This window comes from Bradyrhizobium sp. SZCCHNR2028 (assembly GCF_032380995.1).
Lineage (GTDB): Bacteria > Pseudomonadota > Alphaproteobacteria > Rhizobiales > Xanthobacteraceae > Bradyrhizobium.
In genome coordinates this window covers 1-56,642 of record NZ_JAUHJF010000021.1, presented here as the reverse complement: position 1 = coordinate 56,642, position 56,642 = coordinate 1, and the positions used below count along the sequence as shown (strand labels likewise).

The following is a 56,642-nucleotide window of genomic DNA, read 5'->3' as shown; positions in this document are numbered from 1 at the left end:
AATCAGCGCCGCTGGCAGAACTTCAAGGCCAACGGCCGCGGCTACTGGTCGCTGTGGCTGTTCCTGTTTCTGTTCATCGTCTCGATGTTCGCCGAGCTGATCGCCAACGACCGGCCGTTCCTGATCAAGTTCGACGGCCACCTTTATTTCCCGGCGTTCGTCACCTATCCGGAAACGGCATTCGGCGGCGACTTCGAGACCGCCGCGGACTATCGTGATCCGTATTTGCAGAAGCTGATTGCGGACAAGGGCGGCACGGTGGTCTGGCCGCTGGTCCGCTACTCCTACGCCACGCACAATCTCGATCTGCCGACGCCGGCGCCATCGCCGCCGACCTGGATGCTGACGGAGGCACAGTGCAAACCCGTGGTCGAGAAGAAGGGGCTGAAGAGCTGCCGGGATCTCGAATACAACTGGCTCGGCACCGACGACCAGGGCCGCGACGTCGTCGCACGGCTGATCTACGGCTTCCGCATCTCGGTGTTGTTCGGCCTGTCGCTGACGTTCTTCTCCTCGATCATCGGCATCGCCGCCGGCGGCGTGCAGGGCTATTTCGGCGGCTGGGTCGATCTTCTGTTCCAGCGCTTCATCGAGATCTGGAACGCCATTCCCTATCTCTATCTGCTCCTGATCCTGTCCGCGGTGCTGGTGCCCGGCTTCTTCACTCTGCTCGGGATCATGCTGCTGTTCTCATGGGTCTCGCTGGTCGGCCTGGTGCGGGCTGAATTCCTGCGCGGCCGCAATTTCGAGTACATCCAGGCGGCGCGCGCGCTCGGCGTCTCCAATGCCGTCATCATGGTCCGCCATCTCCTGCCGAACGCGATGGTCGCGACCATGACGTTCCTGCCCTTCATCGTGTCGAGCTCGGTGATGACCTTGACCGCGCTCGACTTCCTCGGCTTCGGCCTGCCGCCGGGATCGCCGTCGCTGGGCGAGATGCTGTCGCAGGCCAAGTCCAACGTGCAGGCGCCGTGGCTCGGTCTCACCGGCTTCTTCTCCGTCGCGATCATGCTGTCGCTGCTGATCTTCATCGGCGAGGCCGTGCGCGACGCGTTCGACCCGCGCAAGACGTTCAGGTGACCGACATGGATGCGATCAGCCAGCCGCTGCTCTCGGTCAGCGATCTCTCGGTGGCCTTTCATCAGCAGGGCCGCCTGTCGACCGCCGTCGACCATGTCTCGTTCGAGATCAAGCGCGGCGAGTGCGTCGCCCTGGTCGGCGAGTCCGGCTCGGGCAAGTCGGTCAGCGCGCTGTCGGTGCTGAAGCTGCTGCCCTATCCCGTCGCCTCGCATCCGTCGGGCAGCATCCACTTCAAGGGCCGCGATCTCCTGCCGTTGTCCGAACGCGAGATGCGCGAGATCCGCGGCAGCGACATCTCCATCATCTTCCAGGAGCCGATGACCTCGCTCAATCCGCTGCACACGATCGAGCGGCAGATCGGCGAGATCCTGCAACTGCATCGGCCGATCTCGAACAGTGCGGCGCGGACGCGCACGCTCGAGCTCTTGACCCAGGTCGGCATTCCCGAGCCGGAGACGCGGCTCGGCAGCTATCCGCATCAGCTCTCCGGCGGCCAGCGCCAGCGCGTGATGATCGCGATGGCGCTCGCCAACGAGCCGGCTCTGCTGATCGCCGACGAGCCGACCACCGCGCTCGACGTCACCGTGCAGGCGCAGATCCTGGCGCTGCTCGCCGATATCCGGGCACGCCTCGGCATGAGCCTTCTGTTCATCACCCACGATCTCGGCATCGTCCGCCGCATCGCCGATCGGGTCTGCGTCATGAACGGCGGCAAGATCGTCGAGCAGGGCCCGGTCGAGCAGGTGTTCACCGCGCCGGCTCATCCCTACACCAAGGCGCTGCTCGCCGCCGAGCCGAAGCCGGACCCGGCGCCGCCGCGACCCGATTCGCCGGTGGTCATGCAGGCCAAGGATCTCAAGGTCTGGTTTCCGATCAAGCGCGGCTTTTTTCGCTCGACCGTCGGTCACATCAAGGCCGTGGACGGCGTCAGCCTTGCCGTGCGCAAGGGCGAGACGCTCGGCGTCGTCGGGGAATCCGGCTCGGGCAAGACCACGCTCGGGCTGGCGCTGCTGCGGCTGATTTCCTCTGACGGCCTCATCGTCTTCCTCGGCAAGGAGCTGCAGGGGCTGTCCTTCAAGGAGGTCCGCCCGTTCCGCCGCGACATGCAGATCGTGTTTCAGGATCCGTTCGGCGCCTTGAGCCCGCGCATGTCGGTCGGCGACATCATCGCCGAGGGACTGAGCGTGCATCAGCCGAAACTGACGGATGAGGAGCGCGAGGCCAAGGTCGTCAAGGCGCTCAAGGAGGTCGGGCTCGATCCGGAGACGCGCTTCCGCTATCCGCACGAATTCTCCGGCGGCCAGCGCCAGCGCATCTCGGTGGCCCGCGCGGTCGTGCTCGAGCCGAGCTTCGTCGTGCTGGACGAGCCGACCTCGGCGCTCGACATGCTGTTCCAGTCGCAGATGGTCGATCTCCTGCGCGATCTGCAGCGCAAGCGCGAGCTGACCTACATGTTCATCTCGCACGATCTGCGCGTGGTCGCCGCCCTCGCCTCCCATCTGATCGTGATGCGCAACGGCAAGGTCGTGGAGGAGGGGCCGGCGGTCGAGCTGTTCAAGGCGCCGAAGACCGACTACACCCTCGCGCTGTTCGCAGCGGCGTTCAGGAACGAGACGGCGGGGAATGGGACGGCGACGAGCTAGATGTCGCTTGTCGGCAGCCACTCTGTTGCAACTGATGGCGCGAATCCGGAGAGCGTGCCGTGACTGATGCTCCAGGACGTCCAGAATGGATTTCTGGAACCACGCATAAGGATTGGCTGCGTGACGGCTATCGCGTCACCGAAGAACAATGGGCTGATCTCGATTGGAATCGCGCCTGGGTCGATATGGGTCCGTCGCCGGCAGGCAACCTTGGCCCCTACTGGCACGTCCCGCTCAAGAGCGGAGAGACCGTGCACCGGCTCTATCCGAGGCTGCCCTCGAAATGGCGTCGTTTGGTGAAGCAGGCCATCGTCGAGTTGAGCGCATCGGGAAAGAGCGAGCGGCCTTAGGAAACGCACTTGCGAACGTCGACAAAGCTGCTGGGGGATCACCTCTGGTCAGTTCAGGTCATCGGTCGTACCGTGGAGCCGATCAATGTGTCCGGAATGGGCCAAGACGAATTTGATACATTCGCGCGTCTCCAACCTGCATCGGCGCGATCCTGCGATCGAGAGAGGCCGAAGCAAACGGAAGCAATAGGAATGTCCGGCAGGGACACGGTTCGTTGGACCAAGGGATATACGCAATCCGAGCTCGACAGGGCGCAACGTCGATTTGGGTTGGTCTTTCCTCCCGATTTGATGGCGCTTCTGAGACGAAGGCGGCCGACGAATGGACACGACTGGACGGACGATCGTGCGATAAGACGAGCGCTTGAATGGCCGTTTGAAAGTCTTCGTCACTCTGTCGAGAACGGACAATTGTGGTGGTCGGAATGGGGAAGGCTACCTTTGACCGCACGCGCCCGGGAAGAGGCGCTTCGGGAAATCGTGTCCCGGGCGCCAAAACTAATTCCGTTGATTGCTCACCGATATTTGCCTGAGCAGCCGCATGAGTCAGGTAACCCGGTCTTTTCGATCTACGGCGTCGACGCCATCTACTATGGTGCCAATCTGAACGACTATTTCGAACGAGAGTTCACGGGCTGGAGCAGCAAACCCTGGCCTCCGCAAGTCAAGCACATTCCGTTTTGGTCCGACCTCGTCGAGCGATTTGCGCAGGACACAAACACATCGTGATTCCGTCAGTGTAGCTCAGCGCGTTTGCGGGCCACGAGGACCCTATCGTTCGCCCCCGTGGCATGGAAAATGATTTCCCGACGGGCCGTGTCTGCGAAAGCCCGTCCAGCCCCTCCTGAAAAAATATTTCTGTTTCTTATTTTCGGAAATCGTGCATGCTCCGCCCCGTCCTGCCCCACGAGAGGGACGTACGCGTCGTCAGCGATTGCCCGAGCGGGGTGCCGTAGCGCTCCGATTGCTGGAGCGCGAGGCAGACCGACTTCACGCGAGGCGCAACGCCGCGCCATCAACCGACTGCGCCAATCAGCGCCATCAGGATCGACACCTCATGACCGCACAACCGCCATTCTGCAAAGCTGCTCGTCGTGCCCGCCGCTCATCGACCGGCCCGGTGGAATGCGCCCAAACGTCCATCTGTCGTCGTCAATCCGCCGACAATTGATCGCTTGCCATGCCATCCACCGCTCATTCACCCGCCTCGCCATCGTCGCGAAGCTCGCTGCACCATTTCGAGCTCAATCAGCCAGCTCGCCTGCAGCGCTCAAGTCCCCATAGAGCCTGTCGCACCAGTCCTGCCCACCATGCGCGGTTTCCTCCCTTGGAGGTTTTCGGACGCCGGCCGCCCGAATGTGCCGCGCCGTCAATCATGCGGCCGGCATCCGAAGCCCTTCACAGCAGCAGACTCGCGCGCTGCACAAATCGAGACCTCGGGCGTCGATGCATATCTTCGCTATCGGAGCGTACTACTGGCGAGCCTGCTGAATTTTGGCCTTCAGCGTGGCAAGTCCGACCGCGCCGACGATGACATTGCCGCCGATGACATAGCTCGGCGTCCCGTTCAATCCCAACTTCTGCGCAAGATTGCCGCTCTCATCGAGGCTTTGGCGCACCTCCACGCTGTCCATGTCCTTTTCAAGCTGAGCAACGTCGAGACCGATCGTCTGCGCGATGGCCAACGCGCGCGCCTTGTCGGCGGGTCCGCTGCTTTGGAGAAGCCGCTGATGAAAGTCGAGGTATTTCGCGCCCGTCGGGTCTTGCATGCGTACCGCTACCGCGACGCGCGCCGCCTCCAGCGAACCGGGGCCGAGGATCGGAAATTCCTTGAGCACGATCTTGAGCTTGGGGTCGCTCTTCAACAATTCGAGTATATCGCCGAGCGCACGCTTGCAGTAGCCGCAGCTGTAATCGAAGAACTCGACCAGGGTGACATCACCCAGCGGGTTGCCGAGCGTGACCTGGTGCGCTGACGCGAACAAGGCCGGCGCATTTTGCTTGACCAGTGCAGTCTTGTCGGAACCGGGCGCTGCCGCCGGCGTCGCGGCTTGCCGCTTCTTGATCAGGTCGGAGATGGCCTGTTGCACGGCCTCGGGGTGCTTGGCGAGGTAGTCCTTCACGACCTGCTCGATTTCTTCGGGATGGGTCGCTATATAGTCCTTGACGATCGCCTCGATGTCGCTGCGCGAACTCTCCGCTCGGCCGGGCTGCACGCAAAGCAAAGACAGCGTGAAGACGGCAGCCGCCGTGGCAACGCTACGGATCAAATTGGTCATCGGTCATCCTCCATATGGCTGCCGACTTCCGCAGTTGGCGTGCAGTAATGATTTGCGAATTCGTGTCCTCGTGCATCGCTGCTTCCTTCATCGTCGCGGCATCATCATGCCGGGCGGGGGGACCGGTCTGAACCCCGGCATGCGCGGCGCAAATCGGCCGGCCGGCCGGCAGCGCGCGCCAAGCGGCCCTGGAACCCAACCGGGGGGGCAGACGATCGGGCGACCGACATCCGGCGCCCGCCGGTCCCGCGTCACCCCCGGTTTGCGTGCCACGCACACGCCGTTGGCATTGCGCCGCTCACCAGGTTGGCACGTCGTCGGCAGCTTCGGAATCACGGGGACGACCGTGGTGGACTTCTTCTCGATCTTCTTGGAGCACTGGCTTCGATCCTTTGGGTCGACCGGGGCCGCGCAGCACTCGCCGCTCGTCGTCAGATTCGCGGGCGCGCAGCATTTGCTATTCGCAGTCGGCAAGAAGCCCGAGGCGCAACACTGTGAAAGTCTCGGCAGCCAGTGCAGCGGTATGCATAGCGTGCCGTCGGGGCTCGCAATCTGGCCGGCCGGGCAGCACTGTCCCTTCGACGTCGCCTGGCTCTTGAGACAGCACTTGCCGGCGATCTTCACATAGCCGGGCGCACAGCAGCTGGGGCATTTCCAGTCCGGAATTTTCGGCTTCAACGGATCGCACACGCCGTTCACCACGGTCGTCCCGCAGCAAAGTTGTTGGCCAATCGGGCCGGAATAGATCTGGCTGTTCTCGCAGCATTCATTGTTCGGGCCGATCGCCGTCTGGTTGACGCCGCACATCGGCTTGGCGATATCAGTCGACGGATTGTTGTTCGAACAGATGCCCCGCGGCTGCAGGTCTTTGGGCGAGCAGCATTGGCCATTGACCAGAACATTGGGCGGGGCGCAGCTCGACGCACAGCTCTTGGTCTTGATGATCCAGATCTGATTGGGCGGACAAACCGATCCGTCCGAACCGCAGACATGGGTCTTGCAGGTCTGCAGACCCGGCGGCTTCGGCATGCCGGCGGGAGGCGGCGCGCCGGCAGGACGCGGCGCAAGCCGTATCTGTGCGGCTTCCCTTGTACACGCGCGCAAGATGGCGATATCTCCCATGTGCCCGCGAGCTGATAGATCGGGCGGCGCGTCGGCATAGTCGATGAAGTAACTGAGCAGCGGTGGCTCATCGCCGCGGCGGATGCGCCAGATCGGATTCCCCTGCAGTCCGTCGATCGCAAGCGCGTCGTTCTGGCCGAGTTGAGCCACGAGCTTGGGATCGGTGGCGTGGCGCAATTGTTCGCCGGTGGTCCAGACGAAGCCGCCGCAGGAGGCCGGATTCATGGTACCGCCCATGTCGTAGCTGTAGCCGATCGCGACGCCGCCATTGCCATTGCGGAAACGTTCGGGGAATCCCACCGCATATTCGTCCGGCAAGGGCTGCCAGATCGGCTGCTTGATCTCAGTGACACCGATCAGCGTATAGCGCAGCACGCGGCCGATCGACGGCGCGGACAAGGCCTCGAAATCCTGCGCCCCGGTCGGCGCCGGCCGCTCGGCCAAAAACATCCGTCCCTCATCGTCGAAAGTAATCCTGGAGATCTCGGTGGGGCCGGCGGCGGACGGCGCGACGACTTCGATTCTGGCGTCCGCACCGAACGAACCGTTCGCGTTGAGCCCGACCGACCACACCCGCAAGCCCTCGGCGACCGCGTAGTAGAGCCGGCGGTCGCGAATGGCGAGGCCGAACACTCGCCGATCCGGTGCCGCGTAGCCCCAGGTCTCGGGCTGCGCGCTGTCGAATTGAGGATTCGTAATATCGACGCCTGGCCCGGCCGGCGCCGGCGTCGTCGGAAGTCCCGCGGCTGCGTTGCCGGCGACGCCGTGATCATAGACACCGAGGTCGACGCCGTTCGGGCCGAAGCGATGGATCAGCCCGGTCTCACGGTCGGCGACGAACAGAGACTTGGTCGCCGGATCATAGGCCAATCCCCCGAGCGCCGCGCCCGAATTGGCCTTGTCGCCCGTGGTGACATTCGCGAACAGCGTCACCGCGCCGGTGGCGCCATTGATCTTCCAGATCGATCCCGGGCCGCCGCCCGGACCCCATTGTGCCGACATGAAGGTCGCGCCGCTAGTCCCGAGCCTGACATGTTGCGGTCGACCTTCAGGTCCCGGCGCGACGATCGAGAGACCATAGGCGGATGTCGCCGCGACGAAAATGTTGGCGGGGGAACTGTCGTCCAGAGCGACGCCAAACACCTGCCCGATCGACTTCGCGCTGACGGTGAACGGCTTCGGCGCACCGACCAATTGCGCCTGGGGCGGACCGCCCATGCGTCTTAGATCGACGATGCGCAGCGACGGCCCTCCAGGATCGATGATGGTCCGAACGTCGGGATCCTGACCGGGCTCGATCTCGAACGGGCGAATAGCCCCGGAGAATCCGGTGACTGCAGCATCGCCGGGGGTGTAAACGCCGGGCGGCGTTTGCGCCAACGCGGGCCCCCCGAGTGCGAGAGGCAGGATCAGCAGCCAGGCGAGGCGCCGCATCGCACGGACGGCGGCTGTCAAGGACGTCTGTCGGCCAAGCTCGATCATGTCGGTCCGCCTCATTTCGGCTGCTTGGGCCGTGGCTCGCAGGAGCCGGTCTTGACGTTGGGCACGGTGTCCGGCGGGCAACATTCTCCACAATTGGTCATCTGCGCGGGATTGCAGCAGCTCCCGTCAAAGGCCATTCCCTGGCTCTTGTCGGAGCAGGGCGTGACACAGGGGCTGTTCTTGTCGCCGCCGAGTCTTGTCTGTCCGGCCGGGCAGGCCGCGGGCGGACACATGCCGTAGGGCGCAAAGCCGAAAGCCGCCACCTGGTTGGTGTCGTCGCACAGGCACTCGGAGAGCCCGTCCGACTTCAACGCGCCGGGATGGGTGTCCTTCGGGCAATCGCACGAGAACACGTACTTGCTATCGCCGGATCCGGGGTTGGGGACCTGTTGCCAGTGCGGCACCATCGGTTTCGGACAGGTGCAGTAACTGCTCCCTGTGTGGCAGGCATAGGCGCCGGGATCCGTGACCACCAGCGTCCCGTCGCCGGTTTCCACCATGCCCACGCCATATCGATCGTATTGATCCTGATAGACGCCTTTGCTGGAAGGGCTGAAGATCGAGCCGGGACCGCCGATGCCTTGACATTCCGGGTACCTCCACCACTCCATGTAATGTACTTTTTCGCACGTCGCGTTGATCGCGGCGCATGTGGCTTGAACAGGCGGAAGGACCTCGCAATCGCCGCAGGACTGCATGCCAAGCTTTTCCTGCCCCCAGCACAGCGCCTCCTGAAGACATGAGCCGACTTCGGAACCCAATCCAACGGTGCTCTGCTCGCTCTTGCAGGCGCATTTCACGACGTCTGCGGCCGCGCCAACGGCTGCGAGCTCCTTGGAAAGATCGCCGAGAACATTTTCTGCGATCGCGTTGCCAAAGATCGTGTTCAGCTTGCTGACGACTTGGTCGGCGTTGCCCTGCGCCTCTGCGCAGAATTGATTGACCAGGGCTTGCCCTTTCCCCGTGTCCGACCCTGACAAGGCGACGCCGCTGAGTGCTGCGGTCAGTGCAATCGCTGCGTAGCGGCTTGCGTCATTCTCATAGACCGACTTGCACACATATGCGGCGGACAGCGTCCCGATAAAGGCATCCGCGATGTCTTCTGGACTGCAGCCCGCCCGCGCCGGCGACGCCAGCAGAATCATCGCGGCGACGATGGCCGCTCCTTGAACCCGCCAGCGTCCTGCGCGCCCCATGATCCGCCCCTCTGTCGCATCAACGTGGCCGTTCTTCTCAATGTGGCCGTTCTTCTCAATTCCAGCCTTGCGCTAGATCAACAGAGGCGACGGCAGCCGCGCCATCAACCGACTGCGCCAACCAGCGCCATCAGGATCGACACCTCGTGACCGCACAACCGCCATTCTGCAAAGCTGCTCGTCGTGCCCGCCGCTCATCGAGCGGCCCGGTGGAATGCGCCTCCGCATCAGTCCTGCCCACCATGCGCGGGTTCCCCCCTTGGAGGCTTTCGGATGCCGGCCGCCCGAATATGCCGCGACGTCAATCATGCGGCCGGCATCCGAAACCCTTCACAGAAGCGGCAATCGTCTGCCGGGCACGAATCTGTCGCTATACTCTCGAGATCGGGCGAATTACCAAAAGCGCCGGCAGTCAGAATCTCAGATCTCTTGGGCTGCGGCGAGAACCCACGCGATTGCGGGTGATTTGGCCGACGGGCGCGGTCCGCAAACGCCTGTCCAGTCCTCTCGCGAAAAATATTCATCTTTCTTTTTTTCGGAAATCGTGCATACTCCGCCTCGTCCTGCCCCACGAGAGGGACGTACGCGTCGTCACGGACGTCGGGTGCGGGATGCGATGGCCGCGATGATGCTGCAGTGTGCATTCGCGCACCGACGAACGGTGTCATGCGGACGGCGAAGTCGTGTGGTCCTGGCGCCCCGATGCTGGCGTCAAGGTCGCGGGAGCCGATGAGGCCTGCGGCCGACAGGGGCAAGAAAGCCGGTCCCTGGGGAGATCACGAAGTAAGTCGCAAAACATCGCGCAGGGAAGGCCGGATGTTCGGCCCGTACCTGTGGTGACTACCGCGTGCTTGTTGCACGCAACCACGGGTGCGGTCGGCACCCGGCCTTCCCTGCGCCCTCTCATGTTTTCGAGGGCGGATGATTGCAGCAGGACTCGGACCGATGCGGCCGCGAGAATGCGGATGCTTGCCCTGCTGTTTGGCGCGGCCTGTTGCTGTTTGATAGGTATATCGGACTCTTGCGCCGCTCTCTCCGCGTCATTGCGAGCGCAGCGAAGCAATCCAGAGTCGTGGGCGGGACTCTGGATTGCTTCGCTTACGCTCGCAATGACGGAGGAGGGAGCCTGCGTCTCAAAACCTCATCGGGAGGACGCGCCAGCGCGATGAGGCGAGTCAATCCAGCCGCTTGATCGCGAGCACATCGCTCCCGCTCGCCTTGATACGGGCAATCGCTTCGCCGATCGGCTCGATCTGCGTGGCCATATGAAACGCGTTGGCGTGGACGATCGTGTCAGCATCGCGCACGATGGCGACGTGGCCCCTCCAGAACATCAGATCGCCGCGGCGAAGCGGCTCTCCCCCGTCGAGCAAGCGCCCCAGCGCGGCGAGCTGCATGTCGCTGTCGCGCGGGCACGGCACACCCGCAGCATTCAACGACACCTGCACCAGGCCGGAGCAGTCGATGCCGAGGCTGCTCTTGCCGCCCCACAGATAGGGCGTGCCGACGAAGCGTTCGGCGACCGCGACATAATCGGGCTCGATGGCACCGAGCAGCGCCACGTGCGGCTTCGGCACGAACCAGCCATCGGCCGTCACGGCGAAGCTCGCGTCCTCGCGCGCGACCGCGATGGTCGAGCCCATCACCAGCGTCGCGACCGGCGGCAGTTTGATCGACGGTCCGGGGAACGCGAAGCTGCGCACGGCGCTGATCTTGTGCGTCGGTGCTGCGGCGGGCGCCGCCAGCGCAGACTCCGGCAGCCAGCCGACATAGCCGTCGGCCGCGAGCTGGCCCCAGGCCCAGCCCTCGCCGTTGCGATCATAGATCGTGACGCGCTCGCCCCTCAGCGCTTGCGTCGCCAGCTCGGCGCCGGAGAACGGCTGCTGACGTAGCGGCGCGATGGAATCGACGACCGCCAGCATCTCGCCCTCGACGAAGCGCGCGGCCGTGACCTGGCCTTCGAGATGCTTCGCAGCGATGTCGCCGCGCGCAGGCGTGAGGCGCGGATCAGCCATAGCGCTCGCTCAGGAGCTTGTAGAGCGCACGCGCCGCCTGGCATTCGCCGCCCTCGGGCCGGCCCGGCTTGGCGGACGGCGTCCAGGCGAAGATGTCGAGATGCAGCCAGCTCTTCGCGTGCTCGACGAAGCGCTGCAGGAACAGCGCGCAGGTGATCGAGCCGGCGAAGCCGCCCGAGGGCGCGTTGTTGATGGTCGCGACCTTGGAGTCGAGCCACGAGTCGTAGGGCGCCCACAGCGGCATGCGCCACAGCGGATCGTTCTCGGCGGCAGCGCAGCGCGCGACATCGGCTGCGAGCGCCTCGTCCTGGGTGTAGAATGGCGGCAAATCGGGACCGAGCGCGACGCGCGCCGCGCCGGTCAGCGTGCCCATGTCGATCAGCAGGTCGGGCTTGTCCTCGTCGGCCAGCGCCAGCGCGTCAGCCAGGACCAGCCGGCCCTCGGCATCGGTGTTGCCGATCTCGACCGTGATGCCCTTGCGCGAGGGAAACACGTCGAGCGGACGGAAGGCGTTGCCGGCGACCGCGTTCTCGACCGCTGGAATCAGCACGCGCAGATGCAGCTTGAGCTTGGCATCCATCACCATCTGCGCCAGCGCCAGCACGTTGGCGGCGCCGCCCATGTCCTTCTTCATCAGGAGCATGCTGCTCGACGGCTTCAGGTCGAGCCCGCCGGTGTCGAAGCAGACGCCCTTGCCGACCAGGGTCACCTTGGGATGCGATGGATCGCCCCAGACGAGCTCGATCAGGCGCGGCGCGCGGGTCGAGGCGCGGCCGACGGCATGGATCAGCGGATGGTTCTGGCGCAGCAGATCGTCGCCGACGACGCTGCTGAAGCGGGCGCCGAAGCGGTCGGCGAGCTGCTTTGCAGCGGCCTCGAGCTCCTCGGGCCCCATGTCGTTGGACGGCGTGTTGACCAGGTCGCGCGCCAATGTCGCCGCGTCGGCAAGTCGGTTCAGCTCGGCGGCGTCGACGCCATCCGGCGGAACGAGGCGAACCTCCGGCGTCTCGGTCTTGCGGTAGCGGCCGAAGCGGTAGCTGCCGAGCGCGAAGGCGAGCGCGGCGAGCCGTGCATCATGCGGCGCATTGGCGAAGCGGTAGGTGCCGGCGGGCAGCAGGCCGGGCAGGGCGCCCGGCCGGAACAGATCGCGGTGCCCGGCGTCGTCGTCCTCGATGCCGAACAGGACCTGCGCGATGCGGCCGTCGGCGGCGGGCAGCGCCAGATAGCTGCCGGGCTTGGCGGTGTAGACGTTGGCCTCGGCGAAGTTGCGCGCTTCAACCGACAGGCTCTCCTTGATCCCCGGCCAGCTCGCCTTCGTTACGAAGGTAATCGGGATGGCGGACGTTGTGGAGGCGGTCTCGAACATCGACGGCATGCCTAATGGTTCCCTAACTGGCGCGCGGCAGCCAGACTTCGCAGAGTTTGAAGGCCGCTGCAATCGCGCCGGCCGCATCGCCTGCAAGCCGACGCAAATGTGACGGCTGCGCCTGGAACACGCCATTAACCGGCTGTTAGCGTTAACAGTTTATTGCTGGCGCGTTCAATTCGCCCGTTCGAGTCCAAGTGACATGCGTCAAGCGCCTCCCATTCCCCGGCTCCTCGCGTCCGTTGCCCTCGCCGCGCTCGTCGCTGCGGGCCTCGGCGGCTGCCAGACCATGTCCGACGTCACGGGCTCGCTGCGCAGCCGGGCCGAGCCGCCGCCGCCCGCGACCCCGCAGCGCGCGGTCGAGGTCTATGGCGAGCGCTACCGCGCCAACCCGAAGGATGCCGCCATCGCGCTCGCCTATGGCCAGGCGCTGCGCAACAACGGCCAGCGCGAGCAGGCGGTCGCGGTGCTCGAGCAGGCCACGCTCGCCAACGCCGGCAACAAGACCGTGCTCGCGGCCTACGGACGTGCACTCGCCGACAACGGCAATTTCAAGCTGGCGTTCGACGTGCTGTCGCGCGCGCACTCGCCCGACAATCCCGATTGGAAGCTGCTGTCGGTGCAGGGCACGGTCTTGGACCAGATGGGCCGCCACGACGAGGCGCGGCGCTATTACGACAGCGCGCTGAAGATCGTGCCGGGCGAGCCCTCGGTGCTGTCCAATCTCGGCCTGTCCTACATGCTGACACGGGAGCTGCCGAAGGCCGAGGAGGTGCTGCGCCAGGCCTATGGCTCGCAGCGGGCGGACGCGCGGGTGCGCCAGAACCTCGCGCTCGTCGTCGGCCTGCAGGGACGCTTCGCGGAGGCCGAGCAGATCGCACGAGCCGACCTGCCGCCGGACGAGGCCGCCGCCAACGTCGCCTATCTCAAGCAGATGATTCAGGGGCAGAGCCAGGGCAAGGGCAAGGCGCGCAACGCGGCGCCGATGGCCGCGCTCAACCCGCCGGACTGACGGCGTGCCCTATCGTGTCGCGCCTGTGAGCAGGCGGCGGCAGGTGTCGACGAACACGTCGGCGCCGGTGACGATGTCGGCGTCGGCCGTGTTCTCGGTCCAGTGATGGCTGATGCCGCCGATCGACGGCACGAACAGCATGCCGGCCGGCATGATGGTGGCCAGCACCTGCGCGTCGTGTCCGGCGCCGCTCGGCATCCGCAGCGACTTGCCGGCAGCGAGATCGCGGCTGGCGGCCTCGATCGCATCCTGGAACGTGCCGTCCATCATGGCCGGCGCGCCGATGCGGATGCGCTCGACGGCGACATGGCAGGGACCTGCGTCTGACGCCTGCGCAGCCATCTCACGCAGCAGCTCCTCGAGCCGGTCGACCACGGCGGCATTGTCGTCGCGGATCTGGAACAGCATCTCGGCCTGGCCGGGGATGATGCTCGGTGCGCCCGGATCGAGCGTGATGCGTCCCGTGGTCCACACCGTGCGCGGGCCGCAGGCGGCCGGAAAGCGCGCATCGATCGCCACACAGAACTTGGCGAGCGCGAGCCCGGCATCCTTGCGCACCGCCATCCGCGTCGTGCCGGCATGGTTCTGCTCGCCGGTGAAGGTGATGCGGTATTGCCAGATGCCGACGATCGAGGTGACGACACCGATCTTGAGCCCGCTCGCCTCGAGCGTGTCGCCCTGCTCGATATGAGCTTCGAGATAGCCGATATACCGGCCGCGCTCGGCCTGCAGGCGCGGCCGTCCGGCGAGGCCCATCTCGGCAAGCGCCTCGCGCATCGTGCGCGGGCTGCTGCGGTCGCGGGCAGCATCGATGTCGGCCTCGCTGACGTCGCCGACATACGAGCGGCTGCCGAGCATGCTGCCGAAGTGGCCCTCCTCGTCGCACCAGGAGGCGACCTCCACCGCACCGTCGATGGACGGGTCTGGATTGAGCACGCGCGCCGCCTCCAGCGCGTAGACGACGCCGAGCGGGCCGTCGAGCCAGCCGGCCTGGTTCTGGCTCTCGAGATGCGAGCCCGCCAGCAGCTTGCGTCCCGGCTTGGCGCTGGTGCCGAGCACATTGCCGATGCCGTCGATATCAGGCGTCAGCTGCGCGTCGGGCAGGCGCTCGGCGAGCCAGGCCAGCGACTGCCGGTGGGCGTCGGAGAAGGTCGGCCGGTGCACGCCGGTCTTGTAGGTGCCGAAGGCACGCAGCGCGTTCAGATCGGCCAGAACGCGGGCGCCATCGGCGCGGCGGAGCTTGTCGGACATCAGGCGGAGACCTCGATCATGCTCCGCCTAGCTTCCAGGGTAGAGCCGCGACCGCAAGCGAAATTTCTCGCGAGCGGTCTACGTCTACTACTGCATGGCCGCGACCTTGATGCCGGTTGGTCCCAAAATGACCACGAACAGCACCGGCAGGAAGAACAGGATCATCGGCACCGTCAGCTTCGGCGGCAGCGCCGCGGCCTTCTTCTCGGCCTCGTTCATGCGCATATCGCGATTTTCCTGCGCCATCACGCGCAGCGACTGCCCAAGCGGCGTGCCGTATCGCTCCGATTGCTGGAGCGCGAGACAGACCGACTTCACGCCCTCCAGGCCGGTGCGGCGGGCGAGGTTCTCATAGGCGACCTTGCGGTCCTGCAGGTAGGAGAGCTCCGCGGTGGTCAGCGTGAACTCCTCCGACAACGCGATCGACTGGCTCGAGATCTCGATCGCCACCCGGCGGAAGGCGGCCTCGATCGACATGCCGGACTCGATGCAGATCAGCAGCAGGTCGAGCGCGTCGGGAAAGGCGCGCTTGATCGACAACTGGCGCTTGGAGATCGCATTGCTGAGGAACAGCATCGGCGCCTGCAGGCCGAGATAGGCCATGCCGACGCAGATGCCGATCTTGACCGGCATCGACTTCTGCAGATGCGCGATCACGAAGACGTACAGCACGGAGCCGACGAACAGCACCAGCGGCGTCACCATGCGCGCGAACAGGAAAGTGATGTAGGGCGCCTGGCCGCGGTAGCCCGCCATGATGAGCTTCTCGCGGGCCGCTTCCTGGGCGAGCCATTTGGTGAGGTTGAAATCCTCCACGACACGAGAGATGAGCTGCTTCGGCGTCTGCCGCAGCGAGACCTTCTCGCCGGCGTTCAACCGCTCGCGCTCACGCTGCTTGATCCGCTCGCGTTCGCTGGCGACCGCCTTCATGCGCTTGTTCAGGTTTTCGCCCGCGAACAGCGGCATGATCAGCGTATAGACGGTGGCCGTCGCCGCGATGGCGGCGAAGAACATCGTCATGAAGTGCGGGTCGTGCAGCTTGGTGACCAGAAAGTCGACCATGGTCCACCTCAGAAATCGAAATTGATCATCTTCTTCATGACCAGGATGCCCATCGACATCCAGATCACGCAGCCGACCAGCATCAGCTGGCCGGTCGGATGGGTCCAGAGCAGCGAGATGTAGTCGGGCGTGCTCAGATAGACCAGCAGCATCACGATCGGCGGCAGCGATCCGATGATGCCCGCGGAGGCCTTGGCTTCCATCGACATCGCCTGGATCTTCTCGCTCATCTTCTTGCGGTCGCGCAGCACCTTCGAGAGGTTGCCGAGAGCCTCGGAGAGGTTGCCGCCCGACTTCTGCTGGATCGCGATGACGATGCCGAAGAAGTTGGCTTCCGGCAGCGGCATACGCTCATACAGCCGCGCACAGGCCTCGCCGAGCGGCATGCCGATCGCCTGGGTCTCGATGATCGCGAGGAACTCGCTGCGCAAGGGCTCCGGCGCATCGGCGGCGACGACCTTGATCGATTCGAACAGCGGCAGGCCCGCCTTGATGCCGCGCACGATCACGTCGACGGCGTCCGGCAACGCCGCCAGGAATTTCTTCTCGCGCCGCTTCTTGAGGTAGCCGAGGATCCAGCGCGGCAAACCGAGACCTGCAGCGAAGCCGAGCCCGAGCGCGCCGAGCGGGCCGCCACCGGCGAAGAAGGCGACCGCGCAGACGACGAAGCCTAGGACGCCGGAAACGATCCAGAACTTCTGCACGGTCCAGTCGAGCCCAGCCTGCGAAATCCGCATATTCAGCGGGACTTTGCTCTGCTTCTGGGCCTTCGCCTCGAGATCCTTCAGCGACGACTCGACCTGCTCCCGGCGCGAGCGCTGACTGCGTTCGGCCTGGCGGACCACCGGCTCGGACTTGGCGACGGTGCTGCGCCGCTGCTCGGCCTTCCGCTCACCCGACAGCAGGGGATAAAGGAACACCCAGGCGATGCCGCCGATCGCGGTGGCGGCGAGGAAGGCAAGGGCGAGAGCCTGAAGCTTCATGGGGTCTCTCCTCAGTCCTTGCTCGCGACTTCGGCGGCGTCGAGTGCAGCCGCAAGCCGCTTCTCTTCGCCGTAGTAGCGCGCACGCTCCCAGAACCGCGGCCGGCCGATTCCGGTCGAGCGGTGGCGCCCGATGATCTTGCCGTTCGCGTCCTCGCCGATCATGTCGTAGAGGAAGATGTCCTGGGTGATGATGGTGTCGCCTTCCATGCCCATCACCTCGGTGATGTGCGTGATGCGGCGGGAGCCGTCGCGCAGGCGCGCCGCCTGGACGATGACGTCGATCGAGGCGCAGATCATCTCACGGATGGTCCGTGACGGCAGCGAGAAGCCGCCCATCGTGATCATGGATTCGCAGCGGGACAAGGCTTCGCGCGGGTTGTTGGCGTGCAGCGTGCCCATCGATCCGTCGTGACCGGTGTTCATGGCCTGCAGCAGGTCGAAGGCCTCGGGTCCGCGGACCTCGCCGACGATGATGCGTTCGGGTCGCATACGCAGGCAGTTTCTCACCAGCTCTCGCATCGTCACCTGGCCTTCGCCTTCGATGTTGGGCGGCCGGGTTTCGAGGCGCACCACGTGTGGCTGCTGCAGCTGGAGCTCGGCGGCGTCCTCGCAGGTGATGACGCGCTCGTCGTGATCGATATAGTTGGTCAGGCAGTTCAACAGCGTGGTCTTGCCCGAACCGGTACCGCCGGAGATCAGCACGTTGCAGCGGACGCGGCCGATGATCTGCAGGATTTCTGCGCCCTCCGGCGAGATTGCGCCGAACTTGACCAGCTGATCGAGGGTCAGCTTGTCCTTCTTGAACTTTCGAATGGTGAGCGCGGGGCCGTCGATCGCAAGCGGCGGAACGATGGCGTTGACGCGCGAGCCGTCGGCGAGACGCGCGTCGCAGATCGGCGAGGATTCGTCGACGCGGCGGCCGACCTGGCTGACGATGCGCTGGCAGATGTTCAGGAGCTGCTGGTTGTCGCGGAACCGGATGCCCGTGCGCTGGATCTTGCCGTTGACTTCGATAAAGACCGTACCGGCGCCGTTGACCATGATGTCGGCGATGTCGTCGCGCGACAGCAGCGGCTCCAGCGGGCCATAGCCGAGCACGTCGTTGCAGATATCGTCGAGCAGCTCTTCCTGCTCGGCGATCGACATCACGATATTCTTGATCGCGATGATCTCGTTGACGATGTCGCGGATTTCCTCGCGCGCGGATTCGCCGTCGAGCTTGGCCAGCTGAGCGAGATCGATCGCTTCGATCAGCGCCCCGAAGATCGTCGCCTTGACCTGATAGTAACTGTCCGAACGCCGGGCCTCGACAACCGGTGGCGGCGGCGGCGGAGCCTGCCGGGTCGGAGCCAGAGGTGGCGACGGCACGGCCGGAGACGCCGCGCGTGGTGCTGCCGGCGCCGGCTCGGGCGCTGGCGCAGCCGGCCTGAGGGTCCTGGTATCGTTGTCCAATCCGCTACGCTTACCAAACACGACTTAGAACTCCACGCGTGCCTACTTCGCCCTCAGCTTGTCCAGCAGAGGCGACAGGAAGGAGCCTTTCGGCTTCTTGGTCTCGCTGCGGCCGGTGAGCCGCTGCGCAATCTGGAGAAACATCTCCGTCGTCCGATGACTGGGAGACATTTCCGCAATCATCTGGCCGTTGTTGGCAGCGGCGCCGAAGATCTGCGGCTCGAACGGGATCGTGGCGATCGGCGGGCTTTCGATCGCCTTGGCGAACTCGCTCGCATTGATCTCGGGCCGCTTGGGAACGCCGACCTGGTTCAGGCAGTAGAGCGGCATGCGATCGTTCGGCCGGGCGGCCTTGAGGAGATCGAACATGTTCTTGGTGTTGCGCAGCGAGGCGAGATCCGGCGCCGCCACGATCAGGATGTCGTCCGCGGAGATCAGCGCCCGCTTGGTCCAGCCTGCCCATTGATGCGGAACGTCGAGCACGATGCAGGGCATCGAGGCCCGCAGCGTGTCGAAGACCGCATCGAATGCCTCGGCGCCGAAATCGTAGACCCGGTCGAGCGTCGCGGGCGCGGCCAGCAGGCTCAGATGATCGGTGCATTTCGACAACAGCCGGTCCATGAAGGCGATGTCGATCCGGTCCGGCGAGAACACCGCGTCCGCGATGCCCTGCGCGGGATCCTGGTTGTAGTCGAGGCCGGCGGTGCCGAACGCCAAATCAAGGTCGGCCACGACGGAATCCATCGACAGGTTGCGCGCGATCGCCCAGGCGATGTTATGGGCGAGGGTCGAAGCTCCGACGCCACCCTTGGCGCCGACGACGGCAATGATGCGCCCGACGGCCTTGGCCTCTGGCGCCGAGAACAGGTTGCAGATCGAGCGGACGACGTCGATCGGCGTCACCGGCGACAGCACATAGTCGCTGACGCCGCGCCGCACCAGCTCGCGATACAGCGTGACGTCGTTGACGCGGCCGATCACGACGACGCGCGTGCCCGGGTCGCAAACCGTGGCGAGCTGATCCAGGCCTGCCAGGATGTCGGTGCGCGCATCCGTCTCCAGGATGATGACGTTCGGGGTCGGTGCCGACCGGTAGGCCTCGATCGCCGCCGCCATGCCGCCCATCTGAACCTTCAGATGCGCCTTGCCGAGGCGCCGGTCCTCACCGGCGGCCTGAACCGTCGCGGCGGTTTCCACCGTCTCACAGAACGCCTGCACGGACACGCGCGGCGCGGGCGCGATGTGATCGTCGGCCGGCGGCGGCACGACGTCAGGCTGCTCCTCTTGGGTCTGTCGGGCGTAGCTGATCATTTGCCTGTGTCGCTGAGTTTGGCCTTGTCGGCCTCTGGATACGTGATCGCGGTTGATTGTCCCTTGCGATATTTGTCGAACAACGCCGTGCGCCGGGTGGTATAGGACGGCGTTTCGGATCGCGGCTGCACGAGATCAGACGGGTTTGCGACCATTGCCGCCATGTTGCGCTGGTAGGCGCAGCCGTAGTTCCAGTCAGGCTTGTTGTCGAACCAGTTCTTGTTCTTGATCGACGGCCCGAGGTCGTCCGGCCAGACGCCGCAGGGCCCGACCGTGGCCGACATTTTAGGATAGCTCAGCCGGATCGCGGCCATCTGGCGCGGGTCCTTCGGCTGATAATTGCGTACGGTGATGCCGTGCGGCGGAACGCCGGCGGCGGCAAGCAGGGAGTGGATCTCCCGCATCGAGTCGGCGGCCGCCCGTGCATTGGGGGTGCCGCTCGGCACGTCGGCGCTGATCGCGCCCGTGCCTTGGCGAATCCAGCCCTGGGCCAGTCCCATCACGTCGGCGCGCTGCTCGGCGGTCAGGCCGCCACGGCCCTGGCCGACGAAGACCACCAGGGAGTCCGGGGCCTCCTGGATCGCAATCGGGTGGCGCAGTCGGTAGTCGTCCGGGATGCTCGCCGTGGTGGCAGCGTCTCTGGTGTAGTTGCAGGCGCCGAGCAGGGCTGCGGCTCCGGCGAGCGCTGCGGCAAGGGGCAGGCGGCGGTATCGAGCGGGGCTGGATGTGATGGTCATCGTTGCAGGTCCTTGTCCCGGCTCAGTCCGTGATGAAGCCATAGGTGCCGCGATAGTTGCGTCCGGGTTCGGCCCGGCCGGGTACGCCGTAGATGCGGTTGATGCTGCCCAGGAGATCGGCCTGGGGGTCGGACGCGGCCGCAAAGCCGTCGTCTGGGCGGGAGAGATCCTTCTGTGCCACGGCGCGGACGACGAACGGCGTCACCAGAACCATCAATTCGGTCTGGTTGTTGACGTAGTCGCGGCTGCGGAACAGCGCGCCGAGGACCGGCAGCTGCATCAGGCCCGGCATGCCGCTGATCGCCTGCTTGGTCTGCTGCTGGATCAGGCCGGCCATCGCCATGGCGCCGCCGGAGGGAATTTCCAGCGTGGTCTCGGCGCGCCGGGTCTTGATCGAAGGAACCGTCAACGAGTTGACCGTCGTCGAGCTGACGGCTTGCGACAGCGTGATCGAGTTCTCGTTTGAGAGCTCCGAGACCTCGGTCATCACCCGCATCGAGATCCGGCCCTCGCTGAGCACGACGGGCGTGAAGTTGAGCGAGATGCCGAACTTCTTGAAGCTGATCTGCGTCGTACAGACATGGGTCGTCGGATCGCAGGAGTAGCCGGCAGGAACCGGAAACTCGCCGCCGGCGATGAAGGTCGCGGACTCGCCCGAGATGGCGGTCAGATTGGGTTCCGCGAGGGTACGGATCACGCCCGCGTTCTCCATCGCGCGCAGCGTCGCCTGCACCGTCGGGGCCGCTCCGAACGCTGCGCTCACGGCATTGTTCGAGACCAGATTGCTGCCATAGGCCGTGAACGGATTGGAGTTGGCGAATTTGACGACGGCCGTTCCATAGTTGAGCTGGCCGGAGAGATCGATGCCGAGCTGCTTGACGATCGAACGCTGCACCTCGGCGACCGTCACCTTCAGCATGACCTGGTCGCGGCCGCGCACGGTGATCGAGTTGACGACCTTGTCGGCGCCGCCGGCGAGCCGGGCGGCGAGTTCGCCGGCCTGCTGGGCTTCGATCTGGCTCGACGCCGAGCCGGTCAGCACGATGCTGTCGGCGAGGCCTTCGATCTGGATATCGGCATTCGGCAGCAACTGCTTCAGCGCCGCCCGCGCGCCGTTCAGGTCGCGCTTGACCGCGATGTCGTAGGCCGCGATCTGCTGGCCCTGCGCGTCGAAGAAGACGATATTGGTCTGGCCGATCGCCGCACCGATGATGTAGGCGCGCTGGGCGGAGCGCACGACGGCATTCGCGATCTTCGGATCGGCGACGAGAACGTCCTTGATGTCGCGCGGCAGATCGATGACGACGGACTTGCCGATGCCGAGCGCAAGAAAGCGTGCATTGATCTGGCCGTCCGCGGCAGCTGCGGTCGCCGGGCGGTAGTCTGCCGCGATCACCGGCGCGATCGCCGGATTGAGGGTCAGCGCAGCGGCGGCCGAAAACGACAGCGCGCGGACCAACAGGGTCCGCATCTTCCGCTGATTTTCGCTGCAGGTCATCTTGGTGGTCCTCTTGCTCACTTCTGCGTCGTCATCGTGCTGGGAATGCCGAAGCGGACGACGGCAACGCTGTCGCTGCGCTTGCGGCTGGTCTCGTCCGTGCGATGCTCGGCCACGTTGACGTCGGCGATGCTGCGGAGCGCCAGGGACAGCGTTCCGGTTTGACGGGCACGCGCGAGCGTCTCGGCCTGTTCCGGCTTCAGCTCCAGCGTGACGGTCTTGCCGACCACCGTGGTCTGGCCGTCCTTTTCCTTCGGAGCCTGATCGATCGCCAGCACGCGGATGTTCGACAGGATGATATCGGAGCTGACGACGTCGCCCGCGTTGGGCTGATCCGGATTGCGCTCGCGCTTGGACAGGATCACGTCGACGCGGTCGTTCGGCAGGATGAAGCCGCCGGCGCCGGTCTCCGGAGAAATCTCGGTGGAAACGGCGCGCATGCCGGCGGGCAGGATCGCGGCCATGAAGCCCGAGCCGTCGGCCTTGACGAGCTTCTGTTCGCGGATGGGCTCGCCGGCAATGAACGGCGCCCGCGCGATCGTGCCGGTGATCTGCGTCTGTCCTTCGGGCCGCTCGCTGCGCCGGATGAAGCTGGAGCTGGCCGTGGCCGCCGGCCAGCTCTGCCACTGCAGATCTTCGGGCTTGAGCGATTGGCCGAGGGCGATGTCGCCCTTGGCGACGAGAACGTCGACGGTGGGCATCTGCGGCGCGGGCGCGGCAACTTGAGCCGGCCGGTCGTCGGACCCGCTCGCGAGATATGCGGCCACGCCGCCAGCGCCTACAGCGATGGTCAGAACCACAATGCGTGCGGTATTCATACGCTTCACTTTCCACATGACGCCGCGACGTTTCCGCCGCCGTGATGGGAGTTGAGCAGTTATTCGTCAAAGCATGGTTAATGAGGCGTATCTAAATCGCCTTAACACCGCGTTGACACGGTGCTTTCAGAGCAATGCAAGACGCGCAGCGTCGATCGCCTTCACCCAATCGGTCTCCGGATAGACCATCAGAGCGCCCAGGGCGAGCGCGATGCCATAGGGCACGCCGCTCTCCTTGGCGTGCAGGCGTGCAAGCCAGGGTTGTCCCGCCAGCATGTAGGGCAACGGCCATTGCCGGAACTGCATGAGGGCGAGAGTGAGCACGCCGCCGAAGATCGAGGCGTACAACAGGTAGTTCATCAGGTGGGCGAAGCCGAACCACAGGGCGGCGGCGGATGCGACCTTGGCGTCACCGCCGCCGATCCAGCCGAATGCAAAGCAGGTGAAAGCAATCACCAGCAGGGTCGCGCCTGCGCCGAGGTGCATGAGCATGTCAGCCATGCTCATGCCGCTCAGCGGCGCCAGAACCAGAAAGCCGGCGACGAGCGCAAGGGAGACCCGGTTCGAAATGGTCATCGTGAACAAATCGCTCGCCGCGGCAAAGGCCATCAGGGCCGGAAACAGCAGAAGGCGCGCGAGATCGAGGGGCATGGGCTCTCAATGGCATCGACGCGGCGCATGGGTGCGCCGCTGCGCCAGAGTCTAGCTGCAAGAAATAAACGATCGGGAAACAGCCGGAATGGCCGGCTGGTTGTCGATCTCACCAGACGCTGACGATGCGGGCCGCGAGAGCGAGGATGGACAGGCCGAGGCCGCCGCAGATCCAACGCAAGGCGACGTCGGCCCCGCTGGGCGGGGGCCGGGACGCGGCTGCGGACAAAACGTGGTTACGCATCACTGAACGCCGCGAAGCTGAATGTGGAAATGATAAAGGCCCCGGATGTCCGGGGCCTTCTTTGCTCGGCCGTGACGACCGCTTACTTCAGCGAGGTGTTGATCGCGCCGAACTTGGAGCTCAGGCTGGAGCCGAGACCGTTCACCGCGGCAATGATCGCGAGCGAGATGCCGGCGGCGATCAGACCGTATTCGATCGCGGTCGCGCCGGATTCATCCTTCACGAAGCGAGCAAGAAGATTCTTCATAGGTAACTCCATGTACACGTGGCTGGTCGAACAAACTCTGGTCGTTGCGGCGTTCTCAGCACCGTGACCATGCGGCCACCCTAGGGGGCAGGAATTTCGGCGTAGTTAATTCGGTCGCCGAAACACGGCGACAAATGGCTGTTATTGTGCAGAGTAAACATAGGATGAAGCGCGGCGCGATCATTCGAAATGATGCATGGTCACGCCGCGGTCGGTCTCGTTGAAAAGATGAGCGCAGGGTTTCAGCCGTCATGCCCGACCGGTCCATCGCGGGGCCTGCTCCGCATTCCCCACTATATGCATATGGCCGTGTCGACCTGGCTGGCGGAGCATGTGGCTCGGTGTCGATCGCGCCGGGCCGATAGGCAGAGCGGTCTTGCCGGCGCCGAGGTTCACGGCTCCTTAAGCGCCAAGGAGTACCCCTCGGAACAGTTCACGAGATGAGGAATATGATGTCCGGTCTGCCATGGGAAGTCGCGCTGATGCTCGGCCAGACCATCGAGAAGGTGTTGCCGATCACCTTGGTGCTGGCGGTGGTGTTCTCGGTGCTCAGTCACTTCTGGGCCTGCAATCCCGGCAAGCCGTGGTGGCAGAAGCGCGAGCTCGTCACCGACGTGGTCTACTGGTTCTTCGTGCCGGTGTTCGCCCGGGTGCTCCGCATCGGCTTTCTCGTGCTCGGCGCCAGCGTTCTCTTCAAGATCCGCGACGCCGACGAGTTGATCGCCTTCTATGAGAACGGGCACGGCCCGCTGGCGCAGCTTCCCGAATGGCTGCAGGGGATGCTCTTCCTCGTGCTCTCCGACTTCATGCTGTACTGGACGCATCGTCTGTTCCATGGCGGCGAGTTCTGGAAATACCACGCGGTTCACCACTCGTCGGAGGATCTGGAGTGGATTTCGGCTGCCCGCTTCCATCCGATCAACCTGATCCTCGGCACGATCGCGGTCGACGTCATCCTCTTGATGGCCGGCATCTCGCCCAATGTCATGATCTGGGTCGGACCATTCACCACGTTCCATTCGGCCTTCGTGCACGCCAATCTCAACTGGACGCTGGGCCCGCTGAAATATGTCCTCGCCACGCCCGTCTTCCACCGCTGGCACCACACGTCGATGGAGCAGGGCGGCAATACCAACTTCGCCGGCACGTTCCCGATCTGGGACATCCTGTTCGGCACGTTCCGGATGCCGGCGGGGCAGTTGCCCATGGCCTACGGCAAGGACGAGGCGACGATGCCCGGTGAGTTCGGCGGCCAGCTCGCGTTTCCGTTCCGGCGATGAGGGGTTTTGCAACCGCCCCAGACCAAATGGCGACGTTTGCAGATCATTCACCAATTGAGCGCAGATTTGCCGCGTCGGGCGCCGTCACCGCTGCGTATCGCTTGAGACGGCTCGTCAATGTCCCGGGGTTTGAGTATGTCGTTCTGTGTATCGCGTCGTCCTAGTGTTTCCTTCGCATTGCGGGCAGCTGTCGCCGCGGTGCTGCTGTGGCCGGCTGCCGCCTTGGCGGAGCCTGATCCCGCCATCGCCGTGAATGTCGACCAGGCCAAGCTGGTCAAGCTGCCCGACCGGGTCGCGACCCTCGTCGTCGGCAATCCGATGATTGCCGATGTGACCTTGCAGAGCGGCGGCATCATCGTCGTCACCGGCAAGAGCTATGGCGCCACCAACTTCATTGCGATGGATCGTGGCGGACAGGTGCTGATCGATCGCCAGATCCAGGTCGCCGGGCCCACCGACCAGCTCGTGACGGTGTATCGCGGCGTCGATCGTGAGACCTATAGCTGTATGCCGATCTGCCAGCGCCGGGTGACCTTGGGCGACGGCGACAACTACTTCAAATCGGTGCTCGACCAGGCTGGAACGATGTCCAGCACGGCGAGCGGTAACGCGGCGGCGGCCTCGAAGACCAACTGAGCGCTGGCCTTGCCACGCCTGCCCGGGTCGATGGCAGCGCCTGACCGCCTCTCCACGCGTGTCCGCGCCGACGATGCGGCGAGCCTTGCCGCTGGTGCTGCGGCTGGGTCGCCCGATTCGTTTGGTTTCTCGTTTGGTTTCGATGATCGGATCGGGCGGTGACGCGCTGTCTCGAAGGGCTGGCTGCGTACGAACCCCCAAGCACGGTTAGCGGGACGTTGATGCGGCAGGCCATACTGTCCGCATCGTGGGAAACCCTTTCCCAAGGAGTTTCCGCTATTCCTTTCGCTCAGATTGATGTGCCTTTCCAGTCCGGATGAACCCATGCAAGCCCCCGTCTCCTCGACCGCTTCGATGCGCCGGATGCTGCGCCGCTTCCGACGCAACCGGCGGGCGTCGGCCGCGCTCGAATTCGCGCTGGTCGCGCCGGTCTTCTTCGCGCTGCTGTTCGCGATCATCGAAACGGCGCTGATGTTCTTTGCCGGGCAGGTGCTCGAGACGATCACGCAGGACTCGGCGCGCATGATCCTGACCGGACAGGCGCAACAGGGCGCCTATACGCAGGCGCAGTTCGCGAGCTACGTCTGCACCCAGGTTCCCGCGCTGTTCGACTGCAACAAGATCTATATCGACGTGAAGAGCTACTCCTCGTTCGGGAGCGTCTCGATCAGCAACCAGATCGACAACAGCGGCAACTTCGTCAACAACATGACCTACAGCCCGGGTGCCGCCGGAGACATCGTCGTCGTCAGGCTGTTCTATCAATGGCCGATCTTCGTGACGGGGCTCGGCTACAACATCGCCAACCTGAGCGGCAGCAAGCGGCTGCTGGTGGGCACGGCCGCATTCAAGAACGAGCCGTATTCATAACACGGCTCTCACGACAAGGCTCTCGCGAGCTCCTTCAGAGGGACACCAGGAATTCATCATGCCGTTGGGAAGAATGCCGGGTATGTCTTCGAGCCTGCGCCTGTGGCGTCGCATCGACGCCTTTGCCGCCGATCGACGCGGTGTCGCGGCCACCGAATTCGCATTCATCGTGCCGCTGATGCTGGTGATGTTCTTCGGCACGGTCGAATTCTGCTCGGCGATCGCCGTCGACCGCAAGGTCACCTTGATGGCGCGAACCCTGTCGGATCTGACATCGCAATCGACCACGGTCGGCGATAGCGACATGTCGAACTTCTTCGCCGCCTCGACCGGCATCATGTACCCCTATTCCACCACGCCGGTGAATGCGACGATCACCGAGCTCTATGTCGATCCCACCACCAAGCAGGCGACGGTGAAGTGGAGCAAGGGGTCGACACCGCGAACCGTCGGCATGACGGTCGGCGTGCCGGCTGAATTGCTGGTGTCCGGCACCTATCTGATCTTCAGCGAGGTGAACTACCAGTACGTTCCGACGATCGGCTACGTCATGGGCAAGACCGGCGTCAATCTCAGCGACGTCGCCTATACCCGCCCGCGGCAGTCGACCTGTGTGATGTATAGCCCGGCGACCTACTGCTGAGGTGAGGGCTGCCGCAACCGAGCCCGCCCGCCCCCGGGGCCGCGGTCGCACGCGCCTGCGAACCGGCGCGACATGCGGTCTTTCGGGCGAGCAGAGCGCGACGATGGGCATTCAGGCAGCGAAAAGCAGGCAATAAAAAAGGCCGCGCAAGGCGGCCTTTCGTTGTCCAGGCGGGCAATCGCGCAGGCGATTACCCTGGCGTCGCTCAATTGGCGGCGCGGAGATTATCGGCCGACGACTTGCCCGAACGACGGTCCGCCACGATCTCGTAGGAGATCTTCTGGCCTTCGCGCAGCGTGCCGAGACCAGCGCGCTCGACGGCGCTGATGTGCACGAACACGTCGTTGCCGCCGTCATCCGGCTGAATGAAGCCATAGCCCTTGGTTGCGTTAAACCACTTCACGGTTCCCATGCTCACGGGGGTAGTTCCCTTCTCAGATATCAAATGCGTAACCCAGATTCCTGGGCTGGTTAGATCGAATTTTTGGAAGGGTCGTCAGCGTCTGAACCGGCTGTACCGGTAATAGCTAATCTCGTCCGGCCGAAAATCGATTGCGGGATATACTATTGGAAATGCCCGCGCAAAACAATCCTGAGCTGCGCGAGGGCGCATGATTTTTTGACGCGCCGGCTTGAGGCCGACGCGCTGAATTGTCGCTGATTGCGCAAGAGTTGATCAATTCGCTGGGTTGGGCGGAACCATTGCTCCGCCCAAGGCTCTAGCGCCGCCGGAACTGGCCGCCGCGCTGCGCTGCGCCACGCGGAGGTCCGCCGGTCGAGCTGGGGCGCTCGTCCTTGTGGCGGAAGATCAGCCGGCCCTTTTCCAGATCATAGGGCGACATCTCGACGGTCACGCGGTCTCCCGCGAGCGTCTTGATGCGATTCTTTTTCATCTTGCCGGCGGTGTAGGCGACGATTTCGTGCCCCGCATCGAGTTGTACCCGGTAGCGCGCGTCGGGAAGGATTTCGGTGACCAGCCCTTCGAACTGGATCAGCTCTTCCTTAGCCATGTCTCTCTCCAGATCGATAGACGTCTAGTTTGGCCGTTGGTTGCGGTTGTGAGCGTGGTTTTTGGGTCTGCCCTCGCGATGCAGGAAAGCAACGCCTTGAATCGACCCGGCCTTGCCGCCGCCTTGCGACGGCCGCTGGGGCTCCTGACGATTGCCTGGCAGAGGCGCCATCTTAGCATTGGAACGACGGCGACGGCGAGGGCCTTTTGCGGCGGTGCCACCCTCGTTGGTCCGCGCATTCTGCATGCCAGGACGGCCGCCACGCTGAGGCGGTTTGGCCGGTGCCGCCGCCTCGCGGAGGCCCGGCGTGCGGCGATCGTCGCGCGGCAGCGAGATCTTGATCAGCCGTTCGATGTCGCGAAGGTAGGACAGCTCGTCCGCTCCGGCGACGAGCGAAATCGCGATGCCTTCAGCGCCGGCGCGTGCCGTGCGGCCGATGCGGTGGACGTAGGTCTCCGGCACGTTGGGCAGGTCGAAATTCACGACATGGCTGACGCCGTCGACGTCGATGCCGCGGGCCGCGATGTCGGTTGCGACCAGGGTTCGGATCTCGCCGGTGCGGAACGCTGCGAGGGTGCGCTCGCGGTGGTTCTGTGACTTGTTGCCGTGAATCGCCTGGGCGGGGATGCCTGCCTTTTCCAGGCTCTTCACGACCTTGTCGGCGCCGTGCTTGGTACGGGTGAACACCAGCGCGCGGTTGACCGGCTCCTGCTTGAGCAACTGAGCCAGAAGGTTCGGCTTGGCCGAGTGGTCGACGTGGATCACGCGCTGGGCAATGCGCTCGACCGTCGAGGAAACGGGGGTCACCGCGACCCGCGCGGGGTCGCGCAGCATGGCGTCCGCAAGCTCGGCGATGTCCTTCGGCATGGTGGCCGAGAAGAACAGCGTCTGCCGCTTGATCGGCAGCTTGGCGACGATCTTCCGGATGTCGTTGATGAAGCCCATGTCGAGCATGCGGTCGGCTTCGTCGAGCACCAGGAACTCGACCTGGTTCAGCTTCACGGCGTTGCCCTGGACGAGGTCGAGCAGACGGCCAGGCGTGGCGACCAGCACCTCGAGGCCCGGCATGAGCGCGCGGACCTGGCGTCCCATCGGCACGCCGCCGATCGCGAGCGCCGAGGTCAGGCGGATGTGGCGGCCATAGGTGTTGAAGCTGTCGAGGATCTGGCCGGATAGTTCGCGGGTCGGGCTCAGAACGAGCACGCGCGCCGTCTTCGGCTGCGGCTTGATCCGGTTCTGCAGCAGGCGGTGCAGGATCGGCAGGGCGAACGAGGCGGTCTTGCCGGTTCCCGTCTGGGCGATACCGATCACGTCGCGGCCTTCGAGGGCGAGCGGGATGGTCTGTGCCTGGATCGGGGTGGGGGTGGTGTAGTTCTCTTCCTTCAGCGCGCGCGTCAGCGCGTCGGCGAGGTTAAAATCCTGAAAGGATGTCAAAAGATTGGGCTTTCCATAAGAGGATGAGGCCCGTGTCGGCAGCCAGCCGGACGCGGGTGGGTGGTTGAAGAGACACCCGCGTGTTTGGAGCGTCGAGATTGGATGGGTGAGAATGCGAAGCCAGAAGCTCTGAACGAGCTAAAGAACACGCGGCTTGCAAAGATCCGGCCGATTCGCCTCGATCTATCAGATATATGGAACAGACTGGCGGCACTTTCAAGGCCGGTGCGCAACGGATCGGCGATTGAGCCGGTACTCTGCTGCTTTAATTTTAGCCATTCAAAACAAAGTGCATAAATCATGTGCTCGATGCCAGCCGAATAATCACCGTGCCTGCCTAAGCCGGCGGCACGAGATTGCGACCTTCCGCCGCGATCGGCCCGAGTTCCAGATTGGGATCAATGGCTTACGAGATGTGAACGGCATGGCATGCTTCTTGCGATTCTTCCGCCGCAGACCGCCGGCCGCCTTGGCTGTGAAGCACGTCTGCGTCAGGGAGATATTACCTCATGCTTACTCGACTCACTCAGGAATTAACGGCGCCATTCAGCCGCCGTCGCTGGCTGGCTGCTGCTGCCGGCCTGGCGCTCGGCGTCGCCGGCTTCGGCCCGGCCATGGCTGCCGACGACACCATCAAGATTGGTGTTCTGCATTCTCTGTCCGGCACCATGGCCATCAGCGAAACCACGCTGAAGGATACGATCCTGTTTCTGATCGACGAACAGAACAAGAAGGGCGGCGTGCTCGGCAAGAAGCTCGAGGCCGTCGTAGTCGATCCCGCGTCGAACTGGCCGCTGTTCGCCGAGAAGGCGCGCGAGCTGATCACCAAGAACAAGGTCGCGGTCGTGTTCGGCTGCTGGACCTCGGTGTCGCGCAAGTCGGTGCTGCCGGTGTTCAAGGAACTCAACAGCATCCTGTTCTACCCGGTTCAGTACGAGGGCGAGGAGAGCGAGCGCAACGTGTTCTACACCGGTGCGGCGCCGAACCAGCAGGCGATCCCGGCGGTCGACTACCTGATGAAGGAAGAGAAGGTGAAGCGTTGGGTGCTGGCCGGCACCGACTACGTCTATCCGCGTACCACCAACAAGATCCTGGAAGCCTACCTGAAGTCGAAGGGCGTGGCTCAGGACGACATCATGATCAACTACACGCCGTTCGGTCACTCCGACTGGCAGACGATCGTCGCCGACATCAAGAAGTTCGGCTCGGCCGGCAAGAAGACCGCGGTGGTCTCGACCATCAACGGCGACGCCAACGTTCCGTTCTACAAGGAGCTCGGCAACCAGGGCATCAAGGCCAAGGACATCCCGGTCGTCGCGTTCTCGGTGGGTGAGGAAGAGCTCGCCGGCATCGACACCAAGCCGCTGATCGGCCATCTCGCCGCCTGGAACTACTTCGAGTCGATCAAGACCCCGGCCAACGAGAAGTTCATCAAGGATTGGCAGGCCTATACCAAGAACCCGAAGCGCGTGACCAACGATCCGATGGAAGCGCACGTGATCGGCTTCAACATGTGGGTGAAGGCGGTCGAGAAGGTGAAGTCGACCGATGCGGACAAGGTCATCGACGCCCTCCCTGGCACCGAGGCCCCGAACCTGACCGGCGGAGTGTCGAAGATGCTGCCGAACCACCACATCACCAAGCCGGTGTTCATCGGCGAGATCAAGGGCGATGGCCAGTTCAGCGTCGTCTACAAGACCAAGGACCTCGTCCCGGGCGACGCCTGGTCGAAGGAGCTCGAGGGCTCCAAGGACCTGATCGGCGACTGGGTCGGCAAGAAGTGCGGCAACTTCAACGTCAAGACCAACAAGTGCCTGGGCTCGGGCAGCTGAGATCGATCTGACGTCCAAGTCACGACTGGAGAAGGCGGTGGATAGCGCCGCCTTCTCACTTCCTCCTGCCGGGGTTGTCCAGTGCCTGCAACTATTTGCGCGATTCTTCGTCGCATTCTTCTTTCTATTGTCCTGATTGCCGTGGCCGCGCCTGCATTCGCGGCCAGCTTCGAAGAGTCCGTCGCCAAGTTCGCCAATGACGATTTCTCCGACACCGATGATGCGGTGGGCGAGATCGCCGTGTCGGGCAATCCGCTGGCCTATCCGATCATCAGCGCGCTGCAGGATGAGCGGCTGATGTTCGATACCGACACCAAGAAGGTCTATGTCAAGCAGACCGACGGCAAGATCATCGATGCCGCCACCGGCGCCGCCGTCGACAGGCTGCCCGACAACGCCGCGGCGGTCAGCCTCAACAACCGCCTGCGCCGCAGCGTCGACGCCGCGTTGGGCGGCCTGACCCTGCTGTCGCCGGACGTGAACACGCGCCTGTCGGCCGCCAAGTCGGTGTTCAAATCGCATGAGGAGGCGACGCTGCCGACCGTGGAAACGGCGCTCGCCAAGGAAACCAATCGTTCGGTCAAGCAGGCGCTCGCCGAGGCCCGCGCCGCAATTCTCCTGTTCAAGTCCGATGCCAGCGAGGTGGACAAGCTCGAAGCGGTAGCCACCGTGAAGGCGCGCGGCGACCAGGAGGCGCTGGCGCTGCTCACCGAGATCAGCAGTGGCGATCAGCCCGCAAGCGTCGCCAAGGCCGCGGCAGGTGCCATCGCTTCGATCCAGAGCTCGCTCGCGATCTGGTCCGGCGTGCAGAATGCCTGGTACGGCCTGTCGCTCGGCTCGGTGCTGCTGCTGGCCGCCATCGGGCTTGCCATCACCTTCGGCGTCATGGGCGTCATCAACATGGCCCATGGCGAGATGGTGATGCTCGGCGCCTACACCACCTTCGTGGTCCAGGAGGTCATCCGCACCCGCTATCCGGCGCTGTTCGACTACTCGCTCTTGATTGCCGCGCCGCTCGCCTTCCTGGTGGCCGGAGCCATCGGCGTGCTGATCGAGCGCACCATCATCCGCTTCCTCTACGGGCGGCCGCTCGAGACGCTGCTCGCGACCTGGGGCCTCTCGCTCATCCTGCAGCAGGCGGTGCGCTCCGCGTTTGGCCCGACCAACCGCGAAGTCGGCAATCCCTCCTGGATGAGCGGCGCGTTCGAACTCGGCCAGATCACCATCACCTATAACCGGCTCTGGATCCTTTGCTTCACGATGGCCGTGTTCGCGATCCTGCTCGCGATGCTGCGCTACACCGCGCTCGGTCTGGAAATGCGCGCCGTGACGCAGAACCGGCGCATGGCGGCGTCGATGGGCATCGCCACCTCGCGCGTCGATGCGCTCACCTTCGGGCTGGGGTCGGGCATCGCCGGCATCGCCGGCGTGGCGCTGTCGCAGATCGACAATGTCAGCCCCAACCTCGGCCAGAGCTACATCATCGATTCCTTCATGGTCGTGGTGTTCGGCGGCGTCGGCAATCTCTGGGGCACCCTGGTCGGCGCCTTCACGCTCGGCATCGCCAACAAGTTCCTGGAGCCGGTCGCCGGCGCCGTGCTCGGCAAGATCGCGATCCTGGTGCTGATCATCCTGTTCATTCAGAAGCGCCCGCGCGGCCTGTTCGCGCTCAAGGGCCGGGCGGTGGAAGCATGATGCCGCATATGCTGACGAGGTCGCTGGACCGCGCCGCGACCATCTTCGTGCTGATCGTTGCGGCCTGCGGCATCCTGATCCCGCTGTCCAACCTGCTGCTGCCGGCCGGCTCGGCGTTGCAGGTGCCGACCTATCTGGTCGCGCTGTGGGGCAAATATGTCTGCTACGCGATCCTGGCGCTCTCCATCGACCTGATCTGGGGTTATTGCGGCATCCTCTCGCTCGGTCACGGCGCGTTCTTCGCGCTCGGGGGCTATGCGATGGGCATGTATCTGATGCGCCAGATCGGCACCCGCGGCGTCTACGGCAATCCGATCCTGCCGGACTTCATGGTGTTCCTGAACTATTCCAAGCTGCCCTGGTACTGGCACGGCTTCGACATGTTCTGGTTCGCAGCTTTGATGGTTTTCGTGGTGCCCGGCCTGCTCGCCTTCTGCTTCGGCTGGCTCGCCTTCCGCTCGCGCGTCACCGGCGTGTATCTGTCGATCATCACCCAGGCGATGACCTACGCGCTGCTGCTCGCCTTCTTCCGCAATGATTTCGGCTTCGGCGGCAACAACGGCCTGACCGACTTCAAGGACATCCTCGGCTTCAACGTCCAGGCGGAAGGCACCCGCGCCGCGCTGTTCGCACTGAGCTGTCTCGCGCTCATTCTCGCGTTCCTGATCTGCCGAGCCGTCGTGTCGTCGAAACTCGGCAAGGTGCTGATCGCGATCCGCGACGCCGAGTCGCGGACGCGTTTCCTCGGCTATCGCGTCGAGTCCTACAAGCTGTTTGTGTTCACGCTGTCGGCGTGCATGGCCGGCGTCGCAGGCGCGCTCTACGTTCCTCAGGTCGGCATCATCAACCCATCCGAGTTCGCGCCCGGCAATTCGATCGAGGCCGTGATCTGGGTCGCGGTCGGCGGCCGCGGCACGCTGGTCGGCGCTGCGCTCGGCGCCGTCGTCGTGAACTACGCCAAGACGTTCTTCACCTCGGGCGTGCTGGCGCCGTACTGGCTGTTCATGCTCGGCGCATTGTTCGTGCTCGTCACCCTGCTGCTGCCCAAGGGCATCATCGGCACGTTCAATACGTGGTGGGATCAACTCGGCACCAAGACGCCCAACGCCGAGAGCGCCGCCCGCGAGGACGGCGTCACCGAACCCAAGATGGCGGAGTGAGCGCATGAACGTGATGGATACCCGCGCGACGTCGTCGCTGCTCTATCTCGACGGCGTGCACGTCTCCTTCGACGGCTTCCACGCCATCAACAATCTCTCGCTGACGCTCGAGCCCGGCGAGATGCGCGCCATCATCGGCCCGAACGGCGCCGGCAAGACCACGATGATGGACATCATCACCGGCAAGACCAAGCCCGACGAGGGCACGGTGCTGTTCGACGGCAAGACGGATCTCACCCGCCTCGACGAGACCCGCATCGCCGAGCTCGGCATCGGCCGCAAGTTCCAGAAGCCGACCGTGTTCGAGAGCCAGTCGGTCGAGGACAATTTGCTGCTCGCCCTCAACGTCGACCACAGCGTCAAGGGCACGCTGTTCTGGCGCGGATCGAGAAGCGAAGCCGAGCAGATCGACAAGGTGCTCGAAACCGTGCGGCTCAAGGACCTCAGGCGCAAGCTCGCCGGCAGCCTGTCGCATGGCCAGAAGCAGTGGCTGGAGATCGGCATGCTCTTGGCGCAGGACCCGAAGCTCCTGCTGGTCGACGAGCCGGTGGCCGGCATGACGGACGTCGAGACGCATCAGACCGCCGAGCTGCTCAAGGAAATCAACAAGGATCATACCGTCATGGTCGTCGAGCACGACATGACCTTCGTTCGCGAGCTCGGCGTCAAGGTCACCTGCCTGCATGAAGGCACGGTGCTGGCCGAGGGCACCATCGATCAGGTGTCGTCGAACGAGCGGGTGATCGAAGTGTATCTGGGGCGCTAGGCGATGTTGGACGTCAAGGACATCAACCTCTATTACGGCGCCGCCCAGGCGCTGCGCGGCGTCTCGATCGCGGCGGAGCCCGGCAAGGTCACCTGCGTGCTCGGACGCAACGGCGTCGGCAAGACCTCACTGCTGCGGGCGCTGGTCGGGCAGTATCCGCTGGCCTCCGGCAGCATCACCTTCGACGGCGCCGACATCACCCATCTCAAGCCCTATGAGCGGGCGCGCAAGGGCATCGGCTTCGTGCCGCAGGGGCGCGAGATCTTCCCGCTGCTCACGGTGGAGGAGAACCTCAAGACCGGCTTCGGACCGCTGAAGCGCAGCGATCGCAGCATCCCGGACGACGTGTTCTCGCTGTTTCCGGTGCTGGAATCGATGCTCGGCCGCCGCGGCGGCGATCTTTCCGGCGGCCAGCAGCAGCAGCTTGCGATCGGCCGTGCCATGGTGATGCGGCCAAAGCTCCTGCTTCTCGACGAGCCGACCGAGGGCATCCAGCCCTCGATCATCAAGGACATCGGCCGGGCGATCTCGTATCTGCGCAATCTCGGCAACATCGCGATCGTCCTGGTCGAGCAGTATCTCGACTTTGCCTGCGAACTCGGCGACAACTTCGCCGTCATGGATCGCGGCGCGGTGAAGTTCACCTGCACCCGCGCCAATCTCGATCAGGCCGAGATCAGCCGCCAGATGGCGCTCTGATCATCACGTAGGTTCTCGACGCGGTCTCGCCCGCGTCTGGTCCCAGGGGAGGGGATCGATGCGGGCCGATCCCGCCAGCGCCGCTGCCGACATCTTCGAGGCCAACCGCGCCCGAGGCGCGGTGCGCTTCGACGTGCGGCTGCAGGACGGCATGACGCGGCGCCATCATCTGCATGAATCCGGCTCGCTGCGGGTGCGCTTTCCCTCGCCCGAGGACGACGGTCTGTCGGCGATGTTCGTCAACACCGCGGGCGGAATCGCCGGCGGCGATCGTTTCGCAATCGAGGTCGCGGCCGGCGAAGACAGCCGCGTGACGCTCTCGAGCGCCGCAGCGGAAAAGGTCTACCGCGCGGCCGGAAAGCCGGCGGAGCTCGACATTGCGCTGACGGCCGCGGCGAACGCGCACATCTCCTGGCTGCCGCAGGAGACCATCCTGTTCGACCGCGCCCGTATCCATCGCCGCATCGACATCGACCTTGCCGATACCGCCTCCCTCCTGCTCTGCGAGATCGTCGTGTTCGGGCGCACAGCCATGGGGGAGACGATGCGGGAGGGCGAGTTCGTCGATCGCTGGCGGGTTCGGCGCGGCGGTAAGCTCGTGTTCGCCGAAACGATCCGCCTCGACGGCGACATCGGCGCAAAGCTTGCGCAGCCCGCCATCGCCAAGGGCGGCGCGGCGATCGGGACCGCGCTTATCGTGCCCGGGGACGCCGCACTGGTCGAGCGTATCAGGGAGAGCCTGCCGGCCTTCCGGGGCGAGGCCGGGCTGTCGGCCTGGAATGGATTTGCAATGGCGCGCTTCTGTGCCCAAGATGCCGCGAGTCTGCGCGCCGACATGATGGCGGTGCTCGGCTGTGCTTCGAATAAACCGCTGCCGCGGTTGTGGCTCAACTAGACGTTTACAAACCGACGAATACCAGAAGACGATCACCAGAGAGTCCGCATGAACCTGTCTCCCCGCGAAAAGGACAAGCTCTTGATCTCGATGGCGGCCATCGTGGCGCGCCGCAGACTCGAGCGCGGCGTCAAGCTGAACCATCCCGAGGCGGTCGCGATCATCTCCGATTTCATCCTGGAAGGCGCGCGCGACGGCCGCACCGTGGCCGAGCTGATGCAGGCCGGCGCCCAGGTCCTGACCCGCGACCAGGTGATGCCCGGCATCCCCGAGATGATCCATGACATCCAGGTCGAGGCGACGTTTCCGGACGGCACCAAGCTCGTCACGGTGCACGAGCCGATCCGGTGAAGCGAGCCCAACTCTTTCGGTCGTCATGCCCCGGCTTGACCCGGGCATCCACGCTGTTCGATCTGAATGGAAAAACGTGGATGGCCGGGTCAAGCCCGGCCATGACGCAGTGGAAACCTGCGAGGTAACTCATGATCCCCGGCGAACTCTTCATCCAGGACGGCGACATCGAGCTCAATGCCGGCCGCAAGACCGTGACCCTTTCGGTTGCCAACACCGGCGACCGGCCGATCCAGGTCGGCTCGCACTACCACTTCTTCGAGACCAATCCGGCGCTGAAATTCGACCGGAAAAAAGCCCGCGGCATGCGCCTCGACATCGCGGCCGGCACGGCCGTGCGTTTCGAGCCAGGCCAGACCCGCGACGTGCAACTGGTCGCGCTCGCCGGCAAGCGCACCGTCTACGGCTTCCGCGGCGACGTCATGGGCAAGCTGTAGACGATGCTGACCGGATTACGCCTCGTCTCCGAAGCCGCCGAACTGGCGGCGCGCCGTCATGCCGGCCAGCAGCGCAAGGGCCGCGACGAGGAGCCTTACATCAATCATCTCGCCGAGGTCGCGAACATCCTGTCGGCAACCTGCGACGGCGAGGACGCCGAGCTCGTCGCGGCCGGCTGGCTGCACGACACCATCGAGGACACCGACACCACCCACGACGAGCTGACGCAGCGCTTCGGCCCGCGCGTCGCCGGGATGGTGGAGGAGGTCACCGACGACATGACCCTGCCGAAGAGCGAGCGGCGCGCGGTCCAGGTCATCGCGGCTCCCGGCAAATCGGCTGGTGCTAAGCAGATCAAGATCGCCGACAAGATCAGCAATATCCGCGCGCGCATCTTCTTCGAGCCGGACCTCGAGCAGCAGTTGGAGCTGATGGAGTATCTTGGCTGGGCCGAGCAGGTCGTCGCCGGCTGCCGCGGCGTGAACGTGCGGCTCGATGCGCTGTTCGACGAGACGGTTGCCAACGCGCGGGGGACGCTGTGAGCGGTTCGCCAGCGTCTCGAAATCAAGACAAGCAGAGCTGAGTGGGGGCCATCGATGTCCGTCAAGATCAAGCGTTCCGTCTATGCCGACATGTTCGGCCCGACCACCGGCGACAAGGTCCGGCTCGCCGACACGGACCTGATCATCGAGGTCGAGAAGGACTTCACCACCTATGGTGAGGAGGTGAAGTTCGGCGGCGGCAAGGTCATTCGTGACGGCATGGGCCAGTCGCAGGCGACCAACAAGCAGGGCGCCGCCGACACGGTCATCACCAATGCTCTGATCGTGGATCACTGGGGTGTCGTGAAGGCCGACGTCGCGATCAAGGAAGGCATGATCTCTGCGATCGGCAAGGCCGGCAATCCGGACATCCAGCCCGGCGTCACCATCGTGATCGGCCCGGGCACCGACGTGATCGCAGGCGAGGGCAAGATCCTCACCGCCGGCGGCTTCGACAGCCACATCCACTTCATCTGCCCGCAGCAGATCGAGCACGCGCTGATGTCAGGCGTCACCTCGCTGCTCGGCGGCGGCACCGGCCCCTCGCACGGGACCTTCGCGACCACCTGCACGCCCGGCCCGTGGCACATCGGGCGGATGATGCAGTCGTTCGACGCGTTCCCCGTGAACCTCGGCATCTCCGGCAAGGGCAACGCCTCGCGCCCCGCGGCGCTGGTCGAGATGATCAAGGCCGGCGCCTGTGCGCTGAAGCTGCACGAGGACTGGGGCACGACGCCGGCGGCGATCGACAATTGTCTCTCGGTCGCGGACGATCACGACATCCAGGTGATGCTGCACTCGGACACGCTCAACGAATCCGGCTTCGTCGAGGACACCATCAAGGCCTTCAAGGGCCGCACCATCCACGCCTTCCACACCGAAGGCGCCGGCGGCGGGCATGCGCCCGATATCATCAAGGTCGCCGGGCTGAAGAACGTGCTGCCGTCCTCGACCAATCCGACGCGGCCGTTCACGCGCAACACCATCGACGAGCATCTGGACATGCTGATGGTGTGCCACCATCTCGACCCGTCGATCGCGGAGGACCTCGCTTTTGCCGAAAGCCGCATCCGCAAGGAGACGATCGCGGCGGAGGACATCCTGCACGATCTCGGCGCGCTCTCGATGATGTCATCGGACTCGCAGGCAATGGGCCGGCTCGGCGAGGTCATCATCCGGACGTGGCAGACCGCCGACAAGATGAAGAAGCAGCGCGGCGCGCTGCCGCAAGACAAGGGCAAGGACAACGACAATTTCCGCGTCAAGCGCTACATCGCCAAATACACGATCAACCCGGCGATCGCGCATGGCGTGTCGAAGCTGATCGGGTCGGTCGAAAAGGGCAAGCTCGCCGACCTCGTGCTGTGGTCGCCCGCCTTCTTCGGCGTCAAGCCGGACTGTGTCATCAAGGGCGGCACCATCGTCGCGGCGCCGATGGGCGATCCCAACGCCTCGATCCCGACCCCGCAGCCGGTGCATTACCAGCCGATGTTCGGCGCCTTCGGCAAGTCGCTGACGGCATCGTCCGTGATCTTCACCTCGAAGGCGGCCGTCACCGGCGGACTCGCCCGCAAGCTTGGCCTTTCGAAGAAGCTCTACGCAGTGCAGAACACCCGCGGCAGGATCTCGAAGAAGAGCATGATCCACAACGATGCGACGCCGAACATCGAGGTCGATCCGGAGACCTATGAGGTGCGCGCCGACGGCGAGCTCCTGACCTGCGAGCCGGCCGAGGTGCTGCCCATGGCGCAGCGCTACTTCATGTACTAAGCTTCCGCCCGGTACCAGAACCAGAAAAGTACCGGGAGGACGTGTTCGTGATCTATGTCGTTGCCACCTTGACCATCAAGCCCGAAACCCGTGCGGAATTCATCGCCGCTGCGACCGCCTGCATTGCGGGGACCCGCAAAGAACCCGGCAATATCGCCTATGATTTGCATGAGAGCATCACCGATCCGAGCAAGATGGTGTTCGTCGAGCAGTGGGAGAACGCCGAGGCCTTGGTGCCGCACCGCGCGACCGAGCACATGAAGACGTTCGGGCGCGTCGCGGTCAAATGCATGTCGGCCCCGCCGAAGATCGAGATCATCACGCCTGAGAAGGTCGATGTCCGCTGAGCGGAAAAAGAGAATGAGGGTTTCAGCATGATCCGCGCGACACGCGTGCTTGGGCAGCATCGTTGGAAAGAGGCTGCCGCCGATTCCGTCCTGCTCGATTTCGACGACCGGCATCGGCGGCGGCTGGCCATGACCGGAACGCGCGGGTTGGAGTTCCTGCTCGACCTCGAGCACGCCACCGCACTGCGCGGTGGCGATGCGCTGGTGCTGGAGGACGGCCGGCTGATCGAGGTCGTCGCGGCGGCCGAGCCGCTGCTCGAGATCCGCGCCGCTGATCCGCATCACCTGGTGCGGCTGGCCTGGCACCTCGGCAACCGGCACCTGCCGACGCAGATCCTGGCCAAGAGCCTGCGCATCCGCCGCGACCACGTGATCGAGGCCATGGTCAAGGGTCTCGGCGCGCGTGTCATCGAGATCGAGGCGCCGTTCGATCCGGAAGGCGGTGCCTACGCCGAGCCGAGCCATGCGCACGGCCATGATGATCATGATCACCACGGCCACGATCATCATCACGATCATGCCGGGCACGATCATGCGCATCACGGCCACGACCACGGCCACGCGCATGATCATCACGTGCATGACGAGCACTGCGGCCATGACCATCACGATCACGGTCATTCCCATGCTCACGAGCACAAATGAGCCAGAGCTTCGGCCGGCCTCGATCAGCGCCGCGGATTCGGCCGCGCTGTATCGGCTGCTGACGTGGCTGTCGCCGGCGTTTCCGATCGGCGGCTTCTCCTATTCGAGCGGCATCGAATGGGCCGTCGAGGCGGGCGACATTGGCGATGCGGCGGGGCTGCGCGGCTGGCTTGCGACGATGCTGACCAATGGCTCCGGCTTCTGCGATGCGGCTTTCCTCGCGCACGCGTATCGCGCGGTCGAGCGGGACGACAGGACCAGCCTCCGCGAGGTGGCCGAGTTCGCGGCGGCTTTCGTACCGTCGCGCGAACGTCAGCTCGAAACCACCGCGCAGGGCCGTGCCTTCGTCGAGATCGCGCGGTCAGCTTGGAACAGCGCAGGTCTCGACGAGGCGGTGGCGCAATGCGAGACCATCGTCTACCCGGTCGCCGTGGGGCTGGTCGGCGCGCTTCATGGCGTTCCTCTGGCAGCCCTGCTGTACGGCTTTCTGCACGCGGTCACGTCGAACTGGATTTCCGCCGGCAGCCGTCTCGTACCGTTGGGGCAGACCGACAGCCAGCGCGTGCTCGCCGCATTGGAACCTGTCGTCGCCGCGACGGCGGACCGCGCTCTGTTCGCCTCGCTCGACGACATCGGCGGCGCAACATTCCGCGCCGATCTCGCCAGCCTTCATCACGAGACGCAATATACAAGGCTGTTTCGGTCGTGATGAAGCGGGGCAAGGGTTGCTCCGATCACGGCCCCGCGCGGTCGCGCGAACGATAGAAGGGTAGATGACATGGCATCGTCTCACGGTCCGCTCCGCGTCGGCGTCGGTGGCCCAGTCGGGTCCGGCAAGACTGCGCTGATGGATCTCCTGTGCAAATCGATGCGGGAGAACTACGACATCGCCGCGATCACCAACGACATCTACACCAAGTGGGACGCGGAGTTTCTCGTTCGCTCGGGATCGCTGACCCCGGATCGTATTGCCGGCGTGGAGACCGGCGGCTGTCCGCACACCGCGATCCGCGAGGACGCGTCCATGAACCTCGCAGCCGTGGCCGACATGCGCGCGAAGTTTCCTGGGCTCGACTTGGTGTTGATCGAGTCCGGCGGCGACAACCTCGCGGCAACGTTCTCGCCGGAACTGGCCGACATCACGATCTATGTCATCGACGTCGCGGCGGGCGACAAGATCCCGTCGAAGGGCGGGCCGGGTATCACCCGCTCCGACCTTCTGGTGATCAACAAGATCGACTTGGCGCCCCATGTGGGCGCTTCTCTGGAGAAGATGGAGACGGATGCCAAGCGCATGCGCGGCGCACGGCCCTTCGTCATGACCAACCTGAAGAAGAGCCAGGGGCTTGACCGGATCATCGGCTTCATCGAAGCCAAGGGCGGTCTGAAGCCGTCGGCCTGAGCGCGGGGACTGATCTGCGTCGCACGGCTCTTCGTTGCTCGATGCGTCTGCTGCAATGACCGACGCAAAAAAGCCTCATCCGGCCGGAACAACTTGAGCCCTCGGGTGTTGCCTCGACCCGGGGTGCGCCTTGCCCAAGGCGTCTCGGCGCCGATGCACCGGTATCCTGGGATCGCTATCCGCTGATCGCTCCGATCACTTCCGATCGCCCGAGGTGCGTCCTTGAGTTGCAGGCCCGGTTATTGGATGACTCGTCTCCTCCTTCGCCAACCCTTTACTTCAGAGTGAACGAGTGCTCCGGCTGGGTGTCATCATCGGTTTGATCGCGCTGCTCGGGACGGCGCTATCCGGCTTGGCTGCCTACCGCGTACATGACCAGGAGCTGGCGCTCGATCGCATTGCGCTGGCCCGCGCCATCGACGTCCATGCCAGCCTGGTGCAGGACCGGCTGACCGAACGTGAGCTGCTGGCCCGGGTGGCCTCCGGGCTGTTCCGCGCTCCCTCCGTGATCAAGGCCAATATGCTGGAGCCGCTGCGATCGTCGATCTACGCGTTCAAGACCGACTTCGTGGTGGCATCGTGGATCGCACGGCTGCGGCCGGATGAGCTCCCCATCGCGCAAGCCGAGCTGCGCCAGGCTGGCTTCCCGAATCCGACCATTCGCAATTTCGACGACATGCCGCTCGGGCCGAACGTCGATCGTCCGTTGGACGTTCTGATGGATCTCGAGCCACGCAACGCCGAGACCTCCAAGCTTCCTGGTATTGCCCTCGACCGGCAGCCGATCGTCGGACCGATGCTCGCGCGGGCCATGGCTGAGGGCAAGCCGGTTGCGTCCGATCCCACCCCGCTGGTGCGGAGCGATGGTCCGATCGGGATCGTGCTGGCAGCCCCGGTCGTCCCGCAAGGCGCGACTGCACCGGCGGGCTTCGTGACGTTTTCGTACGAGATCGGGCCGCTGCTGCTTACCAATGACGATCTGTCGTTGTTCTCGGTGGCGTTGAAGGACCCGCGCAACGCGTCGGACGAGCTGGTTGCCAATGATCAGGGAGCGGTGACGAGCCGGACCCGCGGGCCGGACGATCCTGCTCCGTCGTCGACCCGCACCGTGGCCTTCGGCAATCACGACTGGTCGTTGGTCTATTACGCCAAGAGCAATGCGGTCCGGCGTGCGCAACAGACCGCGGCGATCGTCGGCGTCATCGGGATGGCGCTCACCGGCATCATCTGCGGCCTGTTCGGCTACGTCGCCTACAACAATCTGCGCCTGAGCCGCGAAATCCAGGTGCGGATCGGCTTCGAGCGCCGACTGACGGCGGTCATCGACGAGCTGAACCACCGGGTCAAGAACATCCTGGCGGTGATCCAGTCCATCGTGACGCGAACGCTGCGTCATGGCAGCGACATGGACGTCGCGCGCGAGCTGCTGATCGGGCGGATCCATGCGATGTCGAACGTCGTCACGCTGCTCAGCGAGAGCCAGTGGCAAGGCGTGCAGCTGCGCGGGCTGTTCGAAGCTCGCGCCATCCCGCATGCCGAGAGGATTGCGGTCAACGGACCCGACATCACCGTGAGCGCGCGTGCCGCGCAGAGCCTTTCGCTGCTGTTCTTCGAACTCGCCTCGCACTCGGACGAGGGCCTCTCGCTGGTGGGAAAGCACCCGCACATCACCGCCAGATGGGAGGTGACGGGCGAAGAGCCGAATGCCGTCTTCCACTTCCGTTGGGAGGAATTGAATACCAGTGAAGCGACGCGGCGGCCCGACAGCGATTTCGGACTGATCCTACTCGATCGCGTTGCGCCGGAAGCACTCGGTGGCACGTCAAAACGCTTCTTCACCGAGGCGAGCTATGTCTATGAGCTGACCGCTCCGATGGAGACCGTCATCGACATGACCGAGCGCGATCGCACCGAGCAGTTCTCCGCGCCGGTGCATCCGCCGCGATAGCTCGCCGGGCTCGTCAGTGAACAGGATATCAAGGCGCACGATGCCCGGCGCAACTGTTCAACAACAACAAGTTCAACAACAAGAAGAGGCGGCTCTTTCGGGAGCCGCCTCTTTGCTGGCTTGTTTGCGACGGCTTGGCTGATCAGCCGCCGCTGCCGCCGATCACCGCCCGCACGGTCTCGTCGGGGCCGAAATCCTCGGCGCCTTCGACATAGAGCAGCGCTGCCAGCTTCGAGCGCGCGCGGTTCACGCGGCTCTTGATGGTGCCCACCGCGCAGCCGCAGATCGCTGCCGCATCCTCGTAGGAGAAGCCCGATGCACCGACTAGGATCAGTGCCTCGCGCTGGTCCTGAGGCAGCTTCTCGAGTGCCGCACGGAACTCCTCGAACTCAAGATGCGCGCCCTGCGAGGGATGCGTCTTGAGCGTCTTGGCGTAGTTGCCTTCGGCATCTTCCACTTCGCGCCGGCGTTTGCGGTAGTCGGAGCGGAACAGGTTGCGCAGGATCGTGAACAGCCAGGCAGGCAGATTCGATCCCGGTTGGAACGAGTCGATGTTGGCCAGCGCCCGGAGCAGGGTTTCCTGCACCAGGTCGTCGGCGCGATCGCTGTTACCACTTAAGGAAATCGCAAATGCGCGAAGGCTGGGGACGGCCGCGAGGATATCGTCCCGCAAGGAATCAGTGAGAGGCATTCACTCCCTCCCGTCGGTTTGGTCGTTGGATCCCCCGCCGTTTTCCACGTGGGACTGTGCTGCCGGCGCATCAAGCTTCCGCACCAACTCCGCGAAGCGGTCCGGCACTCCCTGACGGACGACGTCGTCGTACATCGCGCGGAGTTGATGACCGATCCTGGATTGAATTTCCGCGTTCAGTCCGCCGGGCTTGCGCGGTGCCGCATTCTTGCTGGCTTGAGACTTTACATCTTTCATGACCTTTTCCACGTTTCCCCGAGAGTTAAGTCCCTGAAGCTTCAAGAATTATTCTCGCCACCGAGAGGGTCTGCCGGGAACTAATGCGACGGGGCGACAAAAGTTCCACGCGTTTGGGGAACTTTTCGTCGGTTCGGGCGTAATCAGCCCATGATGGAACCCGGGCGGGAAGCCCAGATGACCGAATGGAGTGGGGATGAGCCGATCACAGCTTGTTGCTGAACATTTGCCGCTGTTGCGCCGGTATGCGAGGGCCCTCACCGGCAGCCAGGGTTCCGGAGACGCCTATGTCGGAGCGATGCTCGAGGCCCTGATTCAGGATCCGGCTCTGCTGGACGAGCGCTATGGACCGCGGGCTGCGCTGTTCCGGCTGTTCACGCAGATCTGGAACTCGGTGGCCCTCAACGACGACGCCGAAGTGGCGACCCTGCCGATGCCGCCGGAGCGGCGGCTCTCCAACATCACGCCCTTGCCACGCCAGGCCTTCCTGCTGCTCTCGCTCGAGGGTTTTCCCGAGGAGGAAGTGGCCTTCATCCTCGATATCGACGTTGCCGAAACCCGCCGGCTGGCGGATGCCGCCGGACGGGAGCTCGCTGCCGAAATCGCTACCGATGTGCTGATCATCGAGGACGAGACTTTCATCGCGATGGACCTCGAGAGCCTGGTCAAGAATCTCGGCCACAACGTCATCGGCGTGGCGCGAACCCATGCCGACGCGGTGGCTCTCGCCAAGAACAAGAAGCCCGGTCTGATCCTGGCTGATATTCAGCTCGCCGATGGTTCGTCCGGCCTGGATGCCGTGAACGAGCTGCTGCGCACCTTCGAGGTTCCGGTGGTCTTCATCACCGCCTATCCGGAGCGCTTCCTCACCGGTGAGCGGCCCGAGCCGGCGTTCCTGATCTCCAAGCCGTTCCAGCCGGCCATGGTGTCGGCAGTCGCCAGCCAGGCTCTTTTCTTCCAGCGCAACTCGCGCAACCGGATGCCGAAGCCGGCGGCCTGATCAGGTCACGGTGTACGATGTCGTCCCGGCGCGTTCGTCATGGAGCGCGCCGGCTTCGTTTGTAGCCCCAACAACAAAGGGCGAGATCAGCAGCCGCGGCAGACGCCGTCGAGCCGTGCCTTTAGCACCGCGTCGTTCGGCTTGGTCTCTCGGAACTTCAACCTGTTCTCGTCGAGCTGGAAGATTTCAGACGTCCGCCGCGGCGCGAAGACGATTGGCACGAGAAAGGTCAGATCACCATCCGCCAGCTCCGGCGGCGGTGGAGCAAATGGCTGGGCTCGCTCGACCATGGCGACCGCTTCCCGGTCGAGCGCCGGATCGCCAGTCGTTTCCGCCAGCACGGCCGAGATGAGATGACCCTCGCGGTCGATGTGAAACAGGACCTTGGCTGTTCCGCCCTCGCCCGAGGCCTGCAACGGGTAGCGGCGCTGAATCTTCAATTGCGCGACCAGACTCTTGATCCAATTGTCCCTGGCGCTTTCGGCAGCTCCAATCGCAGGAAAGAGGCCTACGAGAGCCAGAGCCAATCCAATCCCCCGCCATACGCCGACGCTATCCAACGTGCTCAGCATTTCGTCCCCACGCGCGGACCATGAAGTCAGCCGCGCCGCTCCAACATATACCTCAGACGAAATGGGGATAAAGCGCCGCGACGGGTGGGCGGAGATCTGACCGGTAGTGCTGGATCAGAAAAGAATGCGGGGCACCGCCGGCATCACCACGGCAGTGCCCCGCGTCGCCGGTCAATGGGGCAGGGGGAATAACCGGCTGCCGAGATGACGCGTGACCCGAAAAGTCGTTCCGTGTGAGACCGAATTTTTTGACGCCATAAAGCTGAAGAATGTCGCCGCAGTTTACACACGGTTAAGTGATTTGCCCAACCGAGAACCCGGTTCCTGCGACTTACGTTGGTATGCCGATCGCCTTGCGGCGAGGGGAGCAGAGACATGTCGCAGACCAAGAAAGTTGTCGTTTTGGGTTCGCTTGCGGCTTCCGCCATGCTCGTAGGCGCAATGCAACTGGCTTCCGGCCATGATCTTGGCGCCGGCCTGGCGGTTCAGAACACCACTCGCGAGACGATCGTCGCAACAGCGAATGACGTGAACCGGGCCGCCAAGTCTGACCGCGCCAACCAAAACGGTACTGCGGCGCCGTCACAGACTGTGTCGATCAAGCTGGCTGCTTTCGCGGAGACCTCCTTCCTGGTGCGGCTCCCCGTCAACCCCACGGGTGTAAGCGCGGGCTCCCCGCCGTCGCCGCAGGGATCGCAGCTCATCACCACCGGCAACGAGAGGGCCGCCAAGCACCCGGTGGCGTGCGAGCCGTCGGTGTCGGTACTGACGGAGATCGCCAAGCGCCTGCAACCGGGACGGTGTGTGACTTAGCTACAGCAGCGCCGCACCCGGTCCGAGGCGTAAGCAGTCGATCAACGCCGGGCAATGACGGTCAGGGCAGCCCTCACTCCGCAGGCGTTTGCTCCTCCGCCGCTTGGCGGCTGACCATGAATCCGAGCGCCAGACCGCCGACAGCCAGAATGGGAATCAGCCGTTTGATGCCGATCATGCGGACGATCTGCAGGCTGCTCGCCAGCAACATCGGGTCTGCAAAAGCGGACTGGACCGCGGACCGCGCCGTTTCCGCGGTCCGCGCGGCACGGATCGCGATCGCGCGCTTGCGCGCCATGTAGCTGATTGCGGCGATCAACGTCACCACGAAGAAGATGGCGGCACCGGTGAGGCACGCGGCCACGAGCCCGTATCGATTCAGGACGGCGACGAAAGCTGCGGCGCACAGAAAGCTCGTGGTGACGAACAGTCCGACCGCTGCAGCGATCGCGAGCGACGTGAGCCGAACGGCATGCCCGGTCGATTCCTGGAAGTCCGCAATCAGGCGCTGCAGCATGTCATTACCCTCGGCGTCTCATTCATCTGCGCAACAAACTCAAATCGGCGCCGAAGACGCGGCGCCGAAACAAGACAAGCCTCTGGATTTCAGGGGCCGCCGCTTAGCGTCTCCAAGCGGCGCCGATGAGGAATCCAAGTCCGAGCGCAAGACCCACGGTGGCAAGTGGGCGATGGGAGATCACGTCCTCGAGGCGCTCCTCGAGTGAGTTTGCGGCATCCTGGGCTGCACCAAACATCGCGGTGCCCCGCTCGGACATGTCGTCGAACGTCTGGTCCACGTTGTCGCGTGCCTGGCGATAGCCGCTGCGGGCCTGCTTGCTGGCCTGCCCGGCGAAAGCATTGAGCGCATCGGTGATCTGTTCGGTGAGGGCTGCGATATCGTTTTTCACGGCGTGGACATCCTTCTGCAGGCGTTCGTAGTTCGCTTTGTCGACGAGATCCTTCAGGGCGGTCTCACCGTCAGTCGGTGGCATGGCAAGCTCCCGGAGCAAGGTGATTGCGTCTGCTCGACAAACGCTGGGTCTCGGCCGAAGTTCCGACGGTGGAAACCGAATTAGTCTGCCGGCAGTTGCGGCGAATCGTCCGGAAGCAGGTGCTCCTTCACGATGAGGGCGACGATCAGGAGCGGCGAGGCGAGGAAGGCTCCCATCGGGCCCCACAGCCAGGTCCAGAATGCCAGCGCGATGAACACCGCGAGTGCGTTGAGCGCAAGGCGCCTGCCGATGATGGTCGGCGTGACGAAGTGGCCTTCCAGGAAGGTGATCACGGCGAAGATGGCGGGCGCGACCATGCCGGCGCTCAAGGTCGGGAATGCGATTGCGCCGACCAGGACGAGCACCGCGAACATCGCGATGGGCCCGATGATGGGGATGAAGTTCAGCGTCGCCGCAAGCGCCCCAAGGCCGGCGGGATTGGGCATGCCGGCGATGGCGCAGGCGAGGCCGGCTGCAATGCCGACACCGGTGTTGATGAGCGTCACCGTCAGGAGGTAGTTGCCGAGGTGCAGCTCGAGCTCGTTGAGGATGCGGAGCGTCCGCAGCCGGACCTCGTGATCACCAAAGGTCATGATCAGCGCCCGCCGTAGATCGCGCCAGCTTGCGATGAACAGCACGAGCGTGGCGAAGAACAGTAGGAATTCGGTGAAGGTCGGCGACAGGAATTCGATCGTCGGCTGAACCCAATCGAATTTGGGCAGCTCCAGGCTGGCCGAGGCCGGTGCGCTTCCGCCGCCGATGGCCGCCTGCATTTCGTGCCACAGCGCCAGCGGCCGATCGAAGACGTGCAGCTTCGACTTGAGCGTGGCGGCAAGCTCGGGAAGGCGATTGGTCCAGTCCAGCACCGGCGCCGAGATCAGGCCGATGATGAAGGCGAGCCCTGCCGCAACCGCGAGCACGATCAGCACGGCGCCCACACCGCGCGGCACGTGGAAGCGTTCGAGAAAGTTGGCGGCCGGCGACAGCATGGTGCCGACCACGAACGCCATCACGATCGGGAGAAAAAATCCCCGGGCGACATAGAGGACACCCGTCACGCAGACGGCCGTGAGGATGATGAGAGCGATGGCGACGACGTCAACCCGTCTGATCACGGGAGGTAATTCTTGGCGACTTTCATTCAGGGCTGAATCGTCGTTCCCGCTGGCGAGCAGCCGCTCGGTGGGAAGTACACGCACCATGAATCTCCCGATCGAGTCGTTCGCGCACAGCTCGCGTGACTTGTCATCTAACAGCCGGGGGGGCATCCGGTTCCGTCGCGCAAACGTGAGAGCTCACACGCTTGACTGACGCAGGGCGACCACATCGAAGCCGGAACTACGACGAGACGTTCGGCGTTTGGAAGGTAATCACGCATCGCACCGCGATGCTCGCATGACAGGGGCATTCCATGACACAGCTCGCTTCCGGCCATCGCCGCAATTCGCGGCGGACGGCTTCGCTGATCGCCGGCGTCGCGGTCCTCTTGCTCGCAGGTGCGACTGTATCTCACGCCCAGATTCTCGGATATGCGCCGGTCGAGCAGCAGGCATTTCCGCCGGACGAGGCGACGGCATCTGCGGTGGAGCAGGATGAGGACAGCCGGCTGCCGGACCGTCTGCGCCGCACGATCGTCAACCTCGATACGCGGGAAGCGCCGGGGACGATCATCATCGATACGAGCAACACCTATCTGTACTACGTGCTCGGCGGCGGCCGTGCATTGCGCTACGGCGTCGGCGTCGGGCGCGAAGGCTTCACCTGGGCCGGCGTGCAGACCGTGACACGCAAGGCGGAGTGGCCGGACTGGCATCCGCCGGCGCAGATGATCGCGCGGCAGCCCTATCTGCCGCGTTTCATGGCCGGCGGCCCGGGCAATCCGCTCGGCGCGCGGGCCATGTATCTCGGCTCCAGCGAGTATCGCATCCACGGCACCAACGATCCCACGACAATCGGCAAATTCGTGTCGTCGGGCTGCATCCGCCTGACCAATGAGGACGTCTCCGACCTGTTCAGCCGGGTGCAGGTGGGGACGAAGGTCGTCGTGCTGCCGAAAGCCGCCTCGCTGCAGGCGCGCACCAATGCCGGCCGTGCGCCGCGCGTGATGTCGCTGCCGTCGGGGCGGCAGGCGATGTCGCTGCCGGTTGCGGCCGTCAACTAAGCGGGGAGTTGTGTCATGAACGGCCGACGTGCCCTCGCTGCCACCGCAGTGGCAACCATGGCAACCGCGGGCGCGTTGGCAGCGCCGACCACGGCGGGAGCGCAGGATTTTATCTCCGCGCTGTTCGGCGGCTTCAATGCGCCGCAGCGCCAAGCGCCCTATATCCGGATGCCGTTCGCCGACGAGGCGCCGCCGGTGCAGCGTCCAGCGCCGCGCAGCCAGCCGGTCTATTCCGGTGGCGGCAGCACCGCGTGGTGCGTGCGCACCTGTGATGGCCGCTATTTCCCGCTCGGCGCCACCGGTGACCAGAGCAAGGAGGCCGCCTGCAACAGCTTTTGCCCGGCGGCCAAGACCGAGATCGTCTATGGCAGCTCGATCGACGGCGCCGAGACGGATGGCGGCAAGCCGTATTCGGCGCTGCCCAACGCATTCAAGTATCGCACCGAAATCGTCGACGGCTGCACCTGCAACGGCAAGGACCATTTCGGCCTCGCCAAGGTGTCGATCGACAACGATCCGACCTTGCGCAAGGGCGATGTCGTTGCCAGCGACGACGGCCTCAAGGTCGCCAACCGGACCGGCAGCGGCAAGCGCGCCGAGCTGAACTTCTCGCCGGCGCCCGCGGCGCTGCGCGCGAAGTATGAGCGCGCGCCGGTGATGGCGTCCGACTGATCCTGCGAGACCGTCAGGCCGCGCGGATCTTGCCGAGGAAGTCCGTGACCTGATGACCAAGATTTCTGCTCTGGCTCTCCAGCGTCTCCGAGGCATTGCGCACGTTGTCGGCGGCGGCCGCAGCCGCGTCTGCGTCTGACTTCACGCCGGTGATGTTGTCGGAGACGTTCTTGGTGCCATCTGCAGCGAACTGGGTGCTGCGCGAGATCTCCTGTGTCGCCGCGCCTTGCTCCTGCACGGCAGCGGCGATCGCGGTCGCCACCTCGTTGACCTCGCCGATGATGCCGCCGATCCGCTTGATGGCGTCGATCGCGTCATTGGCGACACGTTGAATGTCGGCGATCTGCTCGGAAATCTCGTCGGTCGCCTTCGCGGTCTGGCTCGCGAGCGTCTTCACCTCGGAGGCGACGACGGCGAAGCCCTTGCCGGCCTCGCCGGCGCGCGCCGCCTCGATGGTGGCATTCAGCGCCAGCAGATTGGTCTGCGAGGCGATGCTGTTGATCAGCCCGACAACCTCGCCGATCCGGTTCGCCGATTGCGCCAGCCCCTGCACCGTGTCGTCGGTCATGCGGGCCTGTTCGACCGCGCGGCTGGCGATGCCGGCGGCATGGGAAGCCTGCTTGGAGATGTCCGCGATCGACGCATTCAGCTCCTCCGCCGCAGAGGCGACCGTCTGCACGCTCATCGAGGCGTCGTTCGAAGCCCTCGCGGCGACCTCGGCGCGGGTGTTGGTTTGCCGCGACACGTTGGTGAGGCCGGCCGACGTGGCCTGCATGTCGGTGGAGGCCTGGCCGAGCTGCTCCAGCGACCCGCGCACCAGACTTTCGAACTCCGCGACGTAGGACTCGATCGCGCGCTGGCGCGCAACTGTCGCGGCGTTGCGCTCGCGCTCCTGGGCCTCGATCGCGAGCTTGTCCTTGGCCTGCTGCTTGAACGTCTCGAGCGCGTTGGCAAGCGCGCCGATCTCGTCCTGCCGCTGGGTGTAGCCGGTGTCGACGCCGAGATCGCCGCCCGCGACCGCGAGCATGGCATCGCGCATCCGGTGCAGCGGCCGGATCACCCGGCCGCTCACGGCGGCGATCGCTGCGCCGCCCAGTGCGACGGCCAGGAGCAGCAGCGTCAGCTGGAGCATCAGAGACTCCATCGCCGTGCTCTGCTGCGCGCTGGAATGGTCCTTGGCCGCGTCGAGCGCCGCCTCGGCCAGGGCGACCGCGCTCGTCATCTTGTTCACGGAGAACGGACTCCACTGATATGGCGTCAGCTCGGGCTTCTCGCCCTTTTGCACCGCTGCCAGCAGACGTTCGCGCAGGCCGGCATACTCCGGCGTGAAATAGGCCTGCTCCGTGCCCGACATCGCTGCGGAGAGCGCCGGCGGCAAGCTCATGCCGGAGGTGGCGAGCTGGACCGCCTTCCACGCGGCATCGACGCCGCCGACCTGCTTGGTGTAGGCCAGCACCGCTTCGGGCGACACCTTGCCGGCCGTCAGCGCATTGCTGACGACGAGCGATGCTTCACCAGCCGTGTTGCGCATCAGCCAGGCCATCTGCTTGATCATCAATAGCTGATCGACGGTCGCACTCTGATGATTGACGCTGGCGGCGATATTGACCGTAATCTTGTCGAGCAGGACCAGTAGCGCGTCGAACGTCTCGCCATACTCCTTGGGCAGGCCGGCGCGGCGGGCCGCCTTCGGCTTGACGATCTCGGTCCAGAACTCGCTGTGCTCCGCGGTCAGCGTCTTGTTGAGCCGGTCGAGGTCGGCAACCAGGCTCTGGTTCTGTTGGAAGTCGATGCCTTGCAGCAGATCGAGACTGCGGTCCAGCGCAGGGACGTAGATGCCACGGGCGGAGCGCAGGAATTTCTCGGTGTCGGCATCCATGGCCTGATCGGCATTCAGCACGCGGATCGTGGTCGAACGATCGCTACGCATGCTGTTCATGGCCTTGAACAAGACGCCCGAGACTTCGGCAACGCGTGCGATCCGCTGGGCAGATTGCAGCCTGCTCCAGGAATTCCAGGCGTTCAGCGAGAAGAGGGCGATGACGGCGAGGGCGGCGGTGGCGATGACCGTCTTCAGCAATGAAGAAATGGTCAGGCGATTCAGCATTTTGATCTCCGGTTCCCGGCATTCGACCGCAAACCGGTAAAGAACTGAATGCAAGGTAGGTCCGTGGAACTACGGAGAAAACGGAGTGGCCAAAGTTCCGACCCGGGAACTGCAAGCCGCCGAGCGGGTTAGCTCCACAGCGCCAGCGCATTCTTCATCTCCCAGGGGACTCCCATGCTCATCAGTGCTCTCGTCACCTTCCTCGTCGTCATCCTCATTCTGTATTTGATCAATCTGTTGCCGATCGACGGCCGCGCCAAGCAGATCTGCCGCGTCGTCGTGATCGTGCTCGGCGTGATCTCGCTGCTTCGCTACATCGCGGTCATATGATCTGAGGATCATGTTACCTCTCGCCTGATCAAAAAAAACCCCGGCGGATCGCCGGGGCTTTTGACGTCAGGCCTAAGCCTTCTCGTTCTGCTTGGCCTCGCGCCGCCGCGCGGTGAGGATGTACTCGGTGTAGCCGTTCGGCTGGGTGCGGCCCTCGAACACGAGGTCGCAGGCTGCCTTGAAGGCGACGCCGTCGAACGACGGCGCCATCGGCTGATACAGCGCGTCGCCGGCGTTCTGCTTGTCGACCACGACGGCCATGCGCTTCAGCGAATCCATCACCTGCTCCTTGGTGACGACCCCATGGTGAAGCCAGTTGGCGAGATGCTGGCTGGAGATCCGCAAGGTGGCGCGGTCCTCCATCAGGCCGACGTCGTGGATATCAGGCACCTTGGAGCAGCCGACGCCCTGGTCGATCCAGCGCACGACATAGCCGAGAATGCCCTGGCAGTTGTTGTCGATCTCCTGGCGCACGTCGTCGGGCGCCCAGTTCGACTGCGACACCGGGATGGTCAGGATGTCGCCGAGCTTGGCGCGCGGGCCCGCCTTCGCCAGCTCCTCCTGACGGGCGTGCACATTGACCTGATGATAGTGCAGGGCATGCAGCGTCGCCGCCGTCGGCGACGGCACCCAGGCGGTGGTGGCACCCGCCTGCGGGTGGCCGATCTTCTGTGCCAGCATGTCGGCCATCTTGTCCGGCGCCGCCCACATCCCCTTGCCGATCTGGGCATGGCCGGGCAGGCCGTCGATCAGGCCCATATCGACGTTCCAGTCCTCATAGGCCTTGATCCAGGGCTGTGCCTTCATCTCGTTCTTGCGGATCATCGGACCCGCTTCCATCGAGGTGTGGATCTCGTCGCCGGTGCGGTCGAGGAAGCCGGTGTTGATGAAGACGATGCGCTTCGATGCCTGCTGGATGCAGGCCTTGAGGTTGACCGTGGTGCGGCGCTCCTCGTCCATGATGCCGACCTTCATGCTGTTCTCGGGCAGGCCGAGCAGCTTCTCGACGCGCGAAAACAGCTCGACCGTGAGCGCCACCTCGTCCGGGCCGTGCATCTTGGGCTTGACGATGTAGATCGAGCCGGTGCGGCTGTTCTTAACCTTGGAGTTGCTCTTGAGGTCGTGGATCGCCAGGAGGCCGGTGACGGCGGCATCGAGAATGCCCTCCGGCACCTCCTCACCCTTGGCGTCGAGCACGGCGTCGGTGAACATGTGGTGCCCGCAATTGCGGATCAGCAGCAGGCTGCGGCCGTGCAAGGTGAGCGTCCCGCCGGACGGCGTGGTGTAGCTGCGGTCGCTGTTCAGCGCGCGGGTGAGCGTCTTGCCGCCCTTCTCGAAATCGGCCGACAGCGTGCCGTTCATCAGGCCGAGCGTGTTGCGGTAGACCAGCACCTTGTCCTCGGCGTCGACGGCGGCGACCGAGTCCTCCATGTCGAGGATGGTCGAGACTGCGGCCTCCAGGATCATGTCGGAGACGCCGGCCGGATCGTCCTTGCCGATGATGTGGCTGCGGTCGATCACGACCTCGACGTGGAGGCCGTTGTTGGCGAGCAGGACCACGGAGGGGGCGTCGGCCGAGCCCTGGTAGCCGGCGAACTGGTCGGCGTTCTTGAGCGCGGTGGCGTTGCCGCTCTTCAGCTTGGCGGAGAGCTGGCCGGCGATCACGCTGTAGGCGGTCACGTCGGTGTGGCTGCCGGTGGCGAGCGGTACGGCGGCGTCGAGGAACGCCTTGGCCTTGGCGATCACCTTGTCGCCGCGGGCCTTGTTGTAGCCCTTGCCGGACTCGCTCGGATCGTGCGGGATGGCGTCGGTGCCGTAGAACGCGTCATACAGCGAGCCCCAGCGCGCATTCGCCGCGTTGAGCGCGTAGCGGGCATTGGTCAGCGGCACCACCAGCTGCGGGCCGCAGATCTTGCCGATCTCCTCGTCCACATTGGCGGTCTCGACCTTGTGGGTCGCGGGCTCCGGCAGCAGGTAGCCGATCTCCTTCAGGAACGCGGTGTAGGCGCCGAGGTCGAAGGCCTTGCCCTTGTTGGCGAGGTGCCAAGCGTCGATCTTGTCCTGCAGGGCATTGCGGAGGGCGAGCAACTCGCGGTTCTTCGGGGCGAGATCGCGCAGGATCGCGCTGAGGCCGGCCCAGAATGCGTCCGGATCGATCCCGGTCTTCGGCGTGGCCTCCTTGGCGATGAAGTCGAACAAGACGGGGGCGATCTTCAGTCCATGGGCGTCGATACGAGTCATGATGAGACGTTTCTCTCGAATAAGGGCGACGTTGCGCGTGTCTTGGCGTGCTGAAATGGCCGCCTCGAAGGCGGCGTGTGCAGTGCATTTAGCGCCAAAGCGGGGGCCACGAAAGGGGGGAGGGGTATCGCAGTTGGTCGGGGGGCAGCGGACAGGCGGGCTGGTTCCGGGCGGAGTGATGCCAAGTAATTTCGCAGGACCGCCTCAGAGTTCGGCCGCGAGCCCACAACCGTGCGGAGCTCTCGGATCGGGCACGCTGCCACCCTCCCCTGGAGGGGGAGGGTCGACTCGCAACGAGCGAAGCGAGATGCGAGGCGGGGTGGGGTGATCTCTCCACGAGCGCCGGTGCGCGTGGCATCACCCCACCCCGCCGCGCATCGCTGCCGCGACGCGCGCCGACCCTCCCCCTCCAGGGGAGGGTGACAACGCAAAGCGTGCCGCAAATGGCGTTCCGACGTACACCAAACGGCTGCGGACAACTCAACGAAGGTGATCGCTCGTGGAGGTGATGGCTCATGCGACTTCGTCCTCGCGGCGCGTGATCGCGTCCGAGCTTTGCTGACGTGCCGCCCCTCGATGACGAGAGGCGCAGGGAAGGCCGGGTGCAGGCTGATCGGGATAGGGGGGAGTCTCGCGACTCCACCCCTCCCACACCACCGTAC

55 protein-coding genes (1 of these 55 running past the window's edge) are annotated in these 56,642 nt (G+C 64.6%); 29 read left to right on the top strand and 26 right to left on the bottom strand.

Annotated elements, in window-relative coordinates; all coding sequences use genetic code 11:
• The 4 genes in view from QX121_RS26315 to QX121_RS26300 are tightly spaced (at most 59 nt apart) and all read left to right on the top strand, a layout consistent with a single transcriptional unit that may run on beyond the window.
• Nucleotides 1-1,080, top strand: the 3' portion of a protein-coding gene (locus QX121_RS26315; protein ID WP_315813412.1) for an ABC transporter permease. It extends 99 nt beyond the left edge of the window; only the last 1,080 of its 1,179 coding nucleotides appear in the window; its start codon lies beyond the left edge, outside the window; the stop codon is at nt 1,078-1,080.
• A gap of 5 nt (nt 1,081-1,085) precedes the next feature.
• The gene (locus QX121_RS26310) at nt 1,086-2,723 is read left to right on the top strand and encodes an ABC transporter ATP-binding protein (protein WP_315735685.1); all 1,638 of its coding nucleotides are present in this window, start codon (nt 1,086-1,088) and stop codon (nt 2,721-2,723) included.
• A gap of 59 nt (nt 2,724-2,782) precedes the next feature.
• Nucleotides 2,783-3,073: a hypothetical protein gene (locus QX121_RS26305; RefSeq protein ID WP_315813411.1), complete on the top strand. Its 291-nt coding sequence runs from the start codon at nt 2,783-2,785 to the stop codon at nt 3,071-3,073.
• 9 nt (nt 3,074-3,082) lie between these two features.
• A complete protein-coding gene (locus QX121_RS26300) occupies nt 3,083-3,802 on the top strand; it encodes a hypothetical protein (protein ID WP_315813410.1) in 720 nt (239 codons plus the stop codon).
• Nucleotides 3,803-4,545: 743 nt separating this feature from the next.
• On the opposite strand, the gene QX121_RS26295 is transcribed toward QX121_RS26300, so the two are convergent.
• The 5 genes from QX121_RS26295 to QX121_RS26275 form a co-directional block, all read right to left on the bottom strand.
• The gene (locus QX121_RS26295; RefSeq protein WP_315813409.1) at nt 4,546-5,352 is read right to left on the bottom strand and encodes a DsbA family protein; all 807 of its coding nucleotides are present in this window, start codon (nt 5,350-5,352) and stop codon (nt 4,546-4,548) included.
• Nucleotides 5,353-5,439: 87 nt separating this feature from the next.
• The gene (locus QX121_RS26290) at nt 5,440-7,971 is read right to left on the bottom strand and encodes a hypothetical protein (RefSeq protein ID WP_315813408.1); all 2,532 of its coding nucleotides are present in this window, start codon (nt 7,969-7,971) and stop codon (nt 5,440-5,442) included.
• A complete protein-coding gene (locus QX121_RS26285; RefSeq protein WP_315813407.1) occupies nt 7,968-9,152 on the bottom strand; it encodes a hypothetical protein in 1,185 nt (394 codons plus the stop codon). The genes QX121_RS26290 and QX121_RS26285 overlap by 4 nt, the downstream gene beginning before the upstream one ends.
• A gap of 1,175 nt (nt 9,153-10,327) precedes the next feature.
• Nucleotides 10,328-11,167 (bottom strand): NlpC/P60 family protein, encoded by an 840-nt coding sequence (locus tag QX121_RS26280; RefSeq protein WP_315813406.1) that lies wholly within the window; start codon nt 11,165-11,167, stop codon nt 10,328-10,330.
• The gene (locus QX121_RS26275) at nt 11,160-12,542 is read right to left on the bottom strand and encodes a leucyl aminopeptidase family protein (RefSeq protein WP_315813405.1); all 1,383 of its coding nucleotides are present in this window, start codon (nt 12,540-12,542) and stop codon (nt 11,160-11,162) included. The genes QX121_RS26280 and QX121_RS26275 overlap by 8 nt, the downstream gene beginning before the upstream one ends.
• A gap of 193 nt (nt 12,543-12,735) precedes the next feature.
• On the opposite strand from QX121_RS26275, the gene QX121_RS26270 reads away from it, so the two are divergent.
• Nucleotides 12,736-13,545: a tetratricopeptide repeat protein gene (locus QX121_RS26270; RefSeq protein WP_315772612.1), complete on the top strand. Its 810-nt coding sequence runs from the start codon at nt 12,736-12,738 to the stop codon at nt 13,543-13,545.
• Nucleotides 13,546-13,554: 9 nt separating this feature from the next.
• On the opposite strand, the gene QX121_RS26265 is transcribed toward QX121_RS26270, so the two are convergent.
• From QX121_RS26265 to QX121_RS26220, 10 genes are all read right to left on the bottom strand, one after another.
• Nucleotides 13,555-14,796, bottom strand: coding sequence for a Zn-dependent hydrolase (locus QX121_RS26265; RefSeq protein WP_315813404.1), 1,242 nt, complete (start codon nt 14,794-14,796; stop codon nt 13,555-13,557).
• Nucleotides 14,797-14,883: 87 nt separating this feature from the next.
• Nucleotides 14,884-15,858, bottom strand: a complete 975-nt coding sequence (locus QX121_RS26260; RefSeq protein ID WP_315775479.1) for a type II secretion system F family protein — start codon at nt 15,856-15,858, stop codon at nt 14,884-14,886.
• 8 nt (nt 15,859-15,866) lie between these two features.
• Nucleotides 15,867-16,841: a type II secretion system F family protein gene (locus QX121_RS26255; protein ID WP_315734628.1), complete on the bottom strand. Its 975-nt coding sequence runs from the start codon at nt 16,839-16,841 to the stop codon at nt 15,867-15,869.
• 11 nt (nt 16,842-16,852) lie between these two features.
• Nucleotides 16,853-18,316, bottom strand: coding sequence for a CpaF family protein (locus QX121_RS26250; RefSeq protein ID WP_315734626.1), 1,464 nt, complete (start codon nt 18,314-18,316; stop codon nt 16,853-16,855).
• A gap of 21 nt (nt 18,317-18,337) precedes the next feature.
• Nucleotides 18,338-19,606, bottom strand: a complete 1,269-nt coding sequence (locus tag QX121_RS26245) for a CpaE family protein (protein WP_315734624.1) — start codon at nt 19,604-19,606, stop codon at nt 18,338-18,340.
• Nucleotides 19,603-20,343: a CpaD family pilus assembly protein gene (locus tag QX121_RS26240; RefSeq protein WP_315734622.1), complete on the bottom strand. Its 741-nt coding sequence runs from the start codon at nt 20,341-20,343 to the stop codon at nt 19,603-19,605. Before QX121_RS26240 ends, QX121_RS26245 begins: the two co-directional genes overlap by 4 nt.
• A gap of 22 nt (nt 20,344-20,365) precedes the next feature.
• Nucleotides 20,366-21,841, bottom strand: a complete 1,476-nt coding sequence (locus QX121_RS26235; protein ID WP_315735683.1) for a type II and III secretion system protein family protein — start codon at nt 21,839-21,841, stop codon at nt 20,366-20,368.
• A 17-nt stretch (nt 21,842-21,858) separates the two neighbouring features.
• Nucleotides 21,859-22,659, bottom strand: coding sequence for a Flp pilus assembly protein CpaB (gene cpaB / locus QX121_RS26230; protein ID WP_315734619.1), 801 nt, complete (start codon nt 22,657-22,659; stop codon nt 21,859-21,861).
• Nucleotides 22,660-22,785: 126 nt separating this feature from the next.
• Nucleotides 22,786-23,310 (bottom strand): prepilin peptidase, encoded by a 525-nt coding sequence (locus QX121_RS26225; protein WP_315813403.1) that lies wholly within the window; start codon nt 23,308-23,310, stop codon nt 22,786-22,788.
• Nucleotides 23,311-23,636: 326 nt separating this feature from the next.
• A complete protein-coding gene (locus QX121_RS26220; protein WP_231317342.1) occupies nt 23,637-23,801 on the bottom strand; it encodes a Flp family type IVb pilin in 165 nt (54 codons plus the stop codon).
• 452 nt (nt 23,802-24,253) lie between these two features.
• Between QX121_RS26220 and QX121_RS26215 the strand changes: the two genes are divergently transcribed.
• The 4 genes from QX121_RS26215 (at nt 24,254) to QX121_RS26200 (ending at nt 27,230) form a co-directional block, all read left to right on the top strand.
• On the top strand, nt 24,254-25,081 hold the full coding sequence (locus QX121_RS26215; protein WP_315775478.1) for a sterol desaturase family protein: 828 nt from the start codon (nt 24,254-24,256) through the stop codon (nt 25,079-25,081).
• A 135-nt stretch (nt 25,082-25,216) separates the two neighbouring features.
• A complete protein-coding gene (locus QX121_RS26210) occupies nt 25,217-25,717 on the top strand; it encodes a pilus assembly protein N-terminal domain-containing protein (RefSeq protein WP_315734613.1) in 501 nt (166 codons plus the stop codon).
• A 324-nt stretch (nt 25,718-26,041) separates the two neighbouring features.
• Nucleotides 26,042-26,587, top strand: coding sequence for a TadE/TadG family type IV pilus assembly protein (locus tag QX121_RS26205; protein ID WP_315734610.1), 546 nt, complete (start codon nt 26,042-26,044; stop codon nt 26,585-26,587).
• An 82-nt stretch (nt 26,588-26,669) separates the two neighbouring features.
• On the top strand, nt 26,670-27,230 hold the full coding sequence (locus QX121_RS26200; protein ID WP_315775477.1) for a TadE/TadG family type IV pilus assembly protein: 561 nt from the start codon (nt 26,670-26,672) through the stop codon (nt 27,228-27,230).
• Between the two features lie 205 nt (nt 27,231-27,435).
• Here the strand turns inward: QX121_RS26200 and QX121_RS26195 are convergent, their stop codons facing one another.
• From QX121_RS26195 to QX121_RS26185, 3 genes are all read right to left on the bottom strand, one after another.
• Nucleotides 27,436-27,648 carry a cold-shock protein gene (locus tag QX121_RS26195; protein ID WP_006612155.1) on the bottom strand — a complete coding sequence of 71 codons (213 nt, stop codon included), beginning with the start codon at nt 27,646-27,648 and terminating at the stop codon, nt 27,436-27,438.
• Nucleotides 27,649-27,949: 301 nt separating this feature from the next.
• The gene (infA, locus tag QX121_RS26190) at nt 27,950-28,240 is read right to left on the bottom strand and encodes a translation initiation factor IF-1 (protein ID WP_315734606.1); all 291 of its coding nucleotides are present in this window, start codon (nt 28,238-28,240) and stop codon (nt 27,950-27,952) included.
• 24 nt (nt 28,241-28,264) lie between these two features.
• Nucleotides 28,265-29,674 (bottom strand): DEAD/DEAH box helicase, encoded by a 1,410-nt coding sequence (locus QX121_RS26185; RefSeq protein WP_315734604.1) that lies wholly within the window; start codon nt 29,672-29,674, stop codon nt 28,265-28,267.
• Between the two features lie 509 nt (nt 29,675-30,183).
• Here QX121_RS26185 and urtA point away from each other — a divergent pair.
• The 15 genes from urtA (at nt 30,184) to QX121_RS26110 (ending at nt 44,164) form a co-directional block, all read left to right on the top strand.
• Complete coding sequence (urtA, locus tag QX121_RS26180) at nt 30,184-31,506, top strand: urea ABC transporter substrate-binding protein (protein WP_315734602.1); 1,323 nt, start codon at nt 30,184-30,186, stop codon at nt 31,504-31,506.
• Between the two features lie 132 nt (nt 31,507-31,638).
• Complete coding sequence (urtB, locus tag QX121_RS26175; RefSeq protein ID WP_409999375.1) at nt 31,639-33,201, top strand: urea ABC transporter permease subunit UrtB; 1,563 nt, start codon at nt 31,639-31,641, stop codon at nt 33,199-33,201.
• The gene (gene urtC, locus QX121_RS26170) at nt 33,198-34,361 is read left to right on the top strand and encodes an urea ABC transporter permease subunit UrtC (RefSeq protein ID WP_315813401.1); all 1,164 of its coding nucleotides are present in this window, start codon (nt 33,198-33,200) and stop codon (nt 34,359-34,361) included. Before urtB ends, urtC begins: the two co-directional genes overlap by 4 nt.
• 4 nt (nt 34,362-34,365) lie before the next feature.
• On the top strand, nt 34,366-35,127 hold the full coding sequence (gene urtD, locus QX121_RS26165) for an urea ABC transporter ATP-binding protein UrtD (protein WP_315813400.1): 762 nt from the start codon (nt 34,366-34,368) through the stop codon (nt 35,125-35,127).
• Between the two features lie 3 nt (nt 35,128-35,130).
• Nucleotides 35,131-35,826 (top strand): urea ABC transporter ATP-binding subunit UrtE, encoded by a 696-nt coding sequence (urtE, locus tag QX121_RS26160; protein ID WP_315713826.1) that lies wholly within the window; start codon nt 35,131-35,133, stop codon nt 35,824-35,826.
• Nucleotides 35,827-35,884: 58 nt separating this feature from the next.
• Nucleotides 35,885-36,721 carry an urease accessory protein UreD gene (locus QX121_RS26155; protein WP_315813399.1) on the top strand — a complete coding sequence of 279 codons (837 nt, stop codon included), beginning with the start codon at nt 35,885-35,887 and terminating at the stop codon, nt 36,719-36,721.
• A 48-nt stretch (nt 36,722-36,769) separates the two neighbouring features.
• Nucleotides 36,770-37,072 (top strand): urease subunit gamma, encoded by a 303-nt coding sequence (locus QX121_RS26150; RefSeq protein ID WP_015669637.1) that lies wholly within the window; start codon nt 36,770-36,772, stop codon nt 37,070-37,072.
• Between the two features lie 131 nt (nt 37,073-37,203).
• The gene (locus QX121_RS26145) at nt 37,204-37,509 is read left to right on the top strand and encodes an urease subunit beta (protein WP_315783675.1); all 306 of its coding nucleotides are present in this window, start codon (nt 37,204-37,206) and stop codon (nt 37,507-37,509) included.
• A 3-nt stretch (nt 37,510-37,512) separates the two neighbouring features.
• Nucleotides 37,513-38,052, top strand: a complete 540-nt coding sequence (locus QX121_RS26140) for an HD domain-containing protein (protein WP_315813398.1) — start codon at nt 37,513-37,515, stop codon at nt 38,050-38,052.
• A 54-nt stretch (nt 38,053-38,106) separates the two neighbouring features.
• Nucleotides 38,107-39,822: an urease subunit alpha gene (ureC, locus tag QX121_RS26135; protein WP_315813397.1), complete on the top strand. Its 1,716-nt coding sequence runs from the start codon at nt 38,107-38,109 to the stop codon at nt 39,820-39,822.
• Nucleotides 39,823-39,869: 47 nt separating this feature from the next.
• Nucleotides 39,870-40,169 carry a putative quinol monooxygenase gene (locus QX121_RS26130; RefSeq protein ID WP_315813396.1) on the top strand — a complete coding sequence of 100 codons (300 nt, stop codon included), beginning with the start codon at nt 39,870-39,872 and terminating at the stop codon, nt 40,167-40,169.
• A 27-nt stretch (nt 40,170-40,196) separates the two neighbouring features.
• Nucleotides 40,197-40,814 carry an urease accessory protein UreE gene (locus tag QX121_RS26125; RefSeq protein WP_315783670.1) on the top strand — a complete coding sequence of 206 codons (618 nt, stop codon included), beginning with the start codon at nt 40,197-40,199 and terminating at the stop codon, nt 40,812-40,814.
• Nucleotides 40,795-41,523: an urease accessory protein UreF gene (locus QX121_RS26120; protein WP_409999374.1), complete on the top strand. Its 729-nt coding sequence runs from the start codon at nt 40,795-40,797 to the stop codon at nt 41,521-41,523. The genes QX121_RS26125 and QX121_RS26120 overlap by 20 nt, the downstream gene beginning before the upstream one ends.
• Before the next feature lie 69 nt (nt 41,524-41,592).
• Nucleotides 41,593-42,216: an urease accessory protein UreG gene (gene ureG / locus QX121_RS26115; RefSeq protein WP_315753407.1), complete on the top strand. Its 624-nt coding sequence runs from the start codon at nt 41,593-41,595 to the stop codon at nt 42,214-42,216.
• 292 nt (nt 42,217-42,508) lie between these two features.
• Complete coding sequence (locus QX121_RS26110; protein WP_315813394.1) at nt 42,509-44,164, top strand: HWE histidine kinase domain-containing protein; 1,656 nt, start codon at nt 42,509-42,511, stop codon at nt 44,162-44,164.
• Nucleotides 44,165-44,306: 142 nt separating this feature from the next.
• Here QX121_RS26110 and QX121_RS26105 read toward each other — a convergent pair whose 3' ends face one another.
• Together QX121_RS26105 and QX121_RS26100 are read right to left on the bottom strand one after the other, a co-directional pair.
• Nucleotides 44,307-44,855, bottom strand: coding sequence for a sigma-70 family RNA polymerase sigma factor (locus tag QX121_RS26105; RefSeq protein ID WP_006612137.1), 549 nt, complete (start codon nt 44,853-44,855; stop codon nt 44,307-44,309).
• The gene (locus tag QX121_RS26100; RefSeq protein WP_315734569.1) at nt 44,856-45,092 is read right to left on the bottom strand and encodes a NepR family anti-sigma factor; all 237 of its coding nucleotides are present in this window, start codon (nt 45,090-45,092) and stop codon (nt 44,856-44,858) included. It abuts the gene before it with no gap.
• Nucleotides 45,093-45,288: 196 nt separating this feature from the next.
• Here QX121_RS26100 and QX121_RS26095 point away from each other — a divergent pair, with 196 nt between their 5' ends.
• Complete coding sequence (locus QX121_RS26095) at nt 45,289-46,092, top strand: response regulator (RefSeq protein ID WP_315713838.1); 804 nt, start codon at nt 45,289-45,291, stop codon at nt 46,090-46,092.
• A gap of 86 nt (nt 46,093-46,178) precedes the next feature.
• On the opposite strand, the gene QX121_RS26090 is transcribed toward QX121_RS26095, so the two are convergent.
• The gene (locus tag QX121_RS26090; RefSeq protein ID WP_315772607.1) at nt 46,179-46,619 is read right to left on the bottom strand and encodes an energy transducer TonB; all 441 of its coding nucleotides are present in this window, start codon (nt 46,617-46,619) and stop codon (nt 46,179-46,181) included.
• Nucleotides 46,620-47,039: 420 nt separating this feature from the next.
• On the opposite strand from QX121_RS26090, the gene QX121_RS26085 reads away from it, so the two are divergent.
• Complete coding sequence (locus tag QX121_RS26085) at nt 47,040-47,477, top strand: hypothetical protein (RefSeq protein WP_315734565.1); 438 nt, start codon at nt 47,040-47,042, stop codon at nt 47,475-47,477.
• A gap of 73 nt (nt 47,478-47,550) precedes the next feature.
• Here QX121_RS26085 and QX121_RS26080 read toward each other — a convergent pair whose 3' ends face one another.
• From QX121_RS26080 to QX121_RS26070, 3 genes are all read right to left on the bottom strand, one after another.
• Nucleotides 47,551-47,994: a hypothetical protein gene (locus QX121_RS26080; RefSeq protein ID WP_315813393.1), complete on the bottom strand. Its 444-nt coding sequence runs from the start codon at nt 47,992-47,994 to the stop codon at nt 47,551-47,553.
• 103 nt (nt 47,995-48,097) lie between these two features.
• Entirely contained in the window at nt 48,098-48,469 is a 372-nt protein-coding gene (locus QX121_RS26075; RefSeq protein ID WP_315734561.1) for a YqjD family protein, read from the bottom strand.
• An 80-nt stretch (nt 48,470-48,549) separates the two neighbouring features.
• Nucleotides 48,550-49,668, bottom strand: coding sequence for an AI-2E family transporter (locus QX121_RS26070; protein ID WP_315813392.1), 1,119 nt, complete (start codon nt 49,666-49,668; stop codon nt 48,550-48,552).
• 212 nt (nt 49,669-49,880) lie between these two features.
• On the opposite strand from QX121_RS26070, the gene QX121_RS26065 reads away from it, so the two are divergent.
• The gene (locus QX121_RS26065) at nt 49,881-50,630 is read left to right on the top strand and encodes a L,D-transpeptidase (RefSeq protein ID WP_315813391.1); all 750 of its coding nucleotides are present in this window, start codon (nt 49,881-49,883) and stop codon (nt 50,628-50,630) included.
• A 15-nt stretch (nt 50,631-50,645) separates the two neighbouring features.
• Nucleotides 50,646-51,302 carry a DUF2865 domain-containing protein gene (locus tag QX121_RS26060; protein ID WP_315813390.1) on the top strand — a complete coding sequence of 219 codons (657 nt, stop codon included), beginning with the start codon at nt 50,646-50,648 and terminating at the stop codon, nt 51,300-51,302.
• 13 nt (nt 51,303-51,315) lie between these two features.
• On the opposite strand, the gene QX121_RS26055 is transcribed toward QX121_RS26060, so the two are convergent.
• Entirely contained in the window at nt 51,316-53,409 is a 2,094-nt protein-coding gene (locus QX121_RS26055; RefSeq protein ID WP_315813389.1) for a HAMP domain-containing methyl-accepting chemotaxis protein, read from the bottom strand.
• 174 nt (nt 53,410-53,583) lie between these two features.
• Here QX121_RS26055 and QX121_RS26050 point away from each other — a divergent pair, with 174 nt between their 5' ends.
• On the top strand, nt 53,584-53,739 hold the full coding sequence (locus QX121_RS26050) for a Thivi_2564 family membrane protein (protein ID WP_315734551.1): 156 nt from the start codon (nt 53,584-53,586) through the stop codon (nt 53,737-53,739).
• 72 nt (nt 53,740-53,811) lie between these two features.
• Here QX121_RS26050 and QX121_RS26045 read toward each other — a convergent pair whose 3' ends face one another.
• Nucleotides 53,812-55,980: a malate synthase G gene (locus QX121_RS26045; protein ID WP_315775462.1), complete on the bottom strand. Its 2,169-nt coding sequence runs from the start codon at nt 55,978-55,980 to the stop codon at nt 53,812-53,814.
• Between the last annotated feature and the right edge of the window lie 662 nt (nt 55,981-56,642).

Coding starts and splice junctions, on each gene's coding strand:
- QX121_RS26310 (WP_315735685.1), top strand. CDS start 1,086: ATGGATGCGATCAGCCAGCCGCTGCTCTCGGTCAGCGATCTCTCGGTG.
- QX121_RS26295 (WP_315813409.1), bottom strand. CDS start 5,352: ATGACCAATTTGATCCGTAGCGTTGCCACGGCGGCTGCCGTCTTCACG.
- QX121_RS26290 (WP_315813408.1), bottom strand. CDS start 7,971: ATGAGGCGGACCGACATGATCGAGCTTGGCCGACAGACGTCCTTGACA.
- QX121_RS26285 (WP_315813407.1), bottom strand. CDS start 9,152: ATGGGGCGCGCAGGACGCTGGCGGGTTCAAGGAGCGGCCATCGTCGCC.
- QX121_RS26280 (WP_315813406.1), bottom strand. CDS start 11,167: ATGGCTGATCCGCGCCTCACGCCTGCGCGCGGCGACATCGCTGCGAAG.
- QX121_RS26275 (WP_315813405.1), bottom strand. CDS start 12,542: ATGCCGTCGATGTTCGAGACCGCCTCCACAACGTCCGCCATCCCGATT.
- QX121_RS26270 (WP_315772612.1), top strand. CDS start 12,736: ATGCGTCAAGCGCCTCCCATTCCCCGGCTCCTCGCGTCCGTTGCCCTC.
- QX121_RS26265 (WP_315813404.1), bottom strand. CDS start 14,796: ATGTCCGACAAGCTCCGCCGCGCCGATGGCGCCCGCGTTCTGGCCGAT.
- QX121_RS26260 (WP_315775479.1), bottom strand. CDS start 15,858: ATGGTCGACTTTCTGGTCACCAAGCTGCACGACCCGCACTTCATGACG.
- QX121_RS26255 (WP_315734628.1), bottom strand. CDS start 16,841: ATGAAGCTTCAGGCTCTCGCCCTTGCCTTCCTCGCCGCCACCGCGATC.
- QX121_RS26245 (WP_315734624.1), bottom strand. CDS start 19,606: ATGATCAGCTACGCCCGACAGACCCAAGAGGAGCAGCCTGACGTCGTG.
- QX121_RS26240 (WP_315734622.1), bottom strand. CDS start 20,343: ATGACCATCACATCCAGCCCCGCTCGATACCGCCGCCTGCCCCTTGCC.
- QX121_RS26235 (WP_315735683.1), bottom strand. CDS start 21,841: ATGACCTGCAGCGAAAATCAGCGGAAGATGCGGACCCTGTTGGTCCGC.
- cpaB (WP_315734619.1), bottom strand. CDS start 22,659: ATGAATACCGCACGCATTGTGGTTCTGACCATCGCTGTAGGCGCTGGC.
- QX121_RS26225 (WP_315813403.1), bottom strand. CDS start 23,310: ATGCCCCTCGATCTCGCGCGCCTTCTGCTGTTTCCGGCCCTGATGGCC.
- QX121_RS26220 (WP_231317342.1), bottom strand. CDS start 23,801: ATGAAGAATCTTCTTGCTCGCTTCGTGAAGGATGAATCCGGCGCGACC.
- QX121_RS26215 (WP_315775478.1), top strand. CDS start 24,254: ATGTCCGGTCTGCCATGGGAAGTCGCGCTGATGCTCGGCCAGACCATC.
- QX121_RS26210 (WP_315734613.1), top strand. CDS start 25,217: ATGTCGTTCTGTGTATCGCGTCGTCCTAGTGTTTCCTTCGCATTGCGG.
- QX121_RS26205 (WP_315734610.1), top strand. CDS start 26,042: ATGCAAGCCCCCGTCTCCTCGACCGCTTCGATGCGCCGGATGCTGCGC.
- QX121_RS26200 (WP_315775477.1), top strand. CDS start 26,670: ATGTCTTCGAGCCTGCGCCTGTGGCGTCGCATCGACGCCTTTGCCGCC.
- infA (WP_315734606.1), bottom strand. CDS start 28,240: ATGGCTAAGGAAGAGCTGATCCAGTTCGAAGGGCTGGTCACCGAAATC.
- urtA (WP_315734602.1), top strand. CDS start 30,184: ATGCTTACTCGACTCACTCAGGAATTAACGGCGCCATTCAGCCGCCGT.
- urtC (WP_315813401.1), top strand. CDS start 33,198: ATGATGCCGCATATGCTGACGAGGTCGCTGGACCGCGCCGCGACCATC.
- urtD (WP_315813400.1), top strand. CDS start 34,366: ATGAACGTGATGGATACCCGCGCGACGTCGTCGCTGCTCTATCTCGAC.
- urtE (WP_315713826.1), top strand. CDS start 35,131: ATGTTGGACGTCAAGGACATCAACCTCTATTACGGCGCCGCCCAGGCG.
- QX121_RS26155 (WP_315813399.1), top strand. CDS start 35,885: ATGCGGGCCGATCCCGCCAGCGCCGCTGCCGACATCTTCGAGGCCAAC.
- QX121_RS26150 (WP_015669637.1), top strand. CDS start 36,770: ATGAACCTGTCTCCCCGCGAAAAGGACAAGCTCTTGATCTCGATGGCG.
- QX121_RS26145 (WP_315783675.1), top strand. CDS start 37,204: ATGATCCCCGGCGAACTCTTCATCCAGGACGGCGACATCGAGCTCAAT.
- QX121_RS26140 (WP_315813398.1), top strand. CDS start 37,513: ATGCTGACCGGATTACGCCTCGTCTCCGAAGCCGCCGAACTGGCGGCG.
- ureC (WP_315813397.1), top strand. CDS start 38,107: ATGTCCGTCAAGATCAAGCGTTCCGTCTATGCCGACATGTTCGGCCCG.
- QX121_RS26125 (WP_315783670.1), top strand. CDS start 40,197: ATGATCCGCGCGACACGCGTGCTTGGGCAGCATCGTTGGAAAGAGGCT.
- QX121_RS26120 (WP_409999374.1), top strand. CDS start 40,795: ATGCTCACGAGCACAAATGAGCCAGAGCTTCGGCCGGCCTCGATCAGC.
- ureG (WP_315753407.1), top strand. CDS start 41,593: ATGGCATCGTCTCACGGTCCGCTCCGCGTCGGCGTCGGTGGCCCAGTC.
- QX121_RS26105 (WP_006612137.1), bottom strand. CDS start 44,855: ATGCCTCTCACTGATTCCTTGCGGGACGATATCCTCGCGGCCGTCCCC.
- QX121_RS26100 (WP_315734569.1), bottom strand. CDS start 45,092: ATGAAAGATGTAAAGTCTCAAGCCAGCAAGAATGCGGCACCGCGCAAG.
- QX121_RS26095 (WP_315713838.1), top strand. CDS start 45,289: ATGAGCCGATCACAGCTTGTTGCTGAACATTTGCCGCTGTTGCGCCGG.
- QX121_RS26085 (WP_315734565.1), top strand. CDS start 47,040: ATGTCGCAGACCAAGAAAGTTGTCGTTTTGGGTTCGCTTGCGGCTTCC.
- QX121_RS26080 (WP_315813393.1), bottom strand. CDS start 47,994: ATGCTGCAGCGCCTGATTGCGGACTTCCAGGAATCGACCGGGCATGCC.
- QX121_RS26075 (WP_315734561.1), bottom strand. CDS start 48,469: ATGCCACCGACTGACGGTGAGACCGCCCTGAAGGATCTCGTCGACAAA.
- QX121_RS26065 (WP_315813391.1), top strand. CDS start 49,881: ATGACACAGCTCGCTTCCGGCCATCGCCGCAATTCGCGGCGGACGGCT.
- QX121_RS26060 (WP_315813390.1), top strand. CDS start 50,646: ATGAACGGCCGACGTGCCCTCGCTGCCACCGCAGTGGCAACCATGGCA.
- QX121_RS26055 (WP_315813389.1), bottom strand. CDS start 53,409: ATGCTGAATCGCCTGACCATTTCTTCATTGCTGAAGACGGTCATCGCC.
- QX121_RS26050 (WP_315734551.1), top strand. CDS start 53,584: ATGCTCATCAGTGCTCTCGTCACCTTCCTCGTCGTCATCCTCATTCTG.
- QX121_RS26045 (WP_315775462.1), bottom strand. CDS start 55,980: ATGACTCGTATCGACGCCCATGGACTGAAGATCGCCCCCGTCTTGTTC.